The sequence below is a fragment of the Magnetococcales bacterium genome (assembly GCA_015228815.1).
Lineage (GTDB): Bacteria > Pseudomonadota > Magnetococcia > Magnetococcales > UBA8363 > UBA8363.
The window spans coordinates 1-42,522 of record JADGCV010000034.1; the positions used below are offsets into that span (position 1 = coordinate 1).

Below are 42,522 nucleotides of genomic sequence, written 5' to 3' on the forward strand. Positions count from 1 at the left end.
CCGATCCAGCGATTCTGGAAGCGTGGAGCCTCAGAATCTTTGAGGCCCGGTCATTGGGGGATGTGTTCGAAGATCCAGAATATGACTGATCACGATTCCATCTACCATCGTCTTTTTTCCCACCCAGAGATGGTAATGGACCTGCTGGAACATTTTTGGACGCCTCCCTTCTCGCCGAACGTGATCTCTCCCGTCTGACACGACTGAATACCAAATTCACCGCCACCACGGGACAACGCAAACGGGGAAACATGACGTGGGAATTGCTGATGTAAAATCCAGGGGGAGGAATTGTAGCTTACCCAACTGTCGCATTTCTGGGCTCCACGATATCAAGTCTGTTTTTTCCATACCCAGAACTCCATCCTATTGTATCATGTTTCTTGTCGTACTCGTCGCCCCGTCATGAGGAACACCCCCGTGCGATCCCTGGATCGTCCAATGTTCAATAATCATGAATGAACATTCGGAAACGGTCGCAATGCAAAGACTGCCTCCGAATCGACCCATGGAATCTTTAGGATGCGACAATAAAAGATATTCATTGAGAAATTGAGACATGACAAGGAATACGGCATGAACATCACACAACATTCATTTCAATTACACGCCGTCGAACACCGCGACCGGACCACGTTTCGAACACAAAAAGCCAGGCTGGTTCTTGTTTTCGGGGCAGTGGCATTTTTCACCGCCAGGGACTTCATGGCAAGAATCCGGGAGATGTTTCCCGAAGCCGTCTTCGCCGGCTGCTCGACGGCGGGAGAAATCACCCCAACCGGAGTCCAGGAAGAAACCTGTGTCATAACCGCCATTGATTTTGCCCATACGGAGGTCCGGGTCGTGGCTGCGGACCTTGAACGGATGGAAGATTCCCATCGGGCGGGCCTCTGCCTGGGAACGGATCTCGCCGGGGCGGACCTTTCGGGAGTCCTGATCTTTGGAACAGGGGTACGCATCAACGGCAGCGCCCTGATCGAGGGATTGACCCGTTCCATCGGCAACGACATCCCGGTATCCGGGGGCCTGGCGGGAGATGGCGGCGGGTTTGAAAGGACCTGGGTCCTGGCCGACAAAGAAGTTTCCGACCGCAAGGTCGTCGCCGTCGGACTGTACGGACGGAGAATCGGCCTGGGACATGGCTCCTTTGGCGGTTGGAAACCGTTCGGTCCATGCCGCGAGATCACCCGGGCCTCGGGAAACATTCTCCACGAAATCGATGGCGCCTCCGCCTTGTCCCTTTATCGCCGCTACCTGGGAGCGCATGCCCGGGATCTTCCCGAATCAGGGCTTCTTTTTCCTCTGGAAATTCTCAACGAAAATCAACATTCGGTAGGGCTCGTGCGCACCATTCTGGGAATCGATGAATCCTCCGGAAGCCTGATTCTGGCGGGAGCGGTTGCGGAAAACGGCTATCTGCGCCTGATGAGCGCAAGCAATGACGACCTGATCGCGGGGGCCCGGGAAGCGGCGCGCAGCAGTATGCGCAGTCTCGATCCGAAAACGATGCCCGGTCCGGGTCTGGCCCTTCTGGTCAGTTGTGTCGGGCGAAAACTGGTGATGGGTGATCGGATCGACGATGAAATTTCCGCGGTCATCGACCAGATCGGTCCCCGCTTTGCCTGCACCGGCTTTTATTCCTACGGAGAAATCTGCCCCAAGGAAGGGATGGTGACCTGTCAACTGCACAATCAAACCATGACCGTCACCCTTCTGATCGAAGATTGACCTCCATGCATCCATTATTGAAAAATCAGTTGCGACGGGTCCTTGGAATCGAAAGACCGGAAGACATCGAAGGAATTTCATCGATTCTGGGCGATCTTGCACAACATGACGGTCTTCCCCCGCCCATCGTGGGCCTTCTCACGCGCTTTGGCTTGTTACTCGATCGTGTCGATCAAAGCTATCGCCAGTTCGATCGAGACCTCGACCTTCGCGCCCGAAGCCTGGAATTGAGTTCTCAGGAGCTGGCCTCGGCCAATGAACGCCTGCGCGAAGAAGCAGCGCTGCAGAAGTCGGCCATTGCCGCCTTGCGGGAAACCGCCAACCAACTTCTGAACAACGAAGATCACCAGGACCTGGAAAAAGACGCCGACAATCTGGATAAACTTTCCACCCTGGTGGCCCGCATCGTCGAGGAACGATCCATCGCCCAGCGGGACCTGGAACGGCAGAAATTCGCCCTCGACCAGCATGCCATCGTCAGCATTACCGATACCAAGGCGACCATTCTCTACGCCAATGACAAGTTTTGTGAAATCTCCGGCTACTCCCGTGAGGAACTGATCGGTCAAAACCACCGCCTGGTCAAATCCGAGGTCCATCCCACCACACTTTTCCAGGACATGTGGCAAACGATCACCCAGGGAAAGGTCTGGCACGGAGAGGTCTGCAACCGCGCCAAGGACGGTCGTCACTATTGGGTCGCCGCCACCATCGTTCCCCTTCTCGACCCGCAAGGACGTCCGGAACAGTACATTGCCATCCGTACCGACATCACCCTGCAAAAAACCATGGAGGCGCAACTGCTCGAACAACGGCGCTTTCTGCAAAGCATCACCGATGCCATGGGCGAAGGGGTCTACTGTCTCGACGAAGGGGGCCATTGCACCTTCATGAATCCCGAGGCGCAACGGTTGCTCGGCTGGACGCTCGACGAAATCCGCCATCGGCCCTTCCATGATGTCACCCATTACCTGGATTCCCAGGGCAATCCGTTGCCCCGCGAACGGTGCCCCATCATGCAGTCGGTCACCTCCGGCACAACCTATCGTTCCGAAAACGACTGGTTCATCCGTCGCGACCAGACCCGATTCCCCGTCGCCATCGTCTCGGTGCCATTGATGGAGAAAACACGGGTGACCGGATCGGTCAGCGTATTCCAGGACATTTCCCGACGCATGGAAGTCATCAACCTTCTGCAAACCGCCAAGGAAGAAGCGGAACATGCCAGCCTTCTGAAAAGCAACTTTCTCGCGAACATGAGCCATGAAATTCGAACACCGATGAATGGCATCATCGGATTGAGTCATTTGCTCATGCAGACCGAATTGACTCCCGTACAACGAGATCTTCTTGCCAAGATCGATCATTCATCGCGCAGTCTCCTCGGCATCATCAACGATATTCTCGATTTTTCCAAGATCGAGGCGGGAAAGTTGACGATCGAACACATTCCGTTCGACCTGACGCAACTGTTGCAGGAAATCACACCCGTCATCCAGGCGAAAATCCGGGAAAAAGGACTGGAGCTGATCTTCGATCTGAGTTCGGGACTGCCCGCGGTATTGATCGGCGACCCCCTGAGACTGCGTCAGATTCTCCTCAACCTGGTGGCAAACGCGGTCAAGTTCACCGAAAAGGGGACCATCCTGATCGCCATGAAGGAAGAGATCAAGGATCATGAAACCCTGCTGGTGGGATTCAAGGTTCAGGATACCGGGATCGGTATTCCCCCGGAAAAAGCGGCACAACTTTTTCAGCCTTTCGTCCAGGCGGACAGTTCCTCCACCCGGCGCTATGGAGGAACCGGACTGGGCTTGGCCATCTGCCGTCAACTGGTCGAATTGATGGGGGGAAGCATCTCCGTCGAAAGCATTCCCGGGTTGGGCAGCACCTTCCACTTTCGGCTTCCCCTGAAAATCGGACAACAGGCCCCCCCCGTGCAGTGCGTCCCCGAGGAAATGAACAACACCCGAATTCTCGTTGTGGACGACAGCGAAGCGGTACGCTCGATCCTGGGCGACATGCTGCGACAATTCGGCCTGGTGGTCGCATTGGCCGACAGTGGTCCGTCGGCCCTGTCGCATCTATCGACCGAAGGGTCCATTCCCGCCATCGATGTGCTCCTGCTCGACTGGCACATGCCCGACATGGACGGAGTCGAACTGTTGCAACGAATGGAGCGTCTCGGACTGCGCCGCCCATGCACGATCATGATGACCGCCCACGGACTCGAACCCATGCGCACAGCCCTGGGAAGTCATCGGGTCGCCGCCATCCTGGAAAAACCGATCACCCCTTCATTACTGTTCGAAACCCTGTTGCGTGTCCTCGAACTGCCGCAGAGGGATCGGTCCATCCGTCCGGCCCCCGTCCCGGAAACTTCTCCACGAAGATCATCGTTCGGCAACAAAAGGGTACTTCTGGTCGAGGACCACGCCATCAACCAGGAGGTCGCTCTGGGTCTGCTCGAATTGATGGGCATCACCGCCACCGTGGCGGGCAGCGGCGAGGAAGCGGTTGGGCACCTGCGGCGCCATCGATACGATATCGTTTTGATGGACATCCAGATGCCCGGCATGGATGGCTATCAGACGACCGAAATGATCCGAAGGGACCTGGCCCTTGAACGGTTGCCGATCATCGCCATGACGGCGCACGCCATGGCGGGAGACCGGGAACGTTGTCTCGCCGCCGGCATGAACGATCATGTGGCCAAACCCATCGATCCGGGCATTCTGCAACAGGTACTGACCCGTTGGCTCGACGATGATGCGACCCTCCACCCCCTCCCTTTTCCAATCATTGAACCCATCCCTTCGCTACCCGTCATCCCCAGCGACGACTCCATCGTTTTTCCCGACACCATTCCCGGCATCGAACGGGACCTGGCCCTGTCGAACGTCAGCGGCAATCGGGTTCTCCTGCACAGGATATTGCGCAATTTTGCCGACCAGCACGCACAAAGCGATGAACGTCTTCGGGAGTTCTTTTCCCTGGGGCAGTGGCGTGATCTCAACCATGCGGCCCACGCCATCAAGGGAACGGCCGCCACCATCGGCGCGGCAACCCTGGCGCAAATCGCCGGGGAAATCGAATCGATCGCCAATCGGCCCGAGGCAATCGTGAACGACAAGAATGCCTTCGACGCCCTGCTGAATCGATTCTCGACGATATTGGAAACGGTCGTCGGCGGAATTCGCGCCGCCATGGAAGATCGTGGAGGAAGAAACGAATCGATGCCGCTCCCGGATCACCCCGCCCCTGTCGATCCCGAACAATGGCGCCTGGCCCGTTCGTTGGCGGCCCGACTGGCACACCTGTTGACCGGAAACGATCCCGCCGCGGAAGAAATGGCGGAACAATTGCAGCGTCTTCTGGCAGGCACTCCCATGGAAACGACATGCCGAACCGTTCTCCATCATGCCGCCGCCTTCGATTTCTCCGATGCCATCCAGGCACTTGAGGTCCTGAATCACACACTCGACCATCACAGAAAGGAGGACCATGAACCGCCTCCCAGGAAATGAAGCGAAATCCTTCATCCGGCGTTTACTCTTCCAGGAACCGATGCGTTTTCTTCTTCCGATGATCTTCCTGTGCGCTCCTCCAGTGGCATTGGCGGAGGTCATCACCCTGCGGGCCGACTCCTGGTGTCCCTATAATTGCGACCCGGAATCGGACCGGCCAGGCATCCTCATCGAAATCGCCAAGGAGATTCTTGGTCCCGCCGGTCATTCCATCGATTACCGGCTCATGCCGTGGAGCCGAACCCTGAACGAGGTTCTCAAGGGGAACATTTCCGGAGCGGTCGGCGTCATCCCTTCGGAAGCCCCCGAACTGATCTATGGCGCCAATCCGCTTGCCTACGACAAACCCGGCTTTGCCTTCAACAAGGGAATGGAATTTTCCTATCGCGGTCCATCCTCGCTTGATCCCTTCAGAATCGCGGTCATCCGGGATTATCATTACGACGACGGCGAAATCGATGCCTATTTGCAGGCCCATCAAACCGATTCCACCCGCATCCAGCCCAACGCCGGCGATAATGCCGGGATGGCCAATCTGAAAAAATTATTGTCCCACCGCGTAGACCTTGTCCTCGACAGTCATGATGTCCTCGCGCATCTGGTGCATCGGCATCACCTTGGACAAAAGGTCGAACTTTACGCGATCGATCGGTGGACAGGAATCCATATTGGTTTTTCTCCCGTCAAACCCGAATCCCGGAACCTGGCCAACCTTCTGTCCTCCGGTATTCCATCCCTGCGTCGGCAGGGAAGACTGGCTGAAATCTTCGCCCGCTATGGCCTTTCGGATCGTCAGGAGCCATGACGAATGATTTTCCAGGAGGCTCCCTGACGATGAGACAACACGCCATGTTCCGATGGGGCCCGATTCTTCCATTCTTCAATGCGGGTCACCGATGAACCATCCGATCATTCCAGGAATGCGCCGCTCCCTGATCGTCACGTTCACTTTGTTGATGCTGGCGTGTGCCCTCGTTCTCATCCCGTTGTTGACCGGCTTTCAGATATGGAAGGTTTATCTTCGTGAACTCAACCATCAACAGGAAACCCTCCTGGCCATGGGTGATGCCTTCCGTCATCCCCTGGAGGTTGCGGTCTGGAATGAAGATTCGGTCAGCATCGAGGCCCAACTGGGCAGCATCGTCCGTTTCCCAGGAATCGCCCGCGCCCGTTTGACGACCGATATTGGAGGCGCCACCGAAGGGACGATTTTTTCCGCCGGGATGCCGTCCACCGGGGGAAAACGACTCTTCATCCGCCTGCATGAGCCTCATGAGGTTGCCAATCGACGCATTCTGGGCGAACTCGAACTGGAGGCGAACCGATCGGTCCTCAACGAAAAACTGACGAATGAAGCCTATGAAATCGTCATCCTGGCATCGTTTCAGGTCTTGTGTTTAAGTCTGCTTCTGACCATTGCCGTGCGCCATCTGGTTTCAAAACGGATCGCCCTTTTGGCGCGTCAGGTCGAGCGACTCGGTGACAATCTGGAGTACCAGCCCCTGTCGGAGGCCGAAAGTCCCGATGAACTGGGACTCCTGGCCCAGGGGATCAACCGGATGCAACTGCATCTGCAACACAATTTCACCGAAATGAAACTGTTGAACGATCAGATCCAGCAGCATCGGGATCGACTGGAGGTTCTGGTTCAGGAACGAACCACCGCCTTGACAGTGGCCAATCAGGAATTGGCCGCGGCCCGGTTGAGCGCCGAAATGGCCAATCGCATCAAAAGCGATTTCCTGGCCAACATCAGCCATGAAATCCGTACCCCGATGAATGCCATGGTCGGATTCGCCCATCTGATGCTGCAATCGGAACTGACACCGCGACAACACGAAAACATGCAAAAAATTGACGATGCCATCGGCAATCTGATGAAAATTCTTGGGGATCTGCTTGATTTCTCGAAGATCGACGCGGGAGAACTCGCCGTCCATCCCGTTCCCTTCAACCTGATGGAAATTCTCGGGACATTGCATCGTCATGCCCTGGCCAAGGGGCTCAAGAAAGGACTGAATGTCAATCTCGATGCAGCGACAGATTTGCCCCGAACCCTGATCGGTGATCCCGTGCGACTGGGACAGATCATGCGCCATCTGGTCGAAAATGCCATCAAGTTTACCAGCCAGGGTGCCATCCAGCTGGTCGTCCGGGGCGACATCACCCCGGATCATGTTTTTCACCTTGATTTTTCGGTACGGGATACCGGAATCGGGATTGGTGAAGAACAAATGGCGCACCTGTTCCAGCCCTTTTCCCAGGTCGATGGTTCGTCCACGCGCCGGTTTGGTGGAACGGGACTGGGACTGGCCATCTGCCGGCATTTGCTGGAGCTGGTCGGCGGAGACATTCGTGTCGAAAGTGTACCCGGAGTTGGCAGCACCTTTTTCGTGCGGATTCCCTATCCTGTCTGTACCATGGAACATCCCATGCTCGTTCCGGAATCGCCCAACGCACCTCCGGACGAGGAACGCTTTGCCAGCGGCAAGATCCCTTGCCCGGCAGCCGGAAAAGTCCTTCCTCCGGAGGCGGCAACCGTCGCCCAGGCAGAAATTCTCATGGACCGTTTGGAATTTCTGATGCAATCGGCCGATCCCGAAGCGGGAGACTGGGCGCGGAAACTGGCGGATCTTCTTTCCACGACCACGGTATCCAGTAAGGCGAATGTGGTGTTTCAACTGGCCAACGATTTTGACTTCGACGAAGCCATCAACGCACTCGGATCTCTGCGTCGGCTGTTGACGGAGTCGTCCAGGGTTTGATTCCGGGTAAAGGATGCGCCCCGGATACATATACGGTCTTTAGGAGAATCCCGCGATGGAAGCGAAAAAAACACACATCCTGCTCGTCGATGACGAATTGATCAACCTCAAGGTCCTGTCCAACCTTCTCCACGAATCCTATTCCATCAGCGTCGCCAAGGATGGACCCCAGGCCCTGGCGCGAATCGACACCGGTCCTCTTCCCGACCTGATCCTCCTCGATGTCATGATGCCCGACATGGACGGACTGGAGGTCTGCCACCGTCTGAAACAAAACGCCGCCACCGCCGACATACCGATCATCTTCGTGACCGCCCTGGGACAGCCACACAATGAAACCCGTGGCTTCGAAGCCGGGGCGATCGACTACATCACCAAACCGATTTCACCTCCGGTCGTGCAGGCGCGAATCCGGACCCATCTTGCCCTGATCGAAACCCGACGCGCCTTGCGCGAACACAATCTGGAATTGGAACGTCTGGTCGCCTTGAGAACCAGGGAGGTGGTGCATACCCAGGATGTGACCATTCGCGCCATGGCCTCGCTTGCCGAAACCCGCGACAATGAAACCGGAAACCACATCCGCAGGACGCAACACTATGTGCGGGCCCTGGCGCGGCAACTGAGTACACATCCCGCGCATGCCTCCTTCCTGGATGAGCGCACCATCGAGCTGCTCTTCAAATCGGCGCCACTGCATGACATCGGCAAGGTCGGCATCCCCGACGCCATCCTGCAAAAACCGGGAAAACTGACGGCGGAAGAATTCGCGATCATGAAAAAACATCCCGAATTGGGCAAGGGGGCCATCCTGGCCGCGGAAGAAGATCCCGAACAAAACCCGATCTCATTTCTCCGTTTCGCCCGGGAAATCGCCTTCAGTCATCATGAAAAATGGAACGGTTCCGGATACCCCCTGGGACTCTCGGAAAACGACATTCCCTTGTCGGCCCGTCTCATGGCCCTGGCGGATGTCTATGATGCCCTGATCAGCCGCCGGGTCTACAAACCCCCATTTTCACACGAAAAGGCCGTCGAAATCATCATGGACGGCGGCGACCGCCATTTCGATCCCGATGTCCTGGCCGCCTTCCTGGCCCAGGAAGAAACCTTCAAAAAGATCGCCGCCACCTTCAATGACATTCCGGGACAACACAAAACACCCTGAGTTTCCACACCCACCCATCCTGGCAATAATGTCCGGATAAACGATAGGGAAAAATTTCGAGGGTCACATCCCTTGGAATTACATTTTACCAATGTTATTGCATTTTCCCATGTTCTTCGTCAGGTGGCCACCTGGGACCGCCCCCCCGATTTGGCGCGATACAAGGCGGCATCCGCCTTTTCCCACCAGGACGCCAGGGAATCCCCCTTTTCCCATTGGGCCAGACCAATGCTCACCCCCAACCTTTTCCCTTCCGTCACCCCAATGTCAAGCCCCCGCACCGACTCGCAGATTCGATTCATGAGTCCATGGGCGTTGTGCAACGACGTATTGGGTAACACAAGTGCAAATTCATCCCCACCCGTTCGCGCCAACAGGTCGGCATCGCGAATGATGTTGGAAAAGGTACGCGATACCCTGCGTAACACCTCATCCCCCTCGCCATGTCCCAGAGTATCGTTGATCTCCTTGAAATAATCCAAATCCAGACAGCCCAGGACCAGCGGCGCCCCATACCGATCCGCCTGGATCCGCTCCTGTTCCGCCCGTTCCATGAATACCCTCCGGTTCACCAACCCCGTCAGGGCATCCTTGCGCGCCTGCTCGTACAAATCTTCATAGACCAAGGCCCGCTCCAGTGGAACACGCAAATCATCGAGAACCGACTCGACCTCCTCCAGATTGCCATGACCGCGGGAAACATCGAGCCGATGCATCAACAACAGGCTTTCGTTGCCTTCCTCATCAAGACTCCACCGCTGAAAAAACAACCCAAGCCCCTCCACCCGATCCCGCGCCTCGGAATCCTCCGGGTCCTCCAACAAACGCAGCGCCACCTCCAACAATTTCTGTCGGTGCGGACCATGGCAGGAACACGCGGCAGGATTTCGTCCCCTTCCCGAATGACGATAGGCCACCAGATCATGGTCGATCCTGGGTGACAGCCAACGTGAAAACGCCTCCAACATCGAATCCAGATCCAACGTTTCGCCCAACTTGCGATGCAGGTCGTACACCCGCGAAAGGCGAATGGTTTCCCTTTTATAATCCTCGATCTCCTCCTGTAGATCGGTCGGATGCCTTGCAAACAGCAGCGGATTGATGTTCCGCGTCCGGCGATTCGAAAGCGATACGCTCATGCCCATGGGACCCATCCCTCAGTGTTTGTCCGGGTTCATGCTCCACACGTCATGGAACCCCGAATCCTTTTCCCCAAGCCCAATGTTCAACACCAGTATCTATCGGGGATTGCCAAGTTCGTGCCAAAAGAATGCACCGCGAAACGGGAATCAAAGAAACGGAAAGCATGTATTTTTATCAATATTTATCAATAAGATACAAACAAGAAGCCCCGGAAGACGCGCCGTGATCGAAGCGCGGACGTGATGGGGAAGGGTGTTATTTCCGTCAGGAGGGAGGGCGCGCAAAAAAAAAGGTGGGGATATTTTTCCCCACCCGGCAATGAATGAACGTCAACAAAGGAAGGAGCGGCTATTGCAGGAGCTGCTGAACCCGGGAAGATGAAAGTTTGTCGCCCTGAGTCTGGAGTGCCAGATTGGCCTGGGTGCGAAGAGAAAGGGCAATAAAGTTGGAGGCATCGTCGGCCATGTCGGCATTGAGAATGCGCCCCCCCGGAAACGCCAGGGATTCGGACAGGCGCGACAGGGTATCGGCGACATGGATCAACTGCGTTTGCGCGGAGCCCATTTCGCCGCGTTGATCGCTGATCCGTTGCAAGGCTTCGCTGGCGGCATTCAGAACGGTCTCGGCCCCCTCCTGGGTGGTGATGTCCACGGAGGCCATCACATCGGTAAGGTCCTGCAACTGGACCTGGGTCTGATTTTCGGGCTCGGAGCCGCTCTGGAACGACAGGGTTTGGTCGGTTGCCAAAGGATTGATGTCGTTGTAACTGGTTTCGGCAAGGATCGCCTGTATCTGGCCCTGGATGGCCTCCGCCTCTTCCTGAAGGCTTTGCCGGTCGGAATCGCTGGCTCCGGCATTGGCGCTTTGGACGGCGAGTTCCTTGATTCTTTGCAAACCATCCTCGATTTCACCCAGGGCGGCATCGGCGACCTGCGTCAGGGAAATGCCATCGTTGACCTCCAGTCGCGCCTGACCCGCCCCCTGCATCTGACGGGTAAACCGGTCGGCGATGGCGATCAGGGCGGCGCTCTCGAAGCCCTGACCGGTCTTCAAACCGCTCCCGAGTTGTTTGAAGACCTCGCCGATGGATTTCAGCGTCGGATCGGTTTTTCCGGCAAGATTTTGCAGTGCGATACTGCTGGTTGCGATCATGGCCATGATGGTTCTCTCTTTCTCCCCTGACTCGCTTTCCGCATCGACCGGTGGGTGAGGAGGTGGACCGAAGGGGATCCGAGTCCTTGTGACAGCCTACCCACCTATCCAGTTTAGCGGATTATTTATCGATGGTCCAGAAAAACCGCTTTGGGAGCACCCCGGGACGGTCCTGGTTTCATCAACGGACATGCAATTTGGATGCAATTTCTCCATGATTCGTGACACTTTTTTTCCATGCGGGCGCAAGGCGATTAATTATTTTGTCTTTTCAATAGGTTGGAAACACGATCACGATTGGTTTCCCATGCCGTTTTTCGTCACGGACCAGGTTTCAATCCGGCAATTGTTGCCACGAACTTGATGATGACGGCAGATTTTTCCCCTCTTCCCCAAGGCCGATCCGGAGACACCATCGGGCGATGATACATCGATGGCATCCGGGCTTCCGCGCCGTACAAACATAACGCCCATGAAGGATCAGCCAATGATGGGCGTGACGGAGAAATTCCCCGGGAATTTTTTCGAGCAATTCCCGCTCGACCGTCAGGGGCCGGTTTCCCTGGGCAAGGCCCAACCGCCGGGACAAACGAAAAACATGCGTATCCACCGCCACGGTCGGATGACCGAAACAGACATTCAGGACGACATTGGCCGTTTTCCGCCCCACCCCCGGCAATGCTTCCAAGAGGATTCGATCGTCGGGAACGGCGCCACCATACCGCTCGACAAGGATCCGACTCAACCCCAGAAGATGCCGCGCCTTGGCATTGAACAGTCCCAGGGTGCGAATCAGGGCGGCAATCCCCTCTTCCCCCAAGGCCACCATATCCTCGGGCGTGGGCGCGGCGCGAAAAAGAGCCTTGGTTACCCGATTGACCGCAACATCGGTAGACTGCGCCGACAACACCACCGCCACCAGATGTTGAAAAGGGGTCTCGGAATGCAATTCGCCTTTCGGTTCCGGATTGGCTTCCCTCAAGGCGGAAAACAATGCGATGATATTTTCGTGGTCCATGGCCGTTTCGCAGATCAAAATGCCCGGCAAGACCTGCCGGTGAGGATGATAAAGTCAAAAACAAAACCCTGGGGGCAATCCCCCAGACCCTTTTTTTCTTTCAATAATTTTTTCCGAGACCCGATGACATGCCGCATCACTGTTACCCTCTTGTGTGCCCCCTCGACTGCCCCGGCGCCTGCGCCCTGGAAGTCACCGTCGCCGACGGTCGGATCCATGCCATTCGCGGTCGCGGCGACCACCCCTTCACCCAGGGGTTGATCTGCGGCAAGGTTTCCCGCTACCGCGACCTTCAGGAAGGACCACGCATCCTCTACCCCATGATCCGAACCGGCGCCAAAGGATCGGGACAATTCCGCCGCGCCAGCTGGGACGAAAGCCTCGACCTGGTGGCCCGACGCCTCGAAACCATCATGAAACACACGACCCCGGAAGCGGTCTTCCCGTTCTTTTATGGGGGGACCATGGGCATCGTGCAACGAGGGGCCATCGAACGACTGACCCATCGGGCCGGATTTTCCCGAATGTCGGGAACGATCTGCTATCCCATCGGCTTTTCGGGATGGCAGGCCGGGGTGGGCCGCGCCGTTGGTCCCGACCCCAGCGAAATGGCCACAAGCGACCTGGTGATTCTCTGGGGAATCGATGCCGCCGTCACGCACATCAGCCTCATGGGCCATGTCAAGAAAGCCAGGAACCAGGGAGGTCGTCTGATCGTCGTCGATCCCTATCGCAGCCGAACCGCCCGACTTGCCGACGACCACATCCAACCCCGCCCCGGAACCGATGGCGCCCTGGCCGTGGCAATGATGGGGGTCTTGTTGCGGGAAGGACTGGCCGATGCCGATTATCTGGCGCGTCGCACCGATTTCGATCCCCTCCTTGACCGTCATCTGCGGGAGAAACCCCCCGAATGGGCCGCGGACATCACCGGCATGGATCCCGAGACCATTCGATCCCTGGCCCGCCGTCTGGGAACGGCCCGCGCCCCCTTCATCCGGATCGGACTGGGAATGAGTCGCCAGTTCAACGGTGCGGTCAACGTCCATGCGGTCTCCTGTCTCGCGGCGATGACCGGGGCCTGGGACCGGCCTGGGGGCGGAGCGCTCTTCGCCACCGGAGACGCCTTTCACATCCAGGGAGAACCGGTACGCCAAACCCGCCTGATGGCGCAACCTTCCCGCATCCTCGACATGAGCCGTCTGGGACCGATGTTGACCGGCCCCAACCTTGATCCCCCCATCGGCGCCCTTCTGGTATTCAACGCCAATCCCGCCGCATCCTGCCCCGACCTGAACCAGGTCCATCGCGGACTGCTCCGGGAGGACCTGTTCGTCGTGGTCCATGAACAGGTCATGAGCGACACGGCCCGCTTCGCCGACGTGCTCTGGCCCGCGACCACGTTTCTGGAAGAGGACGATCTTTACAAATCCTACGGTCAATACACGCTGCAAATCGGCAAGGGATGCCTCCCTCCCCGAGGAGAAGCCCGATGCAATCATGATGTGGTCAACGCCCTTGCCATGGCCCTGGGTTACAACGAAGCGGCATTCCAGGGAACCAGCCTGGAACGGATCGACCAGGTGCTTGCCGCCTCCGATTATCCCCCCCGTGAAACCTGGGAAAACCAGGGATGGCTCGACTGCCGCCCGCCGCGGGAAGAACGGCAATTCACGACCGCATTCCCAACCGCGGATGGCCGGTTTCATTTTTATCCCCACTGGACCGACCCCGCCATGCCGTCGATGCCCGACCACTGGCCGGTCAATGCCCGCGACCGGCAACCCCCGGGAAATCCGTACCCCCTCGACTTCATCACCCCCCCTTCCCTGGACACCCTCAACTCCACCTTCGCCCATCTGCCGGAAGGACGGCGGACCTGGGAACCGCCCCGATTGTGGATCCATCCCGAGGATGCCCGGTCGCGCAACATCGAGGATGGCCAATGGGTCAGCGTGACCAGCGCCACGGGCCGTCTGACCCTGAAGGCGACATGGTCCGACGCGGTCCGTCCCGGCCTGACACTGTGCCATGGGGTGCCTCGGGGCTCGATGTTTCGGGAAGGAATCTCCCTCAACGCCCTGACGTCAGCCGATTCGGTGGCGCCGGTGGGGGGGGCCGCCTTTCACGATAACCGGGTGGAGGTAACCGCCCTTGATCCCGCATCTGTCCCAGCTTCTGGGCCAGACGTTGCGCACTCTTCGGAGAATGAAAAAAAATTTCGGGTTCGATCGCGTTTTCATGGCGATGGCGAATAAATTCCAGGACAGCCAGGAACAAAGCCGCACCCACCGCATCCGCCACGCAATCCCAGACATCGACAAAACGCCCGGGAACATAGTATTGATGCCATTCATCGGTGATTCCGTACATGGAAGCATACACCCAGGCCCAGATCCAGGGACGGCGAAAAAAGGGCCATTGTCGCAACATCAGCCAGGTCGATGTTGCCAGAATGCCATAGGCGACCATATGAATCACTTTGTCCTGGAATGGAAAATCGGGCAAAGGGACCTCGACCACCCCCGAGGAAAGGTAGTAGATCCAGGCCGAATAGGACAAAGTGGCCAGGGTCCAGAAAATACGCATCGAAACTTTTGGATAATCGGAAGACGTGGCCATTTATGAATCGATACTCCAACCCCGCGGGGCATCTGGTAACGGGACTTTCCGGAAAGATTCTTCATCCGGAAGAACGACAATGGATTATGGAACACAAGCCGGCGGGTGTCATTCTTTTTTCACGCAACCTGGGTACTTTGGATGAACTCGTCCCATTGATCCAGTCGATCCGGCTGGCCTCGGATCCGCCACCAACCGTGTGGCTGGATCAGGAGGGGGGACGGGTACAACGACTCCGGACCCCGCTCACCCGTTATCCCACGGCCCAGGCACTGGGCACGCTTCATGAACAGGATCCCGTCCGCGGGGCACGACTTGCCCGACTGTGGGGGACCCTCGGAGGACGGGAATTGCGTACACTGGGGATCGGAGTCAACTGCGCCCCGGTCCTGGATCTTCGGGAACCGGGGGCCCACCCGGTCATCGGCGATCGCTCCTTCGGAAGTGAACCAGAGACCGTCATCGCCCTGGCCGGGGCCTGGCTCGATGGATTTTCCAGGAGCGGTGGCATGACCGTGGGAAAACATTTTCCAGGCCATGGCGCGGCCCAGGTCGATTCCCATCGCCAACTGCCGGTGATCGATCGGGACCGGACAGGACTGGAAAAGAGGGAACTGGCCCCTTTTCGCCGACTCGCCGCCAGGCTGCCGGCGATGATGACGGCCCACCTTGTCGCCCGTGGACTCGATGATCTTCAACCCGCAACCTGGTCCCCGGTCATCATGACCGGTCTCTTGCGCCGCGAATGGGGCTATCGCGGTCTTTTGGTTTCCGACGCCATCGAAATGCAGGCCCTGGATGGTCCCCTCGATCAAAGGACCCGACGGGCGATCCGGGCAGGGTGCGATCTGGTGCTTTGCTGTACCGGCAGACTGGAAGACAATGAGACGGCGCGCCTGGGAATCAAAGCCGCCCTGGAGGACCTTGCGACCACATCCGAAGGCCCAGGTCCGGTGCATGATGCCACGGAGATCGCAAAAATGCTCGCCCCCTTCCGCATCCCCCCCGGCAACTGGCGCCAATTACTGTCCGATCCCGAATACCGTCGCGACCGCGCCGAGCTTGAAACCCTCGCCGATGACGCACTGGGAGCGGATCCCACCGCTCCGTCGTAGATTCGGCGGTTGACCCGAAAGAAAAAACAAGAGACACTCTCCTCCAGGACCACCATAATCACCAGGGAAGCGATCACCAGCCATGTCCTTCGGAAGTCATCACAAACCGCTCCAGCTCCGCCAGATCTCCAAGGAACGACGCATCGTCATCACATGGTCCAGCGGCGAGACGTTCGACTATACCATGGAATTTCTTCGGGTCATGTGCCCATGCGCCAAGTGCAGCGGACATACTCCCGACCAGGCGCAACTGATCGATGGCAAACAGGATGTCACCATTCAGGCCATCACTCCGGTCGGGCACTATGCCGTCAAGTTCACATTCAGCGATGACCACGACAGTGGCCTTTATTCCTGGGATACGCTCCACGAACTGGGTACTCGACAGGAAACCCTCTGGCAGGCGTACCTGGAAGCCCTCGAAAAAGCAGGAAAGCGCCGCAAGCCATCGATCATTCCCATCAAGATGGTCTGAGACGAACGAGTACGCAATCTCCGCACGGAAAAAGAAAATCTCTTGCCCTGTCTCGGGAACCAGGGCACAATGCGCCTTCGATACGCCAAAGTCCCCATCGTCTAGTGGCCTAGGACGCTGGCCTCTCACGCCGGTAACACGGGTTCGACTCCCGTTGGGGACGCCAATAAGATCAACAAGTTAGAAAAGAAATCCTCCCGAAATTCCCCCGCATCTCCAAAATATCTCCATAATACGGTCTGAAACCGACTGTGTCGCTTCCTGGAGGGAATTCCCAGGATCCTTCCACGAAAATCTAAAGCAACTTCACCAGCGCCGCCACGACACCAACGGCAATGACCATCAGGCTCCCGAGCTTGATCACCATGCGTTGCTCCAGTTCCTTGATGTCCCGCTTCAATTCCGTTCGGACCAACTCAATCTTGGCATCGAGTTCCTTGAACCGAACTTCAACCTTCGCGTCCAGTTCCTTGATGTCTCGCTTCAACTCGGCACGGACCGAGTCGATTTTGACATCAAGTTCCTTGATGTCCCGCTTCAATTCCGTTCGGGCCAACTCAATCCTGGCATCGAGTTCCTTGATGTCCCGCTTCAATTCCGTTCGGGCCAACTCAATCCTGGCATCGAGTTCCTTGATGTCTCGCCGCAAGCCGGCATCGACCTCGGCCAAATCCCTCTTGGTGGCCAGCCGGTCCTCGATCAGGGTGACGAGGGCCTCGGCCTGGATGGCCGCCTGCCGCTCATCGACCCCGGCATCCCTCAGTTTCTTGACGTAGGTATAGGTATCAAATGCAATCGCCTGGGGCATCGGTCGCTCCTCTTGAACGGTTCCAGTCACCACTCATTCTATCCCTCTAATGAAGAAACTTGACAACCGTGGCGATCGGGAAGCAGTTTGAGGTTCGGGAACGCCCTCGGCCTTGATTTAAATTTACCTTCGAAATCATCGAGTATGACGATTTTCAAGCCATACCGTTCGATGCCCTTTGCCTATTCCAGAACCGAACGTTTTCCCCGGCATCATTTTCCATGATTTCACCTTGCCCGTCCATCGGAATTTCACCAGGGACCCCGGTCCGAGTAGAAGAAAAACGGGAGAAAAGATCCGTGACTCCATTGCCACGCTTGTTGTATCCTTGAAGGAGTGTTGCGATAATACGTCACAATCGTCTATAAATTTATTTTAACACAGTCAAACTAGTGTTTTTGCAGATCGGGATCCGTCTTTAGAATTCGTTTCTCCGTGGCATTGAGCCAACAGCGACCAGGAGCTGCCATGAAGCCTTCATTTTTCAGTCTGGGGCTGTTCGCGGTTTTCATACTCCTGAAAATGACGCAACCGGGCTGGAGCCTTCCCGAGGAACCGGAGGTTCTGAAAGGATTGGCCTTTTCCGATCCCGACGCGATTCTGGAACAGACGGAGGAATGGAAACGCCAGCCGATCCGTCATCAGGAAAGTGACCGGGGCGTTGAAGTGGCGCTGCTGTTGGACCAGAACATCCATCCGGGTTTGCGGCCCCTGGTGGAAGAGTTTTCCCGGAATCACGGGATCCGGGTTTCGGTGCGCGAAGGAACGTGTGGCCCCGCCGCCGAGGGGATCCGGCGCAAGGAGGTGGATATTGGCGGATCCTGCTGTCCCGCCGGGATCATGGACCGTCTGCCCGGACTTCGTTGGCATACCATCGGCATCTCGCCGATGGCCATCCTTGTCCATGCCTCCGATCCGGTGGAATCACTTCCGGCGGCGACGATCCGGGATATTTTTCGGGGAACGTTGACGCGATGGGGGCAGATACCGGGAGTTGGCGAACATTTTCCCAGGGACAGCATCATCCGTCCGGTCACCCGGCTCCATTGCAAAACCCGACCGGGACACTGGCGACTGATTCTGGACAACGAAGATTTGTTTGGTCCCCGGGTCAAGGAAGTCGGGACCATTCTCGACATGGTGATCAGCGTGGCGAACAACCATGGCAGTATCGGTTATCTTGAAAATTGGGAAATCATCAATGATCCCAAGTATAGAACATCGGTCCGAGCCATTCGGGTCGATGATCGGGACCCTCATGACCCCAAGGCCGTGGCCTCTGGAAAATATCCCTTCTACTGGGTCTATAACGTCTCCACCTGGACCTCCGCGGCCACAGCCAATCCGAAAGCCCAGGAACTGGTCCGTTTTCTCCTGGCCCAGGCCCACCGGATCAATCCCGAGCATCATGTGGTTCCAGCCAGCGAACTGAAAAAACAGGGATGGAAATTCAAGGACGACGAGCTGATCGGAGCGCCATGATGGCCTCCATTTCCGAAACACCCAACAAATTCTGGCCGATCCTTTGGCGAAGAACGACCTTGACCGCCAAGGCGTTGTTCGTGTCGATCACGATGGGTTTGGGATTCTGGATTTTGACCGACCTGTGGCAATCGTCGTTGCTCCGCGAAACCTTCCGCCAGGAACAAATGCGCACCCTGGAAATCCAGGCACATCATGACCGCCTTCTTTTCGATGAATTCATCAGGAAACAGGAACAATCGGTACGACTGTTATCCCATCTGGCCCCGCTGATCGACTGGACCAGGGAAAAAAGGGAAGAATGGCGTCAGCCCCCGACTTCCATTCGCTCATGGAATGGGGAAAATCGACCCCCATGGTTGCCGCTTCCATCGATCATGCGCCATTTGCTCGCATCATCATTCATGTTGTTACTGGATGACCGGAAAAGGGTTCGGGAATTCTTTACCATGGACGAATCGCGCCTGGAACTGCCGGACAGCGTCACGAAGACATTGATTCCACACCTCCTTGGGACAGACGAGCACAGCCATATCGTCTCCGACGGCGATGGAACGATTTATCTGATCAACGGCAGTGGAACCCTGGGCAGGAAAAGTTCCACGCAACCGGATGCGTTCATTGTATCGGTCATCGCCATGGACGATCATTTTCTCACCCTTTTCCATACCCGTTCCAACTCGGACAGCATCGTGGCCCTGATCAACGGTAACGATACCAAGGTGTTTGCAAGTGATCACCCTGAGAAAATTCATGTCGGGGCCACCCTGGAACAACTTGAAAAAAAATACGATGTGTTCGGAAAAAGATTTCTTGATTACAACTTTTCCATCGATGTCCCCATCCATTTTGCCACCCTGGTCTCCAAGGATGACCTGTCCCGGATCATCAACGAGGTCATTCATGACGAGCGCAAAAAACGGGCGATTGGTTATTGGACACTTTCGTTGGTATTCTTTGCGCTGGTTTTCTTCCTGACCCGGAAATTGACGACATTCACCGAAGGGATGATCGGAAGCGCCATCGCCCAATTGGGACTGAAAAAACAAAATGTCGCCAAAGGGGACCAATTATTGATCATGGGCGAACAATTTCAGTGGATGATCGACGAGATCCTCCGCTCCAGACGGCGTGAAATCGCCCGACAGGAGGAATTGCAAGACACCAATTTTGCCTTGCAACAATCCCTGATCGTCGTCAAACGGACCCAGGCGCAACTGGTCGAGGCGGAAAAGATGGCCTCCCTGGGCAACCTGGTTGCCGGGGTCGCCCACGAAATCAACACCCCCGTCGGATCGAGCGTCACCGCCGCCTCCTTTCTGAAACAGGAAAGTCAAAAATGCGCCGCCCATTTTTCCGATGGCACCTTGAAAAAATCCGAACTGGAAAACTATTTCCAGGATGTCACGGAATCGACGCAGATGATTTTGCAAAATCTGAATCGGGCTGCGGACCTTGTACGAAGTTTCAAACAGGTTGCCGTGGACCGTACCAGTGAAACAAAACGAAAATTTCGTCTCCATGAATGCATTCAACAGACATTGCTCAGTCTTCGTCCCCATTTGAAGAAGACGCGACACAAGATCACCGTCGATTGCCCCGAGACTCTGGAAATAACCAGTTTTCCAGGGGCATTTTCCCAGGTGGTCAGCAATTTTGTCGTCAACTCCCTCATGCATGGCTTCCATGAAATCGAGGAGGGAGAGATTTTCTTCAGGATCGAACCGCGTCATCAAGAAGTTCTTTTCCAATATTCCGACAATGGCCATGGAATGGACGAGAGTGTCCGACAACGTGTGTTCGAACCCTTCTTCACGACGGCACGGCATCGCGGCGGCAGTGGTTTGGGAATGCACATCGTTTTCAACCTTGTCACCCAAACCTTGAAAGGAACGATACGCTGCATCAGCAATCCAGGTCAGGGAACCCTGATGGAGATCCACCTTCCGCTGGACCCCGACTCCTGCCAGGAGGAAACATCATGACCGCGGAAGCCCCCCTTTTTTCCATCGAAGAGTCCCACGCCACGGAGAACGGTCCACCGCCGAACCAGGTCATCGACCGGGATCTTCAATCCCAGGCGCCCGTCTGGAAGATCATCGTCGTCGATGACGAAGTGGAGGTCCATGCCATTACCCGTCTTGTATTGCGCCGGTTCTCGTTCGAAGGAAGGCCGGTTCAACTTTTGTTCGGGACCTCCGGAGCCGAAGCGGTTCGCCTGCTTCACGAGCATCCCGATGCGGCGATTCTGCTTCTGGATGTGGTCATGGAGGTCGAAAGCGCCGGACTGGATGTGGTCCGGCATGTACGGGATGAAATGCAGAACCATTTCATACGGATCATCATTCGCACGGGACAGCCGGGAAACGCCCCGGAAGAAGAAGTTTTCTCGCAATACGAAATCAATGACTACAAGGAGAAATCCTTCCTGACCGGTCAAGGTCTCGTCACGTCGATCCTGTCCGCCCTTCGTTCGTATCGTGACCTTCGCGCCCTGGAAAACATGCGCAAGGGACTGACTCGAATCATCGGCGCGACGGAAGATTTGTTCAAACCCAATTCGATCAAGACCCTGGCCAGCGGCATCCTGACGCAACTGGCAGCGATCATCGGACTGGAACACAACGGCATGAAGAGCGATATTTCCTGCCTGGCCTGTTCCAACAGACGGGGAACGATGCGTGTCTACGCTGGAACGGGACGCTTCGAACAGGCCGTTGGTTCCGAAATCAAAAATGTCGTATCGGCGGAGGCGCAAAAACGCATCGAGGAAAGCCTGGCCAAGGAACGCTCCCTTTTTTTCGATCATTGTTATCTGGGTTATTTCAAAACAGCCCTGGGGATCAATCTGATCTTCATGGAAGGGCATCAACCGATCGGTCATCTGGAAAGAAAACTGGTCGAAGTTTTTTCGGCCAACATCACCTTTGCCTTCGACAATCTGTCGTTGAACCGTGAGGTCATCGAAACCCAAAGAGAGGTCACCTTCACTCTGGGCGAGGTCATCGAGGTTCGTTCCCAGGAGACGGGACACCATGTGCGCCGGGTCGCCCTGATTTCGAAACTTCTGGCATCGAAACTGGGTCTGGAGGAGGCGGAGGCGGACATTTTGTACATGTCCTCGCCCCTGCATGACCTCGGCAAGATCGGCATTCCCGACCCCATCCTCAACAAACAAGGCCCCCTCGATCCCGAAGAGCGCCGCATCATGCAGGAACATGCCCGCATCGGAAACGACATTCTCAAGAATTCATCGCGTTCGATCCTCAAGGCGGGTTCCATCATCGCCTACCAGCACCATGAACGTTGGGATGGCACCGGGTATCCTCAAGGACTCAAGGGAGACCGGATTCACATCTTTGCCCGCATCACCGCCATTGCCGATGTCTTTGACGCCCTGTCCTCCGACCGCTGCTATCGCAAGGCGTGGCCCATGGATCGAGTGATGGCATTCTTCCACGAAGAGAAAGGGCGGCATTTCGATCCAACCCTTGTGGACCTGCTGTTCGATCAGGCGGAAATCCTGATGCAGATCAAGAACAATCTCAAGGATCTGTAACCTTCTTTCTCGTCGCCGAAACCGGCCCGGTCATCGCACCATTTCTGTGACGGTTATCCATTGTCTTAAACACCATCCTATGATGATCGAACGGAAAATAACGCTGTCATTTCATTTTTTTTGTGTTATTCATATTCCAGTGGGATTTTTTTCATCCCTTACAACCCGGTTTCCAACCCAATTGATGGCAACAGGAGAATCAATCGATGACAAGAACCGTTTGCCAGGAGGCGATCGACCTGATCAAGAATGCCGAAGGATGTTATCTGACCGCCTATTATTGTCCGGCACATATTCCGACGATTGGCTACGGGCATACCAAGGGCGTCACACCGGCGGATGTAGCGAACAAAAAAACCATCACCAAGGATGAGGCGGAGAAGTTGTTGCTCAAGGATTTGAGTATCGTTTCCGACCAGGTCGAACACTATGTCAACGTTGGTCTGTCGGATGAACAGTTTGGCGCCCTGGTCAGCTTTACGTTCAATCTGGGCGCGGGCAGCCTTTCGGAAAGCACTCTTTTGAAAAAGTTGAATAGTGGCGATTATCTCGGCGCGGCCAACGAATTCGACCGGTGGGTCAAATGCACCGTCAACGGTGCCAAGGTGACACTGCCGGGCCTGGTAAAACGGAGAACAAACGAAAAAATGCTCTATCTGTCCGGAACCCACATGGATACCGCGATGCCGCAATCGGTCACCTTTTGATCATGGCGCCGTATCGCTGATCCGCGGACGGTCATGGATCCGGGATCGCATCACATGCCGATGGCCGAAAGATCAAGGCCATCCTTATCGACCGGGGGACACCAGAAACAACTGCCTGTCAGGGGGCGGGTAAACTGGAACAGGGCGTCGGTAATCCCGTCCTCCAGACCGGTCATGCGTCGAAGTTGCGCTTCAAAGGGATCCAGGGACCGGCCAAAAGCGATGAACATCAACCCGGCACCCGATTCGTTGGCCCAGGGCATGGACCGACGCACGACAAAGGCGGTGGGATCGAAACTTTCCTGGGCGGTCCGTTTGACATGCGCCGATTGCGGTGCATCGCCGATTTCCTCATTGTCATCACGGCGACGACCGATGATGTGGTCCTGTCGATCCCTGGAGAAGGATTCGAATCGGGTCAAATCGGAGCGCCATTGCTGGACCGCGACAAAACTCGACCCGTCCAGGCCGGGTCCACATCCCGAAAGGATGGCGGTGGATCGGGCATCGTCATCCTTCGGGTTTTCGGTGCCATCCTCATAACCGGTCAGATCCAGGCCCCGGTCGTACTTGAACAGATCGATCGCGCGAACAGGTCGGAAGGCCGCGCCCACCCGCGCCAGGAAGGCGCGTGTATCATGAAGCACATGACCTGGATCCTCGCCACGCCCCCAGCACCAGAGATCGGCCTGGGTGGCGGGGACCGTCACGCCGGGTCCGGTCATGGCGGAAAAGGGGCGCAATCCAGGAACTGCACGATTCAATCCCCGAATCAACCCCGGACCGAGGCCAATCACGAAACGACCATCGCCCGGCAAGTTTTTCAAGGCGCCGAGAACCGAGACGACATCGCCCCCAGGAATTGCCTCAAGTTCGACGGCACGTCCGTGACTGGGAATCTCCTCAAGAATTCCCTTCTGGAAAGGCCATGTCATGTTTTCAATCCTTTCAACGGATGCCGGTCCACCATTCGATCGGCTGCGGGAAAACATATCGCACCAACGATCAATAATCCAATTTTTTATGAAACACCGCTCCGTCAGCACGAATGGCGACAAACGCCGAGGCATCAGGATTGTCGATCCGATGTCCATCAATCCCCCTGCACATAGTTCCGTTAATACCTTTCTCCATTGGTTTTCGTTTTCTTAGAGTGAATTATTCATCATTTCATTAATCAATTGTCTGTAATTTAAAAAAATTTTCAATTTAGCCACTTGTGGTTTGCCCCGATCTTCGATAATTTTTCCCTGACCTGCTTACAGCCATTCAGCAAGAGGGAGTTCGGACATGAAAATCGTCACTCTGGCCATCGCCGCCGGTGCGTTCGCCGCAGTGGGATTCGCGGACGTCACCCAGGCCCACGTCCCCTACCACGATGCCATACCCCATACCCACCACGCCCATCCTGGAGATTGGAAATCGGGAGGGTGGACCCAATGGCACAACCAACCCGGCTTCACCCAACTGGGCAGCGTCGGAACCCAGCTTTTCCAGGTCCACGAAAAAGGAGTCGTCGGTTACCATCCTCATGCCTGGCATGGGTACTCTGGCTACAGCTACTTTTACGGAATTTCCAGCCCCATGATGGGCAAGGTCTGTACCTGCCCCCACTGCAAGGAAGCCAGCGCCCAGTGTACCTGTCCCCCCGGCGCCTGCTCCTGCCCCCATCACCAACATCATGCCGAGAAAAAATGATTTCCAACGATGAAAATGATTGGCAGACGTTCCCGCGAAAGAGCGATGATTCGTGACCGGGACTCAAAGTCCAGGCTGTCCTGACCGGCGCCATCAAATCCCTTCAACAGACAACACCATTCAAAAACTACTAAAATATGGGGTAATCACGATGAGAAAGATGTCAAACGTTTCAACCCTCGCCGTTCTGTCTCTGGCGGGTGCCATGTTTGTCGGATCCAGCTTTACCGCCGCGACCCCTGCCAAGGCCGATGTCGTCACGGCGACCATCCTTGCCGGTTCCGCCCTGGGATTGACCCTGTGGCATGATCCCTGGCCGGTGCGCGCCCTCGTCCGTCCGATCGCCTACGTTCTTGATGTACCCAATCCCATCAAGACCCATACCCATTGTCACGGCTATTACGGTCATTACGACCATTATGTCCACGTCGGTGTTCAACCTCATTGCCACTCCGGCATCATGGCTACCGAACAGACGCCCGCTCCCGCGGCGAAGTAATCCTGACCTGATCCCCGGTCGCGTTGCGATTCGAACCGCAACGCGACCGGGGCAGGCCCGGGACGCATCAACCTTTCCATGATTCGCCCGGATCCGGTATCAACAGGTTTATTCGAAAACAAGTTTGGGGACCTGGGGATACTTTGTGACGAAGTGAACGGTAAACCCTTCGCGAATGTATTCGGGGACCTCTTCGTAATCCTTGCGGTTGGCCTCCGGCAGAATCAATTCCCGCAATCCGACCCGGCGGGCAGCGATGACCTTTTCGCGAATCCCCCCCACTGCCAACACCTGTCCCGTCAAGGTGATCTCTCCCGTCATGGCCAACTGTCGCGAAACCGGTACATTTTGGGCCAGGGACAGGAGTGCCGTCGCCATCGTCACCCCCGCCGAGGGGCCATCCTTGGGAGTGGCGCCCTCGGGAACATGAAGATGAATCATCTTCTCTTCCAACAATGCCACATCGCCCCCCAACGCCTTGCATTGGGCCAATATGTAATGATAGGCAATCTCCGCCGATTCCTTCATCACCTCGCCCAACTTTCCGGTCAGTGAAAACCGTGACTTGCCTGTCCCATAGACCACCGCTTCCACATCCAGGGTTGCCCCGCCCATGGAAGTCCAGGCCAGTCCCGTCACGATTCCAACCCCGGAAAACGGCTTTTCATCACGAAAATCAGGTTTCCCCAGAAAATCGACCACCTGGTTCTGCCCCACATGGATCGGCGTCTGGGCGTTGGATTCGAGAATCCGTACCGCCGCCTTGCGGGCGATGGCGCCGATCTTTTGTTCCAGACGCCGCACCCCCGCCTCACGGGCGTAACCCTCGATGATGGTACGCAGCGCATCCCGCGAAAAACGCAGATGATCCCGCGTCAAACCATTCTTCTGCAACTGCTTGGGTATGAGATGGTTGCGGGAAATGTTGACCTTCTCCTCGCTGATGTATCCCGACAAACGAATCACCTCCATCCGATCCATCAAGGGACGCGGAATGGTGTCGAGCTGGTTGGCGGTGCAGATGAACAATATTTTCGACAGGTCGAATCGGACATCCACATAATGGTCGAGGAATTCCGTGTTTTGTTCCGGATCCAGCACCTCCAGCAACGCCGACGCCGGGTCCCCCTGATAACTGGCACCGATCTTGTCCACCTCATCGAGCATGATGATCGGATTGGCGACTTTCTTCAAACGCAAGGCCTGCATCACCTTGCCGGGCATCGCTCCGACATAGGTGCGGCGATGCCCCTTGATTTCCGCCTCGTCTCGCATCCCGCCAACCGAAAACCGGAAAAATTCCCGTCCCACTGCCTGGGCCACCGAACGACCAATCGATGTCTTGCCGACCCCTGGCGGTCCAACCAGAAGAATGATCGACCCGCCGATCTCCCCCTTGAGCTTGCCCACGGCCAAAAATTCAAGGATGCGCTCCTTGACATCGTCCAGGCCATCGTGATCGCGGTTGAGTATTTTTCGCGCCCGCTTGATGTCAAGTTTGTCCTTGGAATAAACCCCCCAGGGCAGGCTGGTCAGCCAATCGACATAGTTGCGCGTCACCCCGTATTCGGAAGAACCGGTCTCCAATACCGACAGTTTGTCCAACTCGTCGTCGATCTTCTTTTCCGCCTCCTCGGGCAGGGTCAGTTTTTTCAACCGCTCCCGGAACTGCTCGACATCGGCGGTACGGTCGTCCTTGGTGATGCCGAGTTCCTTCTGAATCTCCTTGAGTTGCTCCCGCAAAAAGAAATGACGCTGATGTTCCGATATGCCCTCCTCGACCTGCTTGGAAATCTTGTCCTGAACCTTGACCATTTCCAGTTCCTTCTTGAGAAGCACCAGCACTTTCTCAAGACGTTCGCGGATGTCGAGCGTTTCCAGAACCTCCTGGAGTTCCTCGCGCCGGGAACTGGTCATCGAGGCGACAAAATCGGCCAAACGGTCGGGCTCGCCAAAGTTGTGCCGCGACAGGAACATCTTGACCTGTTCCTGATACAGCGAATCGTACTTCAGGATTTCCTTGAGGGAACTGATCACCGCCAGGGTGTAGGGTTTGATGACCTCCGCATCAAAATTGGCGGGCGTCTTTTCATGATGGAGCACCCGGGCGACGATCGGCGGTTCCGCTTTTTCGATACCGCTGATCTCGAAACGGGAGATCCCCTCCGCCAGGAGCTTGACCTGTTTGTTCTCCTCGTTGACCGCCGCCTCCATGATGCGGGCGACCGTACCAAAACGGAACAACTGCCCCGCGTCGAACACCTTTTCTCCATCCTCGGCATGGGACAATACGATGCCGAACATCTTGCCCGGCGTATCCAGGGCATAACGGATGGTGTCGTAATAGGGCGATCCTTCAACCTGTATCGGCGTCAGCATGCCAGGGAAAAAAGGGCGTCCCCCCAGTGGATAGATCACCAGTTGCGCTGGCAACAGGTCATCAAGCCGGGCGGGCGGATGGTTTTGCGCCGATGCGGCGGATTGGGATGGTACCCCCGGTTGCGACTCGGATGGCACACCCGAATCCCTGACACCATTGTCTTCCGTCGTTGCATCCGGTTCACGCTCCCGGCTTTCCCCGGTTTCCGGCTCTTCAACCACCTTGTCCACCGTTTCGGAAACCTCTGGATTCTTTGGATCGTCTGACATGAACTTCGTCCTTGCGTAAATGGCCAGCGGGCGAACAGCAGCACGTCCTGTCTGCTTGTTTTCCACTATATGGGGCCAGTTTGCATAATATGCAAGTCCGCCGAAACGAATCGGCGCCCTCAAAGGGGTGATCCATCATGAATCAAACGCTGAAGAGGACGGGTGAACAGCAAACATATCCACGGAGAGCAAGAAAAACCGGTCAAACGACGCGAGGGACACTACCAGGAACATTCCACACGTACATCACCCAGTCCCGAACCCTTGCCAATAGCAGCAAAAGGATCCGGGACCGGGAACATGACGCATCGTCTCAAGAATTGGCGCAGCCGCCCGACGTGTTCGGAGTGAAGGATTTGCCACAACCGCAGGAACTGGCGGCATTGGGATTCTTGATGACAAACTGGGATCCGTTGAGATCCTCGACAAAATCGACCTCCGCTCCACGCAGATAATTGCCCGACATCGGATCCACCAGAACCTTCACGCCCTCCGATTCGATCAAGGCATCGTTGTCTTCCTGATTTTCGTCAAAGGTGAAACCATACTGAAATCCGGAACAGCCACCTCCGGAGACAAAAATGCGCAACTTCAGATTTGGGTTGTTCTCTTCGGCCAGAAGGGAACCGAGTTTCCTGCTGGCATTCTGGGTCAAGGTCACTGGCATGAAAGGATTCTCCTCAAGAATTGTATTGGCATCGGGCAGGATCATGGCATTGCCCGACGAATCATGCAAACATGGACGGAATTTTTCCGAAGTCTTTCCTGGCAGTATCATGCAACGATGTCGTCATGGCAACAAATTTGTTTTTCTATTGGACAAGCCCCGACATTTCCACTTTCCGGCAAGGCAAGGTTTCGATGTCCGAAGACTCCGTTGAAAAAAGGCGATTTCCGCTCCCCATCGTGGAAGGATGGCGCGACCGGTATTGGACCCTGAGGGGGCACCTGTCGCGCCTGAGGCGGCTGGGCAACCTTTCCGACCATGAATTCAAGCGGTTGGCCATTGAGGATCAGTGGAAATTTCTGCGCCGGAAGGAAATCCGGGTACATGGAGAAACGGCACTCCGCGCAAACGAAGCTCTGAACTGGCTGTTTCGCGCCCAGGATGCCACCACCGATGATGGCGTGTCCATGGGTTGTTTTCCGATGGACGAGGGCAACACGATCTGGCGGCCTTCTTATCCTGAAACCACGGGCTACATCATCGTCACGCTCCTGGAATACGCCGATGCGTTTCAGTGCCCGGAGGCAAAGAAACGGGCCCGAATCATGGGATTGTGGGAAGCAGCCATCCAGATGCCCTCCGGAGCGGTTCAGGGAGGGATGGTGGTGGAGGCATCCCGTCAGGCTCCGGCGGTATTCAATACCGGCATGGTGTTGCAGGGATGGACCGCCCTGTTGCATCGGGAATGGAACGACACCCTGGCCCGTGCGGCGACGAAGGCGGCGGATTTTCTCGTCGCCGACCAGGGAGCGGACGGCCATTTCCGCACCCATGGCCCGTTTGTCCGCCAGGATCGCATCAAGACCTACAATGTTCTGTGCGCCTGGCCACTCTATCGTCTGGGCGTCCTCCAAAACCATGAGGGATACCGCCGGGCAGCCCTGAAATCGGCCCGGGCGGCCATGTCGCGACAACAGGCCAACGGCTGGTTTGCCCAGAACGATCTGACCCGTCCCGAGGCACCACTGACCCATACGATCGGTTACACGCTTCAGGGGTTGCTGGAGGTCGGCGCAGCAGCCAACGACGCCGAAATGATCCATTCGGCCTCCCGCGGACTGGAACCTCTGCTCGCCCGTATCGATTCCCGCGGTTTTCTGCACGGTCGCTTCGACGAACGTTGGCGACCGGTGGGACATTCCAGCTGTCTTACCGGCAGCGCCCAGATCGCCATCGTCTGCTATCGCCTCCATGAAATCGCCGGTCAGCGCCACCATCGGGAATACGGTGACCGCCTCGTCGATTTCCTGAAGGGACTGCAAGACATCACCACCCCCCACCCCGGAATTCGTGGCGCCCTGGCCGGATCCCATCCCATGTTTCTCGGCGGCTACATGACGGCAGGATACCCCAACTGGGCGACCAAATATTTTCTCGATGCCCTCATGCTCCAGGATCGCCTCGATCGATCCGATGGATCATGATCAACGCCGTGGTCATTTCCAGGGTCCACCATACTTGATTGTTGGGCTGAAAGAAAAATCGCTCCGTCAGGTCCAGCGATACTTTAAGATCTCCCGAACCGCCGGCAACCGCGGCAATTCGAGGAGTGTCTGTCCAAGAATCTCCAGTCCCTGACCTCCCAGGTCCATGCCAATGGTATAAAGCCCCCCGGAACGACTTTTTCCCGAGATGGATTTACCATTGATGTCCATCCGGGCCAACAATTCAAGGACCTGCAATAAAGCCCCCGCCTGGTGCTGCACGTTGAAGGAAACGTGCAGGGAAACCTGGGTATTGCTCAAATCCCAGTGCCCCTTTTCCCACTCGTCGGGATGAATCCGGGGGCAATCCCGACGATGCACGATCCACAGGCCATCTTCCGACAGACGACCGACGATTGCATCCGGTGGGACCGCAAGACAGCAGGTGGACCAACGGATGTCCTCGCCCGTCAGGGAGGTCATCTGGAAGGTGCCGGAGGTGCTGCGATTGATCCCCTTCAGGGTGGAGCGACCGCTTTTGAGCGCCTGTTTGATCAGGGTACGCGCCCGGGCTGTCTTGACACTTTGCAGCCAGGAACGCTGTGGCCAACCGTTTCTGGCGGTCAGAATCCGCACGACATCACCATCCTGCAACGGATAATCGGCCGCCCGCGGAATCTCGTTGACCTTGGCCCCGATGCAGCGATGCCCCAGATCGGTGTGAATCATGTAGGCAAAATCCAATACCACGGCCCCCACCGGAAACGTATGTCGGTCTCCCTTGGGCGTATAGACATCCAGAAGATCGGGCAGGACATGGGCATGTACCTCCGACATGCGCAGATCGCTGTCGCCCAGGGTTGCCAAAAGACGCATATACTTGGCCGGATCGGGTCCACTGACGCCCCATTCCGCCAACACCCCCATGCGGTTGGCCAGGTCGTCGTGTTTACGCACCACCTGGATGTTGATGGGATTGCCTTCCCAAAGGATGCGACTGGTCAAGGCGCGAAAACCATTGACCCTCGGGGCGTTCATGTAATCGCGCACATGCCGGGGCAGTGGACCGAACAAAGCGTGCATCTTGCCCAGTACCCGCCACGCCGCGTCATCGTCGGCGACCAACAGCCGAATCCGGTACACCGGCCATCCCACCCGCATCAGATGCCCGGTCCCCGGTTTTTCCGACAGGCAGAAAAAATCGGAAAGGGTCTTGCCCTCAATGGTAAAATCATGGGCCAGATGTTCACCAAGCACCTGTTTCAGATGCCGGCTCAACTGATCCATGCTCGAACGCCCCTTCAGGATCAGCTCGTCGAGGATCTTTCGCGCCTGGCGATTCTGTACCGGCATCAGGAACGGCAAGATCCGATCGATGATGGCATCGGCCAGGGTGATCATCCCCAGCCTCCGGGCAACCCCGACATAGATCAGGGAAAGGCTGGCCTTGTTCCTCGCCTTGTCGGGACCGTGGACGTACAGGGTTTCGGCGTTGTGGTACACATCGAAGGTTTTGATGATCAATACCCGCAGGTCCTTCGATGCCGACTGGAGAATGCGCCGATAGGTCGCGGGCAGGTCCCCGGCCCCGGTTTGCAGGTTGCGAATTTTCGAAAGGGCCAACACCAGGCGCAAGACATCGGGATCGAACTGCTCGATCTTTTGCCGGGCGTTGGCCTCGGGAGGGGCATCCTCGACGGCATCGTGCAGCAGGGCAGCGCAAACAGCCACATCGTCGTTGAGCCCCCACGACAGAATATTGTAGGCGACACTGAGGCAGTGACTGACATACGGTCCGCCATCGACCTTCCTGGTCTGACCCTGATGAAATGCCATCGCCATCGTCGCCGCATCCAGAACGCGATGGCCCGCCTCCACGCCAAGTCTGGTCCGGGACAGATTGACGAGTTCCTCGACGTGTTGTTCAGGTTTCATGAAGGTCGCCGAAGGATTGGCTCCGCCAGGCCAACTCTTGCGAAACCGGCCTGGAAACAAGACGGACCATTAAGAAAAGGTTCGCCTCCAGATCGTCATGATGCAGGGAAAATGGAGGAAGGTCAATTCAATGAAAAGCACCTTCCGACCAAAACCGAAAAATGTTTCCCGAAGTCGTCACGCCTACCGAAGAATGCCACCGTGATCTTTCCGGCCCCAAGCCAGCGATTCAAGACCTTCCCCGGGTCCCTATCCATCGGGGGGCCCAATTCAGGATAAGGACCGCTCCGCGGACAACCGCACCGGAAAAACATGCCGCATTGCTGAACGTCGTTCACCAGAAGTTTCATGGCTTACGTCATTCCGGATCTTGAATGTTTTCTTTGCCATCCAGTACAAAATAACAATAATACTCATATAATGATAGGGAAGATCGTAGTAGGCCAATCCAAGGGAAATCCCGGCGGTGTAATAGCCGACAAAGCCCAGCATGACCATTTTTGCCAGAGTGGCACTCCAGGACAGTTCCGGATCCTTGCGACACCGGGAAACCACCCACCAACCGCACCTGAGACTGGTCAAATGCATGAATATCCAAATGAAAAGCCCCACATAGCCCTGTTCGGCCAAGACCTCGAAGTAGATCGAATGGGCATCATGCCGAAAAACACCCGGCGTATAACGATCGAAAACTCCCTGAGTGAACGCTCCGAACCCTCCCCCAAGGAACGGACGATCCTTGGCCAATGCCCGGGCCATGGCCCAGGCATTGAAGCGACCAATGACCGAGAGATCCTGTAGAATCTCGGCATCATCCTTGATCAATCCTTTTTTTGGCCCCAGTTCATCAATCATGACAATCGCTTCCGAAACCGCCATTGGCAATTCCAAGTCATTGAGAAACAATGATTTCAAGGGGAACGACGCGAGAATGAAAGACATGTTCAATGATTCGAGCATGGGACTGACACGATTGACCCATCGATCCGGCATCATCGAAACGGCCAACGGAACAATGAATACCATTATGGCAATAGCCTTCACTTTTTTCCGCGAAAAAATCCAGAACACCGTTCCCATGGAGATCAGGGCCACCAGACCTCCCCGGGAATAACTGCCGAAAATGGCAAGAACACATAAAAAATTATGCCCCAGCAACCCCAAACGGACAATCAGTTTCTTTGATTCAATCATGAAATAAACAGACAAGGGCAACGTCATGTTCAGGGCCAGGGCGAAGGTATTATTATCGGCAATGAATGAATATTCGGGCCCCATCACCCGGAAATAGCCCCCCTTGATGAGCGTGAACAACCCTCCCTTGAAACCAAAAAAACCGATGGAAATGGCAATGATTGCTATGAGCGTGATAATCTGCTTTTTTTCCTTGATCAGAATGTAGGTGACGACGACCAAGACCTGGATCTTGACGAAACGGTCCCATTCGGCCCATGCCGCCCCCGGTTCCAGGGCGTTCATGGCTGTCACCGTTGTCCAAAAAATAAACAGAATCCAGAAAAATACCGGGGACACAAAAGGAATCCCTTTTCGTACCTCCCCGGAACGAAACATGGCCAGGATCGTGACAAGGGCAACAAAGTAATTAAATCTGAAATCGTAGGCAAAACCCCATGCCAACCGGTGCGGGGTCATGTAGGTCAACCAAGCCCACATGTACACCCCATAATGCGGGCGAACGAAAATCAGCGGAAGGGAGCCAAAGACGATCAGAGTCAATAACAGGTCACGCATCGATCGCCCCAGGTACATTCCATTGAATTTTCAATCGAATCATCAATTCCACGGTCGTTCCCGACCGCCCTGTCGGACACATGCGCCCCCATGGATCGACCCTGTTTTCGTCTTCGGTTCGACCGAGGCTATCCTGAGCGGCAATCATTGCGCAACGAAATTTCTCCTTCTTTTTCCATCCCTGGCCCGATTCCGACCATCGAATAAAAAAATCCAGTGTTTCATGATGTTTTTTTGGGTATCATGTCTCGATCGAATCAGGAGCGCCCGGACCATGGTCAATCGTTTCACGGATCATCTGGCCCTTGGGATCGCCACCCTCGGAGGTGTCGGTCGATGGGGCAAAGCGCCAGGAACCATGGGTTCACTGGTCAGCCTTCCCTTGTGCCACCTGGCACTCGTCGTGGGAACGCTCTGGCATGTACTGGCCCTGGGTTTCATCATCGTCATCGGCACCTGGGCCGCTGCCCGGGCGCAGTCGATCCTTCAGGACAAGGACCCCGGAGAGGTCGTGATCGATGAAATGGCGGGAATGATGTTGACCATGATTGGCGCCCCGGAAGGATGGGTCTGGCTCCTCATCGGATTTCTGGCGTTTCGCGTCTTCGACATCTGGAAACCCTGGCCCGTGGGCTGGTTGGACAGGACTTTACCCGGAGGATGGGGTATCATGGCCGATGACCTGGCGGCGGGCGTCTACGCCTGGCTGGTGGTGACCTTATCAACCTTCATCAAGGTGTCCGCATGAAGTGTCTCCTGGTTTTGCCGCAATGGAGCGAATCCAAATCGATCTACCCCGCTTCGGGGCGGCCCCATCTGGACCTGCTCCTCCAATGCCTGGGTTATTCCGAAATCGTCATCCGCGAACTGGAACCCGATTCCCCTTTCGATCCTGGCGATGTCGAAGAATCCTTCGGCCTGATCCTGATCCAGGCGGATACACGCAATACCCATGGAAGACTGCGCCGTTCCGTCCTGTCCAACCTTGGACTCTCCCTGGGATTGGATGGTCCCGCCTCCGATCGCCTGCGCGTCGTCGGCGCCCGCCCCCTCTACGATCCCTCGGGAATTCCCAGTGGCTTCGTCATTCGCCGCCGGGGACGCATCGTCGCCTTTTTCGAACGACCGCTCTGGAATCTGCGGATGGAATTGATCCATGTCGTCCGGACCCTCCTTCATGAAGAGGAACATTTTCGTCGTCCCCGCTTCGATGTCTGCTGGCTGGTCGAATCCCATGGGCAAAACCTCAATCTTCCCCAGAATACGGCGGATGACGAAGTGGCCCAGTTCCAGGTACGTCACCTCCCCGATGGCGATTGTGCCGTCATGATGTCCTCCGTCATCGGGGAAGAATTCCGCAACCGGATGCGTTCACTTCTCGGAACCCGCCTTTATGCCCTGAACCCGCGGCCACTGGAAGAAATCTGTGGTCAAATGTTGCGTGACACCAAACTGACCGTCGCCGTCGCCGAATCCTGCACCGCCGGTCTGGTCGCGGCCCGGCTTTCCTCCGTGGCGGGCAGCAGCCATTACCTGATGGCCGGTTTCGTGACCTACTCCAACCTGGCCAAGAACCGTCACCTCGATGTCGCCGACGTCCTGATCGAACGCTGCGGCGCGGTCAGCCCCGAGGTGGCACTGAGCATGGCCAGAAATGCGCTCCGTTCCGCCGGGACCGATCTGGCCGTTTCGGTCACCGGCATCGCCGGTCCCGATGGCGGAACTTCCGACAAACCTGTCGGCACCGTCTACCTTGCCGCAGTCTCCCGCAAGGGCACGACCCTGGAACACAAGGCCTGCTTCACCGGATCCCGCGATCAGGTCCGCCTTCAATCCAGCCAGATCGCCCTCCATCTTCTCAGACGTCTGGCCCTGGAACACCGTTACGAGGGGATGAATTCGGGAAAGAATCCATAAAAAAATTTTATTCGAATCGTTCCTTTTCCGCCAAACTCTGGACCAGAGTACCAAAAACCTGTGCCGCAGCGGTCTGTTCGGCCATCCTCTTGGATTGTCCCGTACCGATCCCCGGTTCCTGCCCTTTCACGAAGCATTCCACCTGAAAAAGACGGTCATGAGGAGCACCGCTGACCCGAACCACCCGATATTGAGGCAAAGAACGGCCCATTCCTTGAAGTTTTTCCTGCAACAAGGTTTTGTAGTCCTTATCCCAGCGACCATCCTTTAATTTTCGAATACGTGAACCAAGTTTTTCCGCCGTCACACGCAAAACCGCATCGTATCCACCATCCAGATAGATGGCCCCGAATACCGCCTCGATGCTGTTGCCCAGAATCGATGGTTTTTTCCTGCCGCCACTGAGATCCTCCCCCTTGCCCATTCGAAGATGGTCGCCCAGAAGAAGTTCTTCACCCAGATCCCCCAGGGTCCGGGTATTGACCAGCGATGCGCGCCAGGTAGACAACAACCCTTCCGAAGCCTTGGGAAAATGGTGATAGAGGAGGGCGGAAACCGCCAGGTCGAGCACCGCATCTCCCAAAAATTCCAACCGTTCGTTATGATTGTTACCTCCGGGGTCCTCCACCCGGGAATCGACGGATCTTGGGGCCGACCGATGGGTCAAAGCCAACTGCAACAGTGCCTTGTCGGAAAAAACGTAGCCCAGAAGGGCTTCCAGATTCCGTAAATCTTCCTCCACCCCCGGTCGTCCTTCGCCTGTTGGCTCATCGAATTGCGTCATGACATTCAATCATTGGCCCGCTTCATAGCGCAGAACCATTTCTTCATATCCGGGCACGACAAACGTCGTTCCGCCAACTTCAAGCGAAAGAGGAATGCGCTGGGTAACGACGACCTGGTATCCATATTTGGTTTCCCGGAATTGGAAGGTCTCCTTGGTGGTTGTTATATTCGAGCGATCCAGTTCAAAATTGACGCGACGCATCACCTCCTGCAGCGGCAGATTGGCATAATCGAGCACCACACGATCGGCCAGGTCCTTGAGTACGTAATAATCATAGATTCCAGGTCCCGCCTTGCCGAGAAACGTCAACAGCAGCCCGAGAACTCCCCCAAGCAACATCAATCTGGCCATGAACCGACTCCTTCTTTCGAGCAGACTCCGGAGGGGCGATTTGCGAAAACGGACATCGGATTCATCGGACCAGGGTCCCGAGCCGTTCCCAACGCAGCCGGCCATTCTGATCATCCCAGGACCAGAAAATGGCCAGGGCGCGTCCCACGAGACGATGGGCGGGGACAAACCCCCAAAAACGGCTGTCATTGCTGTTGTCGCGATTATCCCCCATGACGAAATAGTGTCCCGGTGGCACCACCTCATCGGTGATTTGATCGGAAAAGGAAAAGGGACGGACCAGGATGGAATGAGACGCATCCTGAATGCGTTCGTCGAAAAGCGCCGATTCAACCTCGGCGCCCCGCTCGTTGCGGTAGGTATACGTACCCGCCCCTTCATAGGCGACGGGTTGATCGTTGATATAAAGACGCTTGTCCTGATAGACGATCCGATCCCCGGGAAGACCGATGATGCGTTTGATGTAATCCTTGGTAGGGTCGCGCGGATATTCGAAGACCGCGATGTCCCCCCTTTTGGGACCATCCCCCATGAATAAACGATCCCGGGTAAAGGGAATGCGGTGGCCATAAGCGAATTTGCTCACGAACAGATAGTCGCCCACCAACAGGGTGGGAATCATCGAACCCGAAGGAATCTTGAACGGTTCGATGATGAAGGTGCGCACCAGAAGGGCGATCCCGACCGCCAGGACGATCGCTTCATAATATTCGACGACGGTGGGGTCTCTTTGCAGAAACCATCGTCCCCGCCACGCGAAGAGCCCCCCTGTCACCAGAAGCGCCACCGCCACCACCGGTCCCCAGGGAAAGGACCCTTCCTCGACCCCTTCGCCGATGGTGCTGTAGCTTCCCAGCATGTAAATGCCGGCGATGATGAACATTGCCGCATGCCACAGATGTCTGATCCCCGTTGCCTTGGGTTCCCCCTTGTTGGAATCCACGTCACATCACCTATTCGACCTTGAGGACGGCCAGGAAGGCTTCCTGTGGGATTTCCACCTTTCCCACCTGTTTCATCCGTTTTTTCCCGGCCTTTTGTTTTTCCAAGAGTTTTCTTTTTCGTGTCACGTCACCGCCATAACATTTGGCGGTGACATTCTTTCGCAATGCCTTGACCGTTTCCCGGGCGATGATCTTGGCGCCGATGGCTGCCTGAATGGACACCTCGAACATTTGCCGATGAATGATTTCCTTCATTTTTTTTGCAAGATCGCGCCCCTTGGACTGCGACTTGTCGCGATGAACGATGCTCGAAAGGGCATCCACCGGATCACCGTTGATCAAGACATCCAATTTGACCAGTGGACCGGGACGATATTCAAGCCATTCATAATCCATGGATGCATAGCCCCGGGTGATCGACTTGAGACGATCATGAAAATCCATGACGATTTCATTGAGCGGCATTTCAAACTGGATCAGGACCCGGGTATCGGAGACATAGACGATGTCGCGTTGCACACCGCGGCGTTCGTTGCACAACTGCATGACCGGCCCCATGTATTCCGCGGGGGCCATGATGGAGGTCTTGACGAAGGGTTCCTCGATGACATTCCAATGGTTGGTGGGCGGCAGATTGGCGGGATTGTCCACTTCCATCACGGTTCCGTTGGTCAGAACGACACGGTAGACCACGCTGGGAGCGGTTGTGACCAGTTCCAGATCAAACTCGCGTTCCAGGCGTTCCTGGACGATTTCCATGTGCAACATGCCCAGAAAACCGCACCGGAAACCAAATCCGAGGGCAGGAGAGGACTCCGCCTCGTAGATGATGGCCGAGTCGTTGAGGGAAAGTTTTTCCAGGGCCTCCTTGAGCCCCTCGAAGGCGGCGGAATCCACCGGATAGAGTCCGGCGAAGACCATGGGCTTGACCGCCTTGAAACCGGGAAGACGTTCGCCGGCAGGCCGTGCGGCATCGGTGATGGTATCCCCCACCCGCGCCTGGGACAACTCCTTGATCCCGGCGATCACCAGTCCCACTTCCCCCGCGCCCAGGGTTTCGACATCGACGACGCGGGGGGTGACGACGGCGATGCGGTCCAGGGCGTATTCAAGCCCGGAACTCATGAGACGAATCTTGCGGGTACGGCTTTCAATCCGTTTTTGTGTCGAAAGGGTCCCTTCGTAGACCCGAACCAGAGCGACCACCCCCAGGTAATTGTCATACCAGGAATCGACGATCAACGCCTTGAGCGGCCCTTCCGGATCGCCCTTGGGCGGGGGCATCCGCCGAACGATCGCTTCGAGGATGTCATCGATGCCGATTCCCGACTTGGCGGAACATTCGATCGCATGGGAGGCATCCAGACCGATCACCTCCTCGATCTGGGCCCGGACCCGTTCGGGATCGGCGGAAGGGAGATCAATCTTGTTGATGACCGGGACGATTTCCAGATTGTTTTCCATGGCCAGGTAGACGTTCGCCAGGGTCTGGGCCTCGACTCCCTGGGCTGCGTCCACCACCAGGAGCGCCCCTTCGCAGGCGGCGAGCGACCGGGAGACTTCATAAGAGAAATCGACATGGCCCGGAGTATCGATCAAATTGAGGATGTAGGTTTCACCGTCCTGGGCAACATAGCGCAACCGGGCCGACTGGGCTTTGATGGTGATGCCGCGTTCTCGTTCCAGGTCCATGCTGTCGAGCACCTGGTTGGACATGTCGCGCAGCTCCATCGCCCCGGTCCGTTCGATCAGGCGGTCGGCAAGAGTGCTCTTCCCATGGTCGATATGGGCAATGATGGAAAAGTTTCGGATACGGTTCAGAGTCATTCACGCGCCACGTCGAAGGCATTGGATTCTGCCGGGCTGCCTGTCGGGGGACATGCGGGCGCTGCGGAGAACCAGGAAATCTACTTATAATCCCCCCGATCGCTTTTTGCCAGTTCCACCGTGGCCAAAACCGTCGTCCGATGCAACAAGTCGCGTTCCAGACCGGAGGTCGGAGTCGCCGAGAGGGTCCGGAGGGCATTGTCCCGGGTCTTGCGCAGATGGGTCCGCAATTGCATGTTGGCCAGGGAATCGTTGCGCCCCCCTGTCCCTTCCAGGTCCCGACCCAGGGCGGCCAGGGAATCGAGAAGTTCCCCGGTTTGCAGCAGTTGTTCCCGGCGTTGATGCGAGGTCGGTTCCCGATCACCCGTGGCCGCGACAGGTCCAATGGCCGTGACCGTCTCGACTGCCTCGGTCTCCTGGGCCCCGGCAACATCGGCCAGATGACGGGCAAAAATTTCCCCCTTGATGCCATCGATACCACGGCTCTTTGCGGAAGAGATCGAACCGGAAGCGGGCGAATCGGTCTTTCCCACGCGGCGGATGCTCATACTGGGCTCCTTGTCTTGATTTGTATGGGGTCCACGTCGTCGAATCCCTGACCCTGATGATCCTACAAAGGCCGTGCCAATTCGAGCGAACCTGTATTCGGGATCCGGGGGATCTGGGGGGATCCCGGGAAAACTCCGACCAGGAAAAGACTGTCCCTTAAATTCCCTTTTGCAAAAGCGTGTCCCGGCAGACCAGTTTGTTGAGCGCATTGATAAACGCCCGGGCCGAGGCGACGATGACATCGTTGTCCGCCCCCTGACCCTGAACCAAACGGCCTCCCTGTTCCAGACGCACCGTCACCACCCCCTGGGCATCCATCCCCTGAGTCACGGCGCTCACCTGATACAGGTTCAGCCGGGCCGCGCCCGCCTCGGGGATCAATTGGTGAATCGCCTGGAAGACGGCATCGATCGGTCCGACCCCGGTCCGGGTCGTTTCAAGGACCGTTTCGCTCCCCGCCTGAATCGCGACCGCGGCCATCGGAGTGTCCTGCATTCCCGAGACGACATGCAGTTTGACCAACCGATAATGGTCATCCTCGCGAATGACCTCGTCGTCCACCAGGGCGAGGATGTCTTCGTCGAACAGTTCCTGCTTCATGTCCGCCAACCCCTTGAAACGGCGGAAGGATCGATCCAGTTGCCGATCGTCCAGTTCATACCCCAGTTCCTTGAGCCGTTCCTTGAAGGCATGCCGTCCCGAATGTTTTCCCAGGACCATGCGGTTGGTCGCCAGACCGATCGATGCGGGGGTCATGATTTCGTAGGTGGTCACCTCCTTCAGGACCCCGTCCTGATGGATGCCCGATTCGTGGGCGAAGGCGTTGGCGCCGACGATGGCCTTGTTCGGTTGCACCGGAAAACCGGTAATGGCCGAAACCAGCCGCGAGGAACGGATGATTTCCGTCGTTTCGATGCGCGTTTCAAGGTCGTGAAAGGGGAGATGATCGCGCCGGGTCCGGAGGGCCATGACCACCTCTTCCAACGCGGCATTGCCTGCCCGTTCACCCAGGCCGTTGATGGTACACTCCACCTGGCGCGCGCCGTTGGCCACCGCCGCCAATGAATTGGCCACCGCCAGACCCAGATCGTTGTGACAGTGAACCGAAACCACCGCCTTGTGGATATTGGGGACATGGTTCATCAGATGGGCGATCCGGGCACCAAATTCCTCCGGCATGGTATAGCCCACCGTATCGGGAATATTGACCGTTCGCGCCCCCGCCGCGATGACCGCTTCGACGATGCGGCAGAGAAATTCCAGTTCGGTCCGCCCGGCATCCTCCGCGGACCATTCGACATTCGACGTATAGCGAACCGCATGCCGCACTGCCGCCACCGCCGCCTCGACAACCTGATCCTGATCCATGCCGAGTTTGTGCCGGCGATGGATGGGACTGGTGGCAATGAAGGTGTGAATGCGCGGATCGGTCCCTTTGGACAACGCCTCCCAGGCGCGATCGATATCCTCGAACCGGGCCCGGGCCAGTCCGGCAACACTGCATCCGCGGATGTGGTGGGCCACCTCCCGAACCGATTCAAAATCACCCACCGAGGCAATGGGAAAACCCGCCTCGATCACATCCACCCGCAACCGTTCCAGTTGTCGGGCAATACGCAGCTTTTCCTCGATGTTCATCGAGGCGCCGGGGGATTGCTCACCGTCGCGCAGCGTGGTATCGAAAATCAGGATCGGTTCCGCCATCTCTCAAGGTTCCATTCATGCCGTTGCCGCAAACAAACCCGGGGGGGGGGGGCCAACGTTCACTCCAAGTAACGCAAGTTTGCCATATTCACTGTGGATACAAAAAGCGTTTCGGTCGCCTTGCAAGGCCATCGCGGCGAAACTATTTCATTATAGCCTATTGAAAAACATCCTCTATTGATTGCTCCTCCAAAATGCGCTCCGTCCACCGCTCCAGGGTTTCCAGGTCCGCCTGGGCCAGCCGGGCTTGCACCCAATCCGGCACGGAAGCGCCGAACCGTCGCTGAATCTGGCGAAGCAAGGTGCGCATCTCACCTTCCCGAAGACCTTCCCGAAGGCCTTCCCGAAGGCCCTCCCGATGTTCCTGGACCAGACGATGCTCGAATTTTGGCAGGGAAAATATTTTCTCCTCCGGCATTACATCAAGCATGAACTTGAACAGATCCTCACCCAGGCCCATGACATATTCCGGCGTCATCTCCTGGGCCTC

33 protein-coding genes and 1 tRNA gene are annotated in these 42,522 nt (G+C 56.5%); 18 read left to right on the forward strand and 16 right to left on the reverse strand.

The window, feature by feature from the left end:
• Positions 1 to 576 precede the first annotated feature (576 nt).
• The 5 genes from HQL76_13630 (at position 577) to HQL76_13650 (ending at position 9,188) form a co-directional block, all read left to right on the forward strand.
• Positions 577 to 1,728, forward strand: a complete 1,152-nt coding sequence (locus HQL76_13630) for an FIST C-terminal domain-containing protein (GenBank protein MBF0110206.1) — start codon at positions 577 to 579, stop codon at positions 1,726 to 1,728.
• 5 nt (positions 1,729 to 1,733) lie between these two features.
• On the forward strand, positions 1,734 to 5,255 hold the full coding sequence (locus tag HQL76_13635; protein MBF0110207.1) for a response regulator: 3,522 nt from the start codon (positions 1,734 to 1,736) through the stop codon (positions 5,253 to 5,255).
• Complete coding sequence (locus HQL76_13640; protein MBF0110208.1) at positions 5,233 to 6,060, forward strand: transporter substrate-binding domain-containing protein; 828 nt, start codon at positions 5,233 to 5,235, stop codon at positions 6,058 to 6,060. Before HQL76_13635 ends, HQL76_13640 begins: the two co-directional genes overlap by 23 nt.
• Positions 6,061 to 6,151: 91 nt before the next feature.
• A complete protein-coding gene (locus tag HQL76_13645; GenBank protein ID MBF0110209.1) occupies positions 6,152 to 8,020 on the forward strand; it encodes a HAMP domain-containing protein in 1,869 nt (622 codons plus the stop codon).
• Between the two features lie 55 nt (positions 8,021 to 8,075).
• Positions 8,076 to 9,188 (forward strand): two-component system response regulator, encoded by a 1,113-nt coding sequence (locus tag HQL76_13650; GenBank protein ID MBF0110210.1) that lies wholly within the window; start codon positions 8,076 to 8,078, stop codon positions 9,186 to 9,188.
• A 119-nt stretch (positions 9,189 to 9,307) separates the two neighbouring features.
• Here the strand turns inward: HQL76_13650 and HQL76_13655 are convergent, their stop codons facing one another.
• The 3 genes from HQL76_13655 to nth form a co-directional block, all read right to left on the reverse strand.
• A complete protein-coding gene (locus HQL76_13655) occupies positions 9,308 to 10,327 on the reverse strand; it encodes a GGDEF domain-containing protein (protein ID MBF0110211.1) in 1,020 nt (339 codons plus the stop codon).
• Positions 10,328 to 10,679: 352 nt separating this feature from the next.
• On the reverse strand, positions 10,680 to 11,489 hold the full coding sequence (locus HQL76_13660; protein MBF0110212.1) for a hypothetical protein: 810 nt from the start codon (positions 11,487 to 11,489) through the stop codon (positions 10,680 to 10,682).
• A gap of 328 nt (positions 11,490 to 11,817) precedes the next feature.
• On the reverse strand, positions 11,818 to 12,501 hold the full coding sequence (gene nth, locus HQL76_13665; GenBank protein ID MBF0110213.1) for an endonuclease III: 684 nt from the start codon (positions 12,499 to 12,501) through the stop codon (positions 11,818 to 11,820).
• Positions 12,502 to 12,629: 128 nt separating this feature from the next.
• Here nth and HQL76_13670 point away from each other — a divergent pair, with 128 nt between their 5' ends.
• The 4 genes from HQL76_13670 (at position 12,630) to HQL76_13685 (ending at position 16,879) form a co-directional block, all read left to right on the forward strand.
• Positions 12,630 to 14,759 (forward strand): molybdopterin-dependent oxidoreductase, encoded by a 2,130-nt coding sequence (locus tag HQL76_13670; GenBank protein MBF0110214.1) that lies wholly within the window; start codon positions 12,630 to 12,632, stop codon positions 14,757 to 14,759.
• Between the two features lie 366 nt (positions 14,760 to 15,125).
• Positions 15,126 to 16,238 carry a beta-N-acetylhexosaminidase gene (gene nagZ / locus HQL76_13675; protein MBF0110215.1) on the forward strand — a complete coding sequence of 371 codons (1,113 nt, stop codon included), beginning with the start codon at positions 15,126 to 15,128 and terminating at the stop codon, positions 16,236 to 16,238.
• 82 nt (positions 16,239 to 16,320) lie between these two features.
• Positions 16,321 to 16,713 (forward strand): DUF971 domain-containing protein, encoded by a 393-nt coding sequence (locus HQL76_13680; protein MBF0110216.1) that lies wholly within the window; start codon positions 16,321 to 16,323, stop codon positions 16,711 to 16,713.
• A gap of 90 nt (positions 16,714 to 16,803) precedes the next feature.
• Positions 16,804 to 16,879: transfer RNA gene (locus HQL76_13685), tRNA-Glu, on the forward strand.
• Between the two features lie 129 nt (positions 16,880 to 17,008).
• Here HQL76_13685 and HQL76_13690 read toward each other — a convergent pair.
• Positions 17,009 to 17,521 carry a DUF1640 domain-containing protein gene (locus HQL76_13690; protein MBF0110217.1) on the reverse strand — a complete coding sequence of 171 codons (513 nt, stop codon included), beginning with the start codon at positions 17,519 to 17,521 and terminating at the stop codon, positions 17,009 to 17,011.
• A gap of 468 nt (positions 17,522 to 17,989) precedes the next feature.
• Here HQL76_13690 and HQL76_13695 point away from each other — a divergent pair, with 468 nt between their 5' ends.
• The 4 genes from HQL76_13695 (at position 17,990) to HQL76_13710 (ending at position 23,269) form a co-directional block, all read left to right on the forward strand.
• On the forward strand, positions 17,990 to 19,003 hold the full coding sequence (locus HQL76_13695) for a substrate-binding domain-containing protein (GenBank protein MBF0110218.1): 1,014 nt from the start codon (positions 17,990 to 17,992) through the stop codon (positions 19,001 to 19,003).
• A complete protein-coding gene (locus HQL76_13700; GenBank protein MBF0110219.1) occupies positions 19,000 to 20,988 on the forward strand; it encodes a HAMP domain-containing histidine kinase in 1,989 nt (662 codons plus the stop codon). Before HQL76_13695 ends, HQL76_13700 begins: the two co-directional genes overlap by 4 nt.
• Positions 20,985 to 22,562, forward strand: coding sequence for a DUF3369 domain-containing protein (locus HQL76_13705; GenBank protein ID MBF0110220.1), 1,578 nt, complete (start codon positions 20,985 to 20,987; stop codon positions 22,560 to 22,562). Before HQL76_13700 ends, HQL76_13705 begins: the two co-directional genes overlap by 4 nt.
• 206 nt (positions 22,563 to 22,768) lie before the next feature.
• A complete protein-coding gene (locus HQL76_13710; protein ID MBF0110221.1) occupies positions 22,769 to 23,269 on the forward strand; it encodes a lysozyme in 501 nt (166 codons plus the stop codon).
• Positions 23,270 to 23,319: 50 nt separating this feature from the next.
• Here the strand turns inward: HQL76_13710 and HQL76_13715 are convergent, their stop codons facing one another.
• Positions 23,320 to 24,204 (reverse strand): Dyp-type peroxidase, encoded by an 885-nt coding sequence (locus tag HQL76_13715; GenBank protein MBF0110222.1) that lies wholly within the window; start codon positions 24,202 to 24,204, stop codon positions 23,320 to 23,322.
• A 355-nt stretch (positions 24,205 to 24,559) separates the two neighbouring features.
• Between HQL76_13715 and HQL76_13720 the strand changes: the two genes are divergently transcribed.
• Positions 24,560 to 24,967: a hypothetical protein gene (locus HQL76_13720; protein ID MBF0110223.1), complete on the forward strand. Its 408-nt coding sequence runs from the start codon at positions 24,560 to 24,562 to the stop codon at positions 24,965 to 24,967.
• A gap of 160 nt (positions 24,968 to 25,127) precedes the next feature.
• Positions 25,128 to 25,466, forward strand: a complete 339-nt coding sequence (locus tag HQL76_13725) for a hypothetical protein (protein ID MBF0110224.1) — start codon at positions 25,128 to 25,130, stop codon at positions 25,464 to 25,466.
• Between the two features lie 108 nt (positions 25,467 to 25,574).
• Here HQL76_13725 and lon read toward each other — a convergent pair whose 3' ends face one another.
• Positions 25,575 to 28,115 carry an endopeptidase La gene (lon, locus tag HQL76_13730; protein ID MBF0110225.1) on the reverse strand — a complete coding sequence of 847 codons (2,541 nt, stop codon included), beginning with the start codon at positions 28,113 to 28,115 and terminating at the stop codon, positions 25,575 to 25,577.
• A 313-nt stretch (positions 28,116 to 28,428) separates the two neighbouring features.
• Positions 28,429 to 28,782 (reverse strand): iron-sulfur cluster insertion protein ErpA, encoded by a 354-nt coding sequence (erpA, locus tag HQL76_13735; protein MBF0110226.1) that lies wholly within the window; start codon positions 28,780 to 28,782, stop codon positions 28,429 to 28,431.
• Positions 28,783 to 28,976: 194 nt separating this feature from the next.
• Here erpA and HQL76_13740 point away from each other — a divergent pair, with 194 nt between their 5' ends.
• Positions 28,977 to 30,266 carry a hypothetical protein gene (locus HQL76_13740; GenBank protein MBF0110227.1) on the forward strand — a complete coding sequence of 430 codons (1,290 nt, stop codon included), beginning with the start codon at positions 28,977 to 28,979 and terminating at the stop codon, positions 30,264 to 30,266.
• Between the two features lie 66 nt (positions 30,267 to 30,332).
• Here HQL76_13740 and HQL76_13745 read toward each other — a convergent pair whose 3' ends face one another.
• Positions 30,333 to 32,201, reverse strand: coding sequence for a bifunctional (p)ppGpp synthetase/guanosine-3',5'-bis(diphosphate) 3'-pyrophosphohydrolase (locus HQL76_13745; GenBank protein ID MBF0110228.1), 1,869 nt, complete (start codon positions 32,199 to 32,201; stop codon positions 30,333 to 30,335).
• Positions 32,202 to 32,471: 270 nt separating this feature from the next.
• Positions 32,472 to 33,953, reverse strand: coding sequence for a putative O-glycosylation ligase, exosortase A system-associated (locus HQL76_13750; protein ID MBF0110229.1), 1,482 nt, complete (start codon positions 33,951 to 33,953; stop codon positions 32,472 to 32,474).
• Between the two features lie 274 nt (positions 33,954 to 34,227).
• Here HQL76_13750 and HQL76_13755 point away from each other — a divergent pair, with 274 nt between their 5' ends.
• Positions 34,228 to 34,701: a phosphatidylglycerophosphatase A gene (locus HQL76_13755; GenBank protein MBF0110230.1), complete on the forward strand. Its 474-nt coding sequence runs from the start codon at positions 34,228 to 34,230 to the stop codon at positions 34,699 to 34,701.
• The gene (locus HQL76_13760) at positions 34,698 to 35,870 is read left to right on the forward strand and encodes a CinA family protein (GenBank protein ID MBF0110231.1); all 1,173 of its coding nucleotides are present in this window, start codon (positions 34,698 to 34,700) and stop codon (positions 35,868 to 35,870) included. Before HQL76_13755 ends, HQL76_13760 begins: the two co-directional genes overlap by 4 nt.
• Before the next feature lie 7 nt (positions 35,871 to 35,877).
• Here the strand turns inward: HQL76_13760 and rnc are convergent, their stop codons facing one another.
• The 7 genes from rnc to HQL76_13795 form a co-directional block, all read right to left on the reverse strand.
• Positions 35,878 to 36,654, reverse strand: coding sequence for a ribonuclease III (gene rnc / locus HQL76_13765; GenBank protein ID MBF0110232.1), 777 nt, complete (start codon positions 36,652 to 36,654; stop codon positions 35,878 to 35,880).
• A 9-nt stretch (positions 36,655 to 36,663) separates the two neighbouring features.
• Positions 36,664 to 37,008, reverse strand: a complete 345-nt coding sequence (locus HQL76_13770) for a hypothetical protein (protein ID MBF0110233.1) — start codon at positions 37,006 to 37,008, stop codon at positions 36,664 to 36,666.
• 61 nt (positions 37,009 to 37,069) lie between these two features.
• Complete coding sequence (gene lepB, locus HQL76_13775) at positions 37,070 to 37,867, reverse strand: signal peptidase I (protein ID MBF0110234.1); 798 nt, start codon at positions 37,865 to 37,867, stop codon at positions 37,070 to 37,072.
• A gap of 94 nt (positions 37,868 to 37,961) precedes the next feature.
• Positions 37,962 to 39,779: an elongation factor 4 gene (gene lepA, locus HQL76_13780; protein ID MBF0110235.1), complete on the reverse strand. Its 1,818-nt coding sequence runs from the start codon at positions 39,777 to 39,779 to the stop codon at positions 37,962 to 37,964.
• Positions 39,780 to 39,859: 80 nt separating this feature from the next.
• Positions 39,860 to 40,327: a hypothetical protein gene (locus tag HQL76_13785; protein MBF0110236.1), complete on the reverse strand. Its 468-nt coding sequence runs from the start codon at positions 40,325 to 40,327 to the stop codon at positions 39,860 to 39,862.
• Positions 40,328 to 40,484: 157 nt separating this feature from the next.
• Positions 40,485 to 42,032 (reverse strand): 2-isopropylmalate synthase, encoded by a 1,548-nt coding sequence (locus HQL76_13790; GenBank protein MBF0110237.1) that lies wholly within the window; start codon positions 42,030 to 42,032, stop codon positions 40,485 to 40,487.
• 157 nt (positions 42,033 to 42,189) lie between these two features.
• Positions 42,190 to 42,492, reverse strand: a complete 303-nt coding sequence (locus HQL76_13795) for a DUF4351 domain-containing protein (protein ID MBF0110238.1) — start codon at positions 42,490 to 42,492, stop codon at positions 42,190 to 42,192.
• Positions 42,493 to 42,522 lie beyond the last annotated feature (30 nt).

Bases quoted from the DNA above. Each gene is read 5' to 3' on its own strand.
- HQL76_13630 (MBF0110206.1), top strand. From the start codon at position 577: ATGAACATCACACAACATTCATTTCAATTACACGCCGTCGAACACCGC.
- HQL76_13635 (MBF0110207.1), top strand. From the start codon at position 1,734: ATGCATCCATTATTGAAAAATCAGTTGCGACGGGTCCTTGGAATCGAA.
- HQL76_13640 (MBF0110208.1), top strand. From the start codon at position 5,233: ATGAACCGCCTCCCAGGAAATGAAGCGAAATCCTTCATCCGGCGTTTA.
- HQL76_13645 (MBF0110209.1), top strand. From the start codon at position 6,152: ATGAACCATCCGATCATTCCAGGAATGCGCCGCTCCCTGATCGTCACG.
- HQL76_13650 (MBF0110210.1), top strand. From the start codon at position 8,076: ATGGAAGCGAAAAAAACACACATCCTGCTCGTCGATGACGAATTGATC.
- HQL76_13655 (MBF0110211.1), bottom strand. From the start codon at position 10,327: ATGAGCGTATCGCTTTCGAATCGCCGGACGCGGAACATCAATCCGCTG.
- HQL76_13660 (MBF0110212.1), bottom strand. From the start codon at position 11,489: ATGGCCATGATCGCAACCAGCAGTATCGCACTGCAAAATCTTGCCGGA.
- nth (MBF0110213.1), bottom strand. From the start codon at position 12,501: ATGGACCACGAAAATATCATCGCATTGTTTTCCGCCTTGAGGGAAGCC.
- HQL76_13670 (MBF0110214.1), top strand. From the start codon at position 12,630: ATGCCGCATCACTGTTACCCTCTTGTGTGCCCCCTCGACTGCCCCGGC.
- nagZ (MBF0110215.1), top strand. From the start codon at position 15,126: ATGAATCGATACTCCAACCCCGCGGGGCATCTGGTAACGGGACTTTCC.
- HQL76_13680 (MBF0110216.1), top strand. From the start codon at position 16,321: ATGTCCTTCGGAAGTCATCACAAACCGCTCCAGCTCCGCCAGATCTCC.
- HQL76_13690 (MBF0110217.1), bottom strand. From the start codon at position 17,521: ATGCCCCAGGCGATTGCATTTGATACCTATACCTACGTCAAGAAACTG.
- HQL76_13695 (MBF0110218.1), top strand. From the start codon at position 17,990: ATGAAGCCTTCATTTTTCAGTCTGGGGCTGTTCGCGGTTTTCATACTC.
- HQL76_13700 (MBF0110219.1), top strand. From the start codon at position 19,000: ATGATGGCCTCCATTTCCGAAACACCCAACAAATTCTGGCCGATCCTT.
- HQL76_13705 (MBF0110220.1), top strand. From the start codon at position 20,985: ATGACCGCGGAAGCCCCCCTTTTTTCCATCGAAGAGTCCCACGCCACG.
- HQL76_13710 (MBF0110221.1), top strand. From the start codon at position 22,769: ATGACAAGAACCGTTTGCCAGGAGGCGATCGACCTGATCAAGAATGCC.
- HQL76_13715 (MBF0110222.1), bottom strand. From the start codon at position 24,204: ATGACATGGCCTTTCCAGAAGGGAATTCTTGAGGAGATTCCCAGTCAC.
- HQL76_13720 (MBF0110223.1), top strand. From the start codon at position 24,560: ATGAAAATCGTCACTCTGGCCATCGCCGCCGGTGCGTTCGCCGCAGTG.
- HQL76_13725 (MBF0110224.1), top strand. From the start codon at position 25,128: ATGTCAAACGTTTCAACCCTCGCCGTTCTGTCTCTGGCGGGTGCCATG.
- lon (MBF0110225.1), bottom strand. From the start codon at position 28,115: ATGTCAGACGATCCAAAGAATCCAGAGGTTTCCGAAACGGTGGACAAG.
- erpA (MBF0110226.1), bottom strand. From the start codon at position 28,782: ATGCCAGTGACCTTGACCCAGAATGCCAGCAGGAAACTCGGTTCCCTT.
- HQL76_13740 (MBF0110227.1), top strand. From the start codon at position 28,977: ATGTCCGAAGACTCCGTTGAAAAAAGGCGATTTCCGCTCCCCATCGTG.
- HQL76_13745 (MBF0110228.1), bottom strand. From the start codon at position 32,201: ATGAAACCTGAACAACACGTCGAGGAACTCGTCAATCTGTCCCGGACC.
- HQL76_13750 (MBF0110229.1), bottom strand. From the start codon at position 33,953: ATGCGTGACCTGTTATTGACTCTGATCGTCTTTGGCTCCCTTCCGCTG.
- HQL76_13755 (MBF0110230.1), top strand. From the start codon at position 34,228: ATGGTCAATCGTTTCACGGATCATCTGGCCCTTGGGATCGCCACCCTC.
- HQL76_13760 (MBF0110231.1), top strand. From the start codon at position 34,698: ATGAAGTGTCTCCTGGTTTTGCCGCAATGGAGCGAATCCAAATCGATC.
- rnc (MBF0110232.1), bottom strand. From the start codon at position 36,654: ATGACGCAATTCGATGAGCCAACAGGCGAAGGACGACCGGGGGTGGAG.
- HQL76_13770 (MBF0110233.1), bottom strand. From the start codon at position 37,008: ATGGCCAGATTGATGTTGCTTGGGGGAGTTCTCGGGCTGCTGTTGACG.
- lepB (MBF0110234.1), bottom strand. From the start codon at position 37,867: ATGCTGGGAAGCTACAGCACCATCGGCGAAGGGGTCGAGGAAGGGTCC.
- lepA (MBF0110235.1), bottom strand. From the start codon at position 39,779: ATGACTCTGAACCGTATCCGAAACTTTTCCATCATTGCCCATATCGAC.
- HQL76_13785 (MBF0110236.1), bottom strand. From the start codon at position 40,327: ATGAGCATCCGCCGCGTGGGAAAGACCGATTCGCCCGCTTCCGGTTCG.
- HQL76_13790 (MBF0110237.1), bottom strand. From the start codon at position 42,032: ATGGCGGAACCGATCCTGATTTTCGATACCACGCTGCGCGACGGTGAG.
- HQL76_13795 (MBF0110238.1), bottom strand. From the start codon at position 42,492: ATGGGCCTGGGTGAGGATCTGTTCAAGTTCATGCTTGATGTAATGCCG.